Origin of the sequence: Sphingopyxis sp. GW247-27LB (genome assembly GCF_002277025.1) — a bacterium.
In the GTDB taxonomy this organism is placed as follows: domain Bacteria; phylum Pseudomonadota; class Alphaproteobacteria; order Sphingomonadales; family Sphingomonadaceae; genus Sphingopyxis.
Genome location: NZ_NIWD01000013.1, coordinates 55,857 through 108,620 on the forward strand (window position 1 = coordinate 55,857; position 52,764 = coordinate 108,620).

The 52,764-nt window shown below is 67.7% G+C and carries 70 protein-coding genes (2 of these 70 running past the window's edge); 54 read left to right on the forward strand and 16 right to left on the reverse strand.

What is annotated here, in order from left to right; translation table 11 throughout:
* Positions 1-54: the start of a F0F1 ATP synthase subunit alpha gene (atpA, locus tag CD928_RS17280; RefSeq protein ID WP_095388338.1), read on the reverse strand. 1,476 nt of this gene lie to the left of the window's left edge; only the first 54 of its 1,530 coding nucleotides appear in the window; the start codon lies at positions 52-54; its stop codon lies off the left edge, out of view.
* A 39-nt stretch (positions 55-93) separates the two neighbouring features.
* Positions 94-660 carry a F0F1 ATP synthase subunit delta gene (locus CD928_RS17285; protein WP_095388339.1) on the reverse strand — a complete coding sequence of 189 codons (567 nt, stop codon included), beginning with the start codon at positions 658-660 and terminating at the stop codon, positions 94-96.
* Positions 661-943: 283 nt separating this feature from the next.
* On the opposite strand from CD928_RS17285, the gene CD928_RS17290 reads away from it, so the two are divergent.
* Positions 944-1,621 (forward strand): dienelactone hydrolase family protein, encoded by a 678-nt coding sequence (locus CD928_RS17290; protein WP_095388340.1) that lies wholly within the window; start codon positions 944-946, stop codon positions 1,619-1,621.
* Positions 1,622-1,633: 12 nt separating this feature from the next.
* Here the strand turns inward: CD928_RS17290 and CD928_RS17295 are convergent, their stop codons facing one another.
* Together CD928_RS17295 and CD928_RS17300 are read right to left on the reverse strand one after the other, a co-directional pair.
* Positions 1,634-3,193, reverse strand: a complete 1,560-nt coding sequence (locus tag CD928_RS17295; protein ID WP_095388341.1) for a S1C family serine protease — start codon at positions 3,191-3,193, stop codon at positions 1,634-1,636.
* 52 nt (positions 3,194-3,245) lie between these two features.
* Positions 3,246-4,067 carry a DUF2306 domain-containing protein gene (locus tag CD928_RS17300; protein ID WP_095388342.1) on the reverse strand — a complete coding sequence of 274 codons (822 nt, stop codon included), beginning with the start codon at positions 4,065-4,067 and terminating at the stop codon, positions 3,246-3,248.
* Between the two features lie 161 nt (positions 4,068-4,228).
* Here CD928_RS17300 and CD928_RS17305 point away from each other — a divergent pair, with 161 nt between their 5' ends.
* From CD928_RS17305 to CD928_RS17320, 4 genes are read left to right on the forward strand one after another with little or no spacing between them, the layout of a single operon-like run.
* Positions 4,229-4,699: a DUF1203 domain-containing protein gene (locus tag CD928_RS17305; RefSeq protein WP_095388343.1), complete on the forward strand. Its 471-nt coding sequence runs from the start codon at positions 4,229-4,231 to the stop codon at positions 4,697-4,699.
* Positions 4,696-5,757, forward strand: coding sequence for a bifunctional DNA-binding transcriptional regulator/O6-methylguanine-DNA methyltransferase Ada (gene ada, locus CD928_RS17310; protein WP_095388344.1), 1,062 nt, complete (start codon positions 4,696-4,698; stop codon positions 5,755-5,757). Before CD928_RS17305 ends, ada begins: the two co-directional genes overlap by 4 nt.
* A gap of 14 nt (positions 5,758-5,771) precedes the next feature.
* On the forward strand, positions 5,772-6,203 hold the full coding sequence (locus CD928_RS17315; RefSeq protein ID WP_095388345.1) for a nuclear transport factor 2 family protein: 432 nt from the start codon (positions 5,772-5,774) through the stop codon (positions 6,201-6,203).
* 41 nt (positions 6,204-6,244) lie between these two features.
* Positions 6,245-7,003: an isocitrate lyase/phosphoenolpyruvate mutase family protein gene (locus tag CD928_RS17320; protein ID WP_095388346.1), complete on the forward strand. Its 759-nt coding sequence runs from the start codon at positions 6,245-6,247 to the stop codon at positions 7,001-7,003.
* Positions 7,004-7,073: 70 nt separating this feature from the next.
* Here the strand turns inward: CD928_RS17320 and CD928_RS17325 are convergent, their stop codons facing one another.
* The 5 genes from CD928_RS17325 to CD928_RS17345 all read right to left on the reverse strand — a co-directional run bounded on the left by CD928_RS17325 (position 7,074) and on the right by CD928_RS17345 (position 15,946).
* The gene (locus CD928_RS17325; protein ID WP_095388347.1) at positions 7,074-8,672 is read right to left on the reverse strand and encodes an esterase family protein; all 1,599 of its coding nucleotides are present in this window, start codon (positions 8,670-8,672) and stop codon (positions 7,074-7,076) included.
* Positions 8,673-8,728: 56 nt separating this feature from the next.
* The gene (locus tag CD928_RS17330; RefSeq protein ID WP_141237189.1) at positions 8,729-10,309 is read right to left on the reverse strand and encodes a hypothetical protein; all 1,581 of its coding nucleotides are present in this window, start codon (positions 10,307-10,309) and stop codon (positions 8,729-8,731) included.
* A 73-nt stretch (positions 10,310-10,382) separates the two neighbouring features.
* Complete coding sequence (locus tag CD928_RS17335) at positions 10,383-12,551, reverse strand: primosomal protein N' (RefSeq protein WP_095388349.1); 2,169 nt, start codon at positions 12,549-12,551, stop codon at positions 10,383-10,385.
* A 136-nt stretch (positions 12,552-12,687) separates the two neighbouring features.
* Positions 12,688-13,782 carry a PepSY domain-containing protein gene (locus tag CD928_RS17340; protein ID WP_095388350.1) on the reverse strand — a complete coding sequence of 365 codons (1,095 nt, stop codon included), beginning with the start codon at positions 13,780-13,782 and terminating at the stop codon, positions 12,688-12,690.
* Positions 13,783-13,786: 4 nt separating this feature from the next.
* Positions 13,787-15,946: a TonB-dependent receptor gene (locus CD928_RS17345; protein ID WP_095388351.1), complete on the reverse strand. Its 2,160-nt coding sequence runs from the start codon at positions 15,944-15,946 to the stop codon at positions 13,787-13,789.
* Positions 15,947-16,160: 214 nt separating this feature from the next.
* On the opposite strand from CD928_RS17345, the gene CD928_RS17350 reads away from it, so the two are divergent.
* Positions 16,161-18,473 carry a patatin-like protein gene (locus tag CD928_RS17350; protein ID WP_095388352.1) on the forward strand — a complete coding sequence of 771 codons (2,313 nt, stop codon included), beginning with the start codon at positions 16,161-16,163 and terminating at the stop codon, positions 18,471-18,473.
* A 96-nt stretch (positions 18,474-18,569) separates the two neighbouring features.
* Here the strand turns inward: CD928_RS17350 and dnaJ are convergent, their stop codons facing one another.
* Entirely contained in the window at positions 18,570-19,700 is a 1,131-nt protein-coding gene (gene dnaJ / locus CD928_RS17355) for a molecular chaperone DnaJ (RefSeq protein WP_095388353.1), read from the reverse strand.
* Between the two features lie 122 nt (positions 19,701-19,822).
* On the reverse strand, positions 19,823-21,733 hold the full coding sequence (dnaK, locus tag CD928_RS17360; RefSeq protein ID WP_095388354.1) for a molecular chaperone DnaK: 1,911 nt from the start codon (positions 21,731-21,733) through the stop codon (positions 19,823-19,825).
* Between the two features lie 164 nt (positions 21,734-21,897).
* Here dnaK and CD928_RS17365 point away from each other — a divergent pair, with 164 nt between their 5' ends.
* The 3 genes from CD928_RS17365 to CD928_RS17375 are packed head-to-tail and all read left to right on the forward strand — an operon-like array spanning position 21,898 to position 23,266.
* Positions 21,898-22,446, forward strand: a complete 549-nt coding sequence (locus tag CD928_RS17365; protein ID WP_095388355.1) for a copper chaperone PCu(A)C — start codon at positions 21,898-21,900, stop codon at positions 22,444-22,446.
* Between the two features lie 6 nt (positions 22,447-22,452).
* Positions 22,453-22,926: a vgr related protein gene (locus CD928_RS17370; protein ID WP_095388356.1), complete on the forward strand. Its 474-nt coding sequence runs from the start codon at positions 22,453-22,455 to the stop codon at positions 22,924-22,926.
* 43 nt (positions 22,927-22,969) lie between these two features.
* Positions 22,970-23,266, forward strand: coding sequence for a hypothetical protein (locus CD928_RS17375; RefSeq protein WP_255247228.1), 297 nt, complete (start codon positions 22,970-22,972; stop codon positions 23,264-23,266).
* A 544-nt stretch (positions 23,267-23,810) separates the two neighbouring features.
* On the opposite strand, the gene CD928_RS17380 is transcribed toward CD928_RS17375, so the two are convergent.
* From CD928_RS17380 to CD928_RS17400, 5 genes are all read right to left on the reverse strand, one after another.
* Complete coding sequence (locus CD928_RS17380) at positions 23,811-24,023, reverse strand: hypothetical protein (RefSeq protein WP_095388357.1); 213 nt, start codon at positions 24,021-24,023, stop codon at positions 23,811-23,813.
* Positions 24,020-24,361, reverse strand: coding sequence for a hypothetical protein (locus CD928_RS17385; RefSeq protein WP_095388358.1), 342 nt, complete (start codon positions 24,359-24,361; stop codon positions 24,020-24,022). Before CD928_RS17385 ends, CD928_RS17380 begins: the two co-directional genes overlap by 4 nt.
* Complete coding sequence (locus tag CD928_RS17390) at positions 24,361-24,963, reverse strand: hypothetical protein (protein ID WP_095388359.1); 603 nt, start codon at positions 24,961-24,963, stop codon at positions 24,361-24,363. Before CD928_RS17390 ends, CD928_RS17385 begins: the two co-directional genes overlap by 1 nt.
* Positions 24,964-25,175: 212 nt before the next feature.
* Positions 25,176-25,403, reverse strand: coding sequence for a hypothetical protein (locus CD928_RS23115; protein WP_141237190.1), 228 nt, complete (start codon positions 25,401-25,403; stop codon positions 25,176-25,178).
* A 123-nt stretch (positions 25,404-25,526) separates the two neighbouring features.
* Positions 25,527-26,222 carry a helix-turn-helix domain-containing protein gene (locus CD928_RS17400; protein ID WP_141237191.1) on the reverse strand — a complete coding sequence of 232 codons (696 nt, stop codon included), beginning with the start codon at positions 26,220-26,222 and terminating at the stop codon, positions 25,527-25,529.
* A 1-nt stretch (position 26,223) separates the two neighbouring features.
* On the opposite strand from CD928_RS17400, the gene CD928_RS17405 reads away from it, so the two are divergent.
* The 45 genes from CD928_RS17405 to CD928_RS17620 all read left to right on the forward strand — a co-directional run.
* Positions 26,224-26,472, forward strand: a complete 249-nt coding sequence (locus CD928_RS17405; protein ID WP_095388362.1) for a helix-turn-helix domain-containing protein — start codon at positions 26,224-26,226, stop codon at positions 26,470-26,472.
* Between the two features lie 2 nt (positions 26,473-26,474).
* Positions 26,475-27,731, forward strand: coding sequence for a ParB N-terminal domain-containing protein (locus CD928_RS17410; protein ID WP_095388363.1), 1,257 nt, complete (start codon positions 26,475-26,477; stop codon positions 27,729-27,731).
* A complete protein-coding gene (locus CD928_RS17415) occupies positions 27,728-28,036 on the forward strand; it encodes a hypothetical protein (RefSeq protein WP_095388364.1) in 309 nt (102 codons plus the stop codon). Before CD928_RS17410 ends, CD928_RS17415 begins: the two co-directional genes overlap by 4 nt.
* The gene (locus tag CD928_RS17420; RefSeq protein WP_095388365.1) at positions 28,033-28,410 is read left to right on the forward strand and encodes a hypothetical protein; all 378 of its coding nucleotides are present in this window, start codon (positions 28,033-28,035) and stop codon (positions 28,408-28,410) included. The genes CD928_RS17415 and CD928_RS17420 overlap by 4 nt, the downstream gene beginning before the upstream one ends.
* A gap of 102 nt (positions 28,411-28,512) precedes the next feature.
* Positions 28,513-28,740, forward strand: a complete 228-nt coding sequence (locus tag CD928_RS17425; RefSeq protein WP_095388366.1) for a hypothetical protein — start codon at positions 28,513-28,515, stop codon at positions 28,738-28,740.
* On the forward strand, positions 28,740-29,213 hold the full coding sequence (locus CD928_RS23465; protein WP_176473622.1) for a hypothetical protein: 474 nt from the start codon (positions 28,740-28,742) through the stop codon (positions 29,211-29,213). Before CD928_RS17425 ends, CD928_RS23465 begins: the two co-directional genes overlap by 1 nt.
* Positions 29,207-31,177: a transposase domain-containing protein gene (locus tag CD928_RS17435; RefSeq protein ID WP_176473623.1), complete on the forward strand. Its 1,971-nt coding sequence runs from the start codon at positions 29,207-29,209 to the stop codon at positions 31,175-31,177. The genes CD928_RS23465 and CD928_RS17435 overlap by 7 nt, the downstream gene beginning before the upstream one ends.
* A gap of 13 nt (positions 31,178-31,190) precedes the next feature.
* Positions 31,191-32,180, forward strand: a complete 990-nt coding sequence (locus tag CD928_RS17440; protein WP_095388369.1) for an AAA family ATPase — start codon at positions 31,191-31,193, stop codon at positions 32,178-32,180.
* Between the two features lie 23 nt (positions 32,181-32,203).
* A complete protein-coding gene (locus CD928_RS17445; protein ID WP_255247229.1) occupies positions 32,204-32,857 on the forward strand; it encodes a DUF3164 family protein in 654 nt (217 codons plus the stop codon).
* Positions 32,858-33,070: 213 nt separating this feature from the next.
* On the forward strand, positions 33,071-33,352 hold the full coding sequence (locus tag CD928_RS17450; protein ID WP_141237192.1) for a hypothetical protein: 282 nt from the start codon (positions 33,071-33,073) through the stop codon (positions 33,350-33,352).
* Positions 33,349-33,537, forward strand: a complete 189-nt coding sequence (locus CD928_RS17455) for a hypothetical protein (RefSeq protein WP_095388371.1) — start codon at positions 33,349-33,351, stop codon at positions 33,535-33,537. The genes CD928_RS17450 and CD928_RS17455 overlap by 4 nt, the downstream gene beginning before the upstream one ends.
* Positions 33,537-33,809 (forward strand): hypothetical protein, encoded by a 273-nt coding sequence (locus CD928_RS23120; protein WP_141237193.1) that lies wholly within the window; start codon positions 33,537-33,539, stop codon positions 33,807-33,809. Before CD928_RS17455 ends, CD928_RS23120 begins: the two co-directional genes overlap by 1 nt.
* The gene (locus CD928_RS17460; protein WP_176473624.1) at positions 33,806-34,390 is read left to right on the forward strand and encodes a regulatory protein GemA; all 585 of its coding nucleotides are present in this window, start codon (positions 33,806-33,808) and stop codon (positions 34,388-34,390) included. The genes CD928_RS23120 and CD928_RS17460 overlap by 4 nt, the downstream gene beginning before the upstream one ends.
* Positions 34,390-34,671, forward strand: coding sequence for a hypothetical protein (locus tag CD928_RS17465; RefSeq protein WP_095388373.1), 282 nt, complete (start codon positions 34,390-34,392; stop codon positions 34,669-34,671). Before CD928_RS17460 ends, CD928_RS17465 begins: the two co-directional genes overlap by 1 nt.
* Complete coding sequence (locus CD928_RS17470; RefSeq protein ID WP_095388374.1) at positions 34,668-34,922, forward strand: hypothetical protein; 255 nt, start codon at positions 34,668-34,670, stop codon at positions 34,920-34,922. The genes CD928_RS17465 and CD928_RS17470 overlap by 4 nt, the downstream gene beginning before the upstream one ends.
* A 2-nt stretch (positions 34,923-34,924) precedes the next feature.
* Positions 34,925-35,209, forward strand: coding sequence for a hypothetical protein (locus tag CD928_RS17475; protein ID WP_095388375.1), 285 nt, complete (start codon positions 34,925-34,927; stop codon positions 35,207-35,209).
* Positions 35,206-35,472 carry a hypothetical protein gene (locus tag CD928_RS17480; RefSeq protein WP_095388376.1) on the forward strand — a complete coding sequence of 89 codons (267 nt, stop codon included), beginning with the start codon at positions 35,206-35,208 and terminating at the stop codon, positions 35,470-35,472. Before CD928_RS17475 ends, CD928_RS17480 begins: the two co-directional genes overlap by 4 nt.
* A 1-nt stretch (position 35,473) precedes the next feature.
* Positions 35,474-35,863 carry a helix-turn-helix domain-containing protein gene (locus tag CD928_RS17485; RefSeq protein WP_095388377.1) on the forward strand — a complete coding sequence of 130 codons (390 nt, stop codon included), beginning with the start codon at positions 35,474-35,476 and terminating at the stop codon, positions 35,861-35,863.
* A 119-nt stretch (positions 35,864-35,982) separates the two neighbouring features.
* Complete coding sequence (locus CD928_RS17490) at positions 35,983-36,534, forward strand: glycoside hydrolase family 108 protein (protein ID WP_095388378.1); 552 nt, start codon at positions 35,983-35,985, stop codon at positions 36,532-36,534.
* Positions 36,531-37,103 carry a hypothetical protein gene (locus CD928_RS17495; RefSeq protein WP_095388379.1) on the forward strand — a complete coding sequence of 191 codons (573 nt, stop codon included), beginning with the start codon at positions 36,531-36,533 and terminating at the stop codon, positions 37,101-37,103. The genes CD928_RS17490 and CD928_RS17495 overlap by 4 nt, the downstream gene beginning before the upstream one ends.
* Positions 37,093-37,329: a hypothetical protein gene (locus tag CD928_RS17500; protein ID WP_095388380.1), complete on the forward strand. Its 237-nt coding sequence runs from the start codon at positions 37,093-37,095 to the stop codon at positions 37,327-37,329. The genes CD928_RS17495 and CD928_RS17500 overlap by 11 nt, the downstream gene beginning before the upstream one ends.
* Entirely contained in the window at positions 37,329-37,556 is a 228-nt protein-coding gene (locus CD928_RS17505) for a TraR/DksA C4-type zinc finger protein (RefSeq protein ID WP_217983783.1), read from the forward strand. Before CD928_RS17500 ends, CD928_RS17505 begins: the two co-directional genes overlap by 1 nt.
* Positions 37,556-37,882: a DUF2730 family protein gene (locus CD928_RS17510; protein ID WP_095388381.1), complete on the forward strand. Its 327-nt coding sequence runs from the start codon at positions 37,556-37,558 to the stop codon at positions 37,880-37,882. Before CD928_RS17505 ends, CD928_RS17510 begins: the two co-directional genes overlap by 1 nt.
* The gene (locus tag CD928_RS17515) at positions 37,879-38,172 is read left to right on the forward strand and encodes a hypothetical protein (protein WP_095388382.1); all 294 of its coding nucleotides are present in this window, start codon (positions 37,879-37,881) and stop codon (positions 38,170-38,172) included. The genes CD928_RS17510 and CD928_RS17515 overlap by 4 nt, the downstream gene beginning before the upstream one ends.
* Positions 38,173-38,760, forward strand: a complete 588-nt coding sequence (locus CD928_RS17520) for a phage protein Gp27 family protein (RefSeq protein ID WP_095388383.1) — start codon at positions 38,173-38,175, stop codon at positions 38,758-38,760.
* The gene (locus CD928_RS17525) at positions 38,760-40,154 is read left to right on the forward strand and encodes a terminase family protein (protein ID WP_095388384.1); all 1,395 of its coding nucleotides are present in this window, start codon (positions 38,760-38,762) and stop codon (positions 40,152-40,154) included. Before CD928_RS17520 ends, CD928_RS17525 begins: the two co-directional genes overlap by 1 nt.
* Entirely contained in the window at positions 40,151-42,244 is a 2,094-nt protein-coding gene (locus CD928_RS17530; RefSeq protein WP_095388385.1) for a phage portal protein, read from the forward strand. The genes CD928_RS17525 and CD928_RS17530 overlap by 4 nt, the downstream gene beginning before the upstream one ends.
* A 24-nt stretch (positions 42,245-42,268) precedes the next feature.
* Positions 42,269-42,967, forward strand: coding sequence for a hypothetical protein (locus CD928_RS17535; RefSeq protein ID WP_141237194.1), 699 nt, complete (start codon positions 42,269-42,271; stop codon positions 42,965-42,967).
* 312 nt (positions 42,968-43,279) lie between these two features.
* Positions 43,280-44,599 (forward strand): phage major capsid protein, encoded by a 1,320-nt coding sequence (locus CD928_RS17540; RefSeq protein ID WP_095388387.1) that lies wholly within the window; start codon positions 43,280-43,282, stop codon positions 44,597-44,599.
* Between the two features lie 112 nt (positions 44,600-44,711).
* Positions 44,712-45,257: a hypothetical protein gene (locus tag CD928_RS17545; protein WP_095388388.1), complete on the forward strand. Its 546-nt coding sequence runs from the start codon at positions 44,712-44,714 to the stop codon at positions 45,255-45,257.
* Between the two features lie 45 nt (positions 45,258-45,302).
* Positions 45,303-45,869, forward strand: a complete 567-nt coding sequence (locus CD928_RS17550) for a hypothetical protein (RefSeq protein WP_095388389.1) — start codon at positions 45,303-45,305, stop codon at positions 45,867-45,869.
* 3 nt (positions 45,870-45,872) lie between these two features.
* Complete coding sequence (locus tag CD928_RS17555) at positions 45,873-46,442, forward strand: hypothetical protein (RefSeq protein WP_095388390.1); 570 nt, start codon at positions 45,873-45,875, stop codon at positions 46,440-46,442.
* Between the two features lie 10 nt (positions 46,443-46,452).
* A complete protein-coding gene (locus CD928_RS17560; protein ID WP_095388391.1) occupies positions 46,453-46,632 on the forward strand; it encodes a hypothetical protein in 180 nt (59 codons plus the stop codon).
* 3 nt (positions 46,633-46,635) lie between these two features.
* Positions 46,636-46,932 (forward strand): hypothetical protein, encoded by a 297-nt coding sequence (locus CD928_RS17565; RefSeq protein ID WP_095388392.1) that lies wholly within the window; start codon positions 46,636-46,638, stop codon positions 46,930-46,932.
* On the forward strand, positions 46,929-47,138 hold the full coding sequence (locus CD928_RS17570; RefSeq protein ID WP_095388393.1) for a hypothetical protein: 210 nt from the start codon (positions 46,929-46,931) through the stop codon (positions 47,136-47,138). Before CD928_RS17565 ends, CD928_RS17570 begins: the two co-directional genes overlap by 4 nt.
* Positions 47,139-47,241: 103 nt before the next feature.
* Positions 47,242-47,592, forward strand: a complete 351-nt coding sequence (locus CD928_RS17575; RefSeq protein ID WP_095388394.1) for a hypothetical protein — start codon at positions 47,242-47,244, stop codon at positions 47,590-47,592.
* Complete coding sequence (locus CD928_RS17580) at positions 47,592-47,885, forward strand: hypothetical protein (RefSeq protein ID WP_095388395.1); 294 nt, start codon at positions 47,592-47,594, stop codon at positions 47,883-47,885. The genes CD928_RS17575 and CD928_RS17580 overlap by 1 nt, the downstream gene beginning before the upstream one ends.
* The gene (locus CD928_RS17585) at positions 47,878-48,321 is read left to right on the forward strand and encodes a hypothetical protein (protein ID WP_217983784.1); all 444 of its coding nucleotides are present in this window, start codon (positions 47,878-47,880) and stop codon (positions 48,319-48,321) included. The genes CD928_RS17580 and CD928_RS17585 overlap by 8 nt, the downstream gene beginning before the upstream one ends.
* Complete coding sequence (locus tag CD928_RS17590) at positions 48,314-48,739, forward strand: DUF3168 domain-containing protein (RefSeq protein WP_095388396.1); 426 nt, start codon at positions 48,314-48,316, stop codon at positions 48,737-48,739. Before CD928_RS17585 ends, CD928_RS17590 begins: the two co-directional genes overlap by 8 nt.
* Positions 48,740-48,789: 50 nt before the next feature.
* Complete coding sequence (locus tag CD928_RS17595) at positions 48,790-49,395, forward strand: hypothetical protein (protein WP_095388397.1); 606 nt, start codon at positions 48,790-48,792, stop codon at positions 49,393-49,395.
* Positions 49,396-49,402: 7 nt separating this feature from the next.
* Positions 49,403-49,615, forward strand: coding sequence for a hypothetical protein (locus CD928_RS17600; RefSeq protein WP_095388398.1), 213 nt, complete (start codon positions 49,403-49,405; stop codon positions 49,613-49,615).
* A gap of 40 nt (positions 49,616-49,655) precedes the next feature.
* The gene (locus tag CD928_RS17605) at positions 49,656-50,117 is read left to right on the forward strand and encodes a hypothetical protein (protein ID WP_095388399.1); all 462 of its coding nucleotides are present in this window, start codon (positions 49,656-49,658) and stop codon (positions 50,115-50,117) included.
* A 2-nt stretch (positions 50,118-50,119) separates the two neighbouring features.
* Complete coding sequence (locus CD928_RS17610; protein ID WP_095388400.1) at positions 50,120-50,353, forward strand: hypothetical protein; 234 nt, start codon at positions 50,120-50,122, stop codon at positions 50,351-50,353.
* Complete coding sequence (locus CD928_RS17615; RefSeq protein ID WP_095388401.1) at positions 50,346-50,789, forward strand: hypothetical protein; 444 nt, start codon at positions 50,346-50,348, stop codon at positions 50,787-50,789. The genes CD928_RS17610 and CD928_RS17615 overlap by 8 nt, the downstream gene beginning before the upstream one ends.
* Positions 50,782-52,764, forward strand: partial view of a hypothetical protein gene (locus CD928_RS17620; RefSeq protein ID WP_095388402.1) — the 5' portion only. The gene runs 594 nt beyond the window's last position; the window shows 1,983 of its 2,577 coding nt (coding positions 1-1,983); it begins with the start codon at positions 50,782-50,784; its stop codon lies beyond the right edge, outside the window. Before CD928_RS17615 ends, CD928_RS17620 begins: the two co-directional genes overlap by 8 nt.

The following is a 52,764-nucleotide window of genomic DNA, read 5'->3' on the forward strand; positions in this document are numbered from 1 at the left end:
ATTGGCGATCTGGTCCTTGATGACCTTGCTGATTTCAGCGGCGCGGATTTCCATTATTCAGCCTTTCATCGGGGCATTTGGGCGTACGGGCTTTCAGCCCTTCATCGCCTGGGCGAAACTGTTGAGACGGGTACGGATGCTGCCGTCGATCAGCTGGCTGCCCAGCTGGACGACGAGGCCGCCGAGGATGGCGGGGTCGACGGTCGTGGCGATGCTGACATCGCGGCCGACACGGGTTTTGAGGTTGGCGGCGAGCGCCCCCAGCTGCTCGGCGCTCAGCGGGTGCGCGCTCGTGACCTTCGCGGTCATCTCGCCGCGGTGCGCCGCGACGATCGCGTCGAAAGCGTCGATCATGCCGGTGAGGTCGGCGAGGCGGCGGTTCTCGGCGAGCACGCCGAGGAACTTGGTCGTCAGCGAATCGAGCTTCATCGCCTTCGCGACGGCGGCCACGGCCTTCGCGGCGTCGGTGCGGCTGACGACGGGGCTGGCGACAAGCGCCGCGAGCTCGGCCGAATCGGCGAGCCCCTGGCGCAGCGCGGCGAGGCTGGTCTGGACGCCGTCGATGGTGTTCGATTCGCGCGCCAGATCGAACAGCGCGCTGGCATAGCGGCCCGCGAGGCCCGCCGTGATGTTGCCCTGAATGCCGCCGGAATTCTCCACGCGCGAAAGTCCTTCTCTAACGATCCCGAGGGGGATGGCTGCGCGGTTTTCATGGCGTCCGAAGATGCCCCCGCTGCACAGTCGCGGCGCGCGTAGCAACGATTTTGCTGCAATGCAAGGCGGGGGGTGGGACTCATCTCGCTATCCTCTCGCCGTTCGCGCCCCGCCACCGCGGGGGCAGGCTCCGAGCTTGTCGAAGGGCCGTTCTTTCTTCATTGGTCATCGGAAAGAAGAACGGCGCTTCGACACGATCAGCGCGAACGGAAATTGGGAGAGGAAGCAGATGGGCGAGATGATCCGGATGACGATGGACGACGGCGCGGAGATCGCGGTCTATCACGCCCAGCCCGAGGGCGAGCGCCGCGGCGGGCTCGTCCTGATCCAGGAGATTTTCGGGGTTACCGACCATATCCGCGAGCTATGCGACGAATATGCCGCCGATGGCTATGAGGTGCTGTCCCCCGCGCTGTTCGACCGCGAGCATCCGGGGTTCGAGAGCGACTATTCGGGGCCGCAGTTCGAGCGCGCGGTCGAACTGGCGCGGACGCTCCACCCGTTCGAGCAGAGCCTCAAGGACGCGCAGACCTGCATCGACGCGCTCAAGGGCAAAGGTCCCGTCTTCATCACCGGCTATTGCTATGGCGGGTCGGTCGCGTGGCGGATGGCGCAGATCAGCCCCGACCTCGCGGCCGCGTCGGCCTATTACGGCAGCCTGGTGCCGACGCAGTTCACCGACGAGGCGCCGCAATGCGCGACCATCGCCCACTTCGGCCGCTATGACGCCGGCATTCCGATGGAAGGCGTCGAGGCGCTGATCGCGAAGGATCATCCGACCGCGCAGGTCTTCGTCTATGAGGCGGGGCACGGCTTCAACAGCGACCGCCGCAAGGATTATCACGAGCCGAGCGAGACCCTCGCGAAAGAGCGGACGCTGATGCTGTTCAAGGCGTGCGGGGGATAGGGGGCGAGACCCTTATTCCTTCGCGGCGGCGGACGCCGCCTGCTTCGCCGCCGGGCCGCCGAGCTTCTGGCATTCGTAGACCAGCCGCTCGTTGGGGGTCGGCGGCAGCGCGCTCTTGATCGCTTCCTGCTGGGTGGCGAAGGCGGCGAGCGCCTCGGCGTCGGCGGTGCAGCCCTTGATCGTCGCGCCGGCGCGGATCTCGCGCGCCTTGGCCATCGTCTCGGCGTCGAGCAGATAGCGGTCGACGCGATATTCCTGCCCGGCGGGGTCGATCGACGCGATGGTCACCGTCGCTTCCTCATTGGGAACGAGGATGCGCTGCCAGCGTCCGTCGGAGCCTTGCGCATATTGGGTGCGCTGGTTGACGCAGCCGCCCCTGCCGAGCGTGACCGGCACGTCGTTGGTCGACGACACGGTGATGCGGCTGCGGTTCGGCTGGATCGTGCAGAGGAAGCTGCCCTCGGCGAGCGCCGGGATCGCGGGCGTCGCGGCGGGGTCGGCGGCCGCATCGTCGGCGACGTCGGCGTGCGCGTCGGGGCGGGTCAGGAACAGGATCGCCGCGATCAGGATCAGCGCTGCGCCGCCCCCGCCCGCGATCTTCGCCTGGCGCAGCTTCTGCTGGCTGTAGAAGAGCAGCCCCGCGCCGCCGCCGAGCGCGCCGAGGACGAAGAGCACCCCGGCGAGCGCGATGCGATTCTCGCGCGAGGCCAGCGCGGCGTCGTTCGCGCGCTGCAGCTTCGCTTCGCGTTCGAGCTTCGCCGCCGCGGCCTTGGCGGCATTCGCTTCGGCGGTGGCGCGCGCTTCGGCATCGGTCGCGGCGCGGTCGCGCTCCGACGCTTCGGCGAGCGAGAGGCAGGGGGTGCCGACGCTGGTGTAGTCCTGCCGCGCATCGGCGAGGAAGCGCGCGATCTCGCGCACCGAAATCGCGAAGGCGAAGGGCGAATCGCCATCGTCGGCGCGGGTGATGAAGGTGTTGATGCCGACGATGCGCCCGCACTGGTCGACGAGCGGCCCGCCTGAATTGCCGCGCGAGATCTTGGCGGTGTGGACGAGCGTCGCGATACCGTCGACGCTCTGGGTGTTCGATATATTGCCCTCGCTGCGCACCGGGGTGCGCGGGGTGATATAGTCGGCGGCGCTGCGCGCGGTCGCGAGGTCGACATTGCCCGGATAGCCCAAGGCGACGACATCGGCGCCCGAATCGAGCGGACCGGTGTAAATGGCGGCCGACGGCACGCGTCCCTCGGTGATCTCGATCAGCGCGAGGTCGCGCTTGGTGTCGATCGCGATCAGCTTGCCGGCATAGCTTTTCTGCCCCTCCGACGGGACGACGCCGAGCGCGACATTCTGCGGATATTTGGCGGCCGATTCGACGACATGCGCGTTGGTCAGGATGCGCGTCGGGGTGAGCGCGATGCCGCTGCCGTGGCCGAAGCCGACGACCTCCCCCTCGACCATCGCGACGGTGACGACGCGGACGACGCTGCGCGAGACCGCGCTGATGTCGTCGGCGGCGCGCGCCGGCAGGGTGAGGGCGAAAAGGGCGAGCAGCAACGTGATCAGGCGGGTCATGGGGCGACCCTAATCGCTGAGGCGGCGAAGGCAAGCGCGCCCGGGTCGGACCCTAGATATAGGGGCCCCATATCATCATCCAGGCCCCGGCACTACCGATGAGAATGACGATGCCGCTGAGTAGCAGAAGCGCTGCGATGCCCGCCTTGGCCCTTGGCGTTCCGCGCGCGCCGACGCGGAGATAGAGCTCCGTCACGGCAAGCGGCAGCAGCGAATTGGCAAAGGCAAGGAAGAGGTCGAAGGGACCGTCCATCGCCCGGCCGATCCCCGCGCCGCCGGTCGCGATGCCCCAGGCCATATAACCCACGCGCATGAACCATACCGCGCTTGCGACCGCGAAAAGACGCAGCGCCCAGCGGCGATGCTCGACAAAGCGGCGCGCACGGGCGGTTCGATAAGCCATGGCGGCGAAAGCCAGGATAAGGAGGGCGTCGAGCGTGATGCCGAACGCGCCCGTCAGATTGAGCCACGTCCCGCGTCCCCAGGTCAGCCACAAGCCGCCGAGCGACAGCATCAACGCGCTGACCAGATAGAGTCGCCCATTCCAGCGGTGAAGGCCGGGCCAGCGGTTGCGGATCGCTGGGACGAGCTGCACCAGCCCGCCGAAAGTGATGATGGCCGCCATCATGACATGCGCGGCGAAGAAGAGATTTCCGCCCGCATCACCCGCGACGAAGCCCTTGATCAGGGGTTTGGTGTTCCATGCAGCGAAATCGCCCGAGAGCGACGAGGGATAGTAGAAGAAGAGGATGAAGGCGGTGAAGAGAAGCTGCCCCGCCGCGATCGAAAGATAGCATAAGGTCGCGGCGCGGGAGAGCCAGTCGATGCGCCGCGCGGAACGGGCGGGCGCGAACGATGCGTCGACGGTCGCCATGAGCTCTCCTTCGAATCGGCGCAAAGATGTCCGAGATCCATAGGTGAGTCAATGATATAATACAGTAATACACTCAGGCTTGGTGCTTTGAACGCAAGCATCGGGACGCATCGATCGGCGCGGCGTGGCAGAGGGGATGCAAGACGAGAAAGGACGACGATATGACCTATGCCATTACCGGCCTCGACCCCGAACCCTTCGCGCCGCTGTTCGCGATGAACGACGCCGAACTCGCGGCGCGCGGCGCCCGCCGGGTGACGGCGGACGCCGACCGCGGCTTCCCGTGCCGCATCAGCCTCGACGATGCGCGCGCGGGCGAGGAACTGATCCTGCTCCACCATGTCCACCACGATGTGGCGACACCCTATCGCAGCGCCTATGCCATCTATGTGCGGCAGGGCGTCGCGGCGGCGACCTGGCGCGACGCACCGCCGCCGGTGTTCGCAGGCCGTACGCTCGCGCTCCGCGCCTTCGACGGCGAGGGGATGCTGCGAACCGCGCGACTCGCGGGGCCGGGCGAAGCCGACGGCGCGATCCGCGACCTGTTCGCGGACCCCGCCACTACCTATATCAACGCGCATAACGCCGCCTACGGCTGTTTCGCCGCGCGGATCGAAAGGGACGAGCCATGAGCTTCGCCACGATGACCGACGACGAGCGCTGGGAGGCGATGCGCCGCCGCGATAAAGCCCATGACGGGCGCTTCATCGTCGGGGTGCTGACCACCGGCATCTATTGCCGGCCAAGCTGCGGCGCGCGTCAGCCCTTGCGGGCGAACGTCCGCTTTTTTGCCGACGGCGCCGGCGCACGCGCGGCGGGGCTGCGCCCGTGCAAGCGCTGCCTGCCCGACGACGTCGGGCGCGACGAGGCGGCGGTGCTCGCGGCGATCGCCGCGATCAAGGGAAGCGAGGAACCGCTCGCGCTTGCCGATCTTGCGCAGCGCACCGGCTATTCGCCGACCCATTTCCAGCGCGTCTTCACCCGCCACACCGGCCTGTCGCCCGCCGCCTATGCCCGGACGCTGCGCGAGGAGCGGGCGCGCGCGGCGCTGAGCGACGCGGAACGGGTGACCGACGCAATCTATGACGCGGGCTTTTCGGGGCCGTCGCGCTTTTACGGACATATGGAGGGACGCATGGGTATGACGGCTTCGGCTTGGGTGAATGGCGGCAAGGGCGCGACGATCCACTGGGCGGTCGTGCCGACGAGCCTCGGCGACATGCTGGTCGCGGCGACCGACAAGGGCGTGTGCCGCCTGTCGTTCGCCGAGGGGCGCGAGGCGCTGGAGAACCGCTTCCCGGCCGCGATGCTGGTCGAGGGCGGCGCCGAGTTCGAGGCGCTGCTGAAGGAAGTCGTCGATGCGGTCGAGACGCCCGCGCAGGGCTTCGATCATATCCCGATCGACGTGAAGGGCACCGCCTTTCAGGAAGCGGTGTGGCGCGAGCTCCGGAAAATTCCCGCGGGCGAGACGCGCAGCTATGCCGACATCGCCGCCGCGGTGGGCAAGCCCAATGCGGTGCGCGCGGCGGGGAGCGCCAATGGCGCGAACAATGTCGCGGTGCTGATCCCCTGCCACCGCGTCGTGCGCAGCGACGGGTCCTTGGGCGGCTATGCCTATGGCCTCGACATCAAGGACGAGTTGCTGCGCCGCGAATCCGCGCCCGCGCAGCGCCGCCTCGGCGAATTCTGAAAAAGGCGCGCGTCATGCAGGGCAAGGAAGCCGCTTTCGCCATCTGGCGCGCCTTTGCGACGCGCGATGCCGACGCGATTCGCGCGGTCCTGACCGAGGATGTCGAATGGCGGGCGCCGCCGCGCAACGCCACGGCGATGGCGTTGGGGGTGACCGATCATATGATCGGCCCCGACGCGATCATCCGTTTCATCCTCGAGGATTTTCCGAGGCTGTTTTCCGCTGGCATGCGGGTCGAACCGATTTCGGTGACCGCCGAGGGCGAGCGCGTCGTGTTCGAGCAGCGGCAGAGCGCGACCTTGGCCAACGGGCGTCGCTATGCGATCGATTATGTCTTCATCTTTGAAATGAAAGGGACGCGCGTCCATCGTATCCGCGAGTATATGGATACGCAGGGCGGCCGTGATCAGGTCTTCGGTTCGGCGCCGGCCGGCCAGATCGTCTGAGGCGCAAATGCCATCCACATCGAACCCATGGGAGTTGTCGCATGACTGACAAGATTGCCGAATTCCGCGCGCTGCATGTTCCGGGCGACCCGCTGATCCTCGTAAACATCTGGGACGCGGGAAGCGCGAAGGCGGTCGCCGCGGCGGGCGCGAAGGCGATCGCGACCGGCAGCTTCGGCGTCGCGGGCGCGCAGGGGCGGGCCGACGGCGAGGATTTTCCGATCGAGGATGTGTTCGAGAATCTGGCGCGCATCCTGTCGGTCACCGACCTGCCCGTCACCATCGACATGGAATCGGGGTACGGTGCCGATGCCGCGGCGGTCGGCGTCTCGGTCGGCCGGGCCCGGGCGGCGGGTGCGGCGGGGATCAACATGGAGGACCGGCTGCCGGGCGCGAACGAGCTGCTTCCTATCGGAGAGGCGGTCACGCGCTATCGTGCGGCGGCCGACACCGGGCTTTTCGTCAATGCGCGCTGCGATGTGTTCCGCGGGGCCGATGCGGCGAAGGACGGCGAGGCGCTCGTTGCCGCGACGCTCGAACGCGCGCGCGCCTATGCCGACGCCGGGGCGGGCGGGCTGTTCGTGCCCTTCCTCGCCGACGTGAAATGCATCGGTGCGATCTGCGAGGGCTCGCCGCTGCCGGTCAATATCCTGCGCGGCAAGGGCGGCCCGACGCACAGGGAGCTTGCTGGATTGGGCGTCGCGCGGATCAGCCACGGGCACCAGCCGTGGGCGGCGGCGATGGCGTGGCTGACCGGGCAGGCGGAGCAGGTGCTGGGCGGGGACGAGCCGGATTATTGAGAAGAGGGCAAGCGCCCGATCACTCACGAAATTCGTCATTGCTTCGCTTCGCTCGCAATGACGGAGTCGCTTACTGCGCTTTCGCACCCTCCGGCCGCGCTACCGCGTACATTTCCTTCGCGATGGTCTTCATCAGCGCCATCCGGTCGTCGCCCTCGCTGTAGAGGTCGAAATGGGTGCGGCCGGGGACGAAGCGGAACGAGGATTTCGCGCCGAGCCCGTCGAGCACGACCTTGAGGCGGCGCGCCGGCCCGTCGAGATAGAAGGTGTCGGCATCGCCGACGATCAGGTGGATCTTGCCGTCGAGGTCGGGCCGGAGACGCGTCCAGTCGCGCGCGACGATGTGCGCGATGTCGTAATGGTCGCGCCAATAGCCGGCGACCGCGGGATCGATTTTGCCGGTCGCGCGGTCGAACAGCGGGCACGGGCGCCCGTCGGGGCAGCGCGGCGAGAAGACCCAGTCGAAGCTCGCGAACTGGCCGCCATAGGCGCCGAGCGCGGCTTCGAGCTGCGCGAACTGCTTCAGCGTCGCGATCACCTTGCCCTTGTCGCGGATCAGCGGGAAATCCTGCCCGTCGGCGCCGGCATAGGCATTGGCGTTCGCGGCATAGATGTCGATATTGGTGAAGTCGTGGAAGTCGCTGGCGTCGGGCGCGGTCGGCCAGGTGCCGCCGAAGACCTTGGGATAGGCGACCTGCAGCCACAGCGTCGACCAGCCGCCCGAGCTGTGGCCGTTGAGGAAGCGTCCCGAGGCGCGCGCGTCCATGCGATATTTGGCTTCGAGCGCGGGGATCGCTTCGGTCGTCAGCGCCGCGCCCCACGGGCCGTTGTTCGCCGAATCGGCGAATTCATGCGTGCCGGTCGCGACATGATGGTCGAGGATGACCCAGATCATCGGCGGCATCTCGCCCCTCGCCATCATCGCCGCGACGCCCGCGGCGTTCATCTTCGCGCTGTCGAGGGTGCTGCCGAAGCCGCCGTCCGAATAGGCGGTCGGATAGGTGCCTTTCCCCTCCTTGTAGCCCGGCGGCAACGCGACCCAGCCCTTGATCGAGGTCGCGCGGCCCGAGAAACCGGTCATCAGCTTCGACGGGATGTCGACCGCCTCGACATTCTTCAATCCCGCTTCGACCTCGGCGCGCTTGTCGGCGGGGAGCGACGCGAGCCGCGCATCGAAACCGCGCGCCGGGATTTCGGTTGACAGCGTCAGCGTCGGGACCGGGCCGGGCAGCGCCGCCTCGACCACCGCCGAGACGAGGTCGCCGGGGCCGCGCCCGCCGTAATTATAGTCGTGGTTGCGGTCGAGCACCGCCTGCAGCCGATAGGTGCCGGGGGCGAGCTTCGACCAGGCGGTCGGGAAGGCGTCGGCTTCCGTCCCGACAAGCGCGGGGGTGCCCGGGGCGAGATGCGCGACCTCGAGCGCGGCGACCGCGGTGCCGGTCGGGTCGAAGGGCGAGGTGTCGACCTCCTCCTGCGGCTTGGCGCCGGGCTCGACCCTTTGCGCGAAGACGAGCAGGCGTCCGCCCGCCTCGCCGCCGAGGTCCTTCGCCGTGACCACCGGCACCGCGAGGGGCGCGGGGTCGGCATGGACGGCGCCCGGCGCGGCGAGCGTCAGGGCGATGGCGGGGACGAGGAGCGAAAGCGCGCGGCGCGATGCGGAACCGATCATGCGACGAGGTCTAGCCGCGCCGCACCGCGTGTAAAGGGCGTTGGACGAAAGCCGCGCTACTTCTCGCCTTCGTCGTTCATCTTCTTGAAGATTTCGGCGATCTTGGTGCGCGCCTCGTCGAGCTTCTTGTCATCGATCGCCTTGACCACCGCGAGGAGCAGATTCTCCTCTTTGCCTTCATGCCCCTGGAAGGCGATCGGCGCGATCACCGTGCGCGCGAGATCGCCCTTGCCGTCGTCGAGCAGCTGACGGGTCAGGAGCAGGCGATACTGCGGATCGAAGGAGGCTTCGGGATAGACCTGTTCGAGCGCGGTTACGGCCGGCGCCGGGATCGCCTCGCCCGCTTCGCGGAAAGAGAGATAATAGCCGACCGCCGGGCGCGGATCGAGTTCGTCGAAGTGGCGGGCCTTGATGAAATAGGGCCGCGCCTTGGCATAGGCGCTCTTGTCGGCCTTGCCGCGGCCCATGAAGACATTGGCCTTGAGAAGATTGGCGAGCGACGATTCGGGATCGAGCTTGAGCGCGCGGTCGGCCGCGGCGTCGGCGGCGTCCCAGTTGCGCGCGTCGATCTGCGCTTCGCCGACCCAGAGCTGCGCCGGCAGGCTGTCCGAAAAGGCCGCGTCCTTGCCCGCCATATCGCTGGCGACGTCGCGCGCCTCCTTGCGGTCGACCCCGCGCTGCGAGCGCATATGGTCGCGGATCAGCGCTTCCTCGGCCGCGCTCAGGCGGCGCATCGTCACCTTGGGCTCGACATAATTGCCCGGCTTGACGTCATAGCCGAGGAAGGGGCCGCGCTTGTAGCGGCGCACTTCCCTTTGCAGCGCATCGAGGTCGCCGAAGACGCGTTTCGCGGCGGTCAGGCTGTCCTCGCCGCTGTTGAGCGCCTTCAGATAAGCGAGAAGCTGCCCCTTCCGCTCGGGCGCGAAGTTCAGATAGTGCGAGAGCAGCCAGCCGAAGGTGTAGGACTGATACTGCTGCATGCCGCTCAGCGTAGCCTTGGTGTCGAACAGGCGGGCGAGCGGGATGTCGGGCAGGGCGTTGAGCGCCGCGCCGCGCGCCTGCGGGACGTCGCCGACGTGGAAGCTGCCGTCGTCCATGAAGCGGATCGTGCTGTAGAGCTCGGCCGAGCCTTCGGTATACCATTGCGGATAGGCGGTGCTGAAGTTCGACAGCATGAAATGATGCGTATATTCGTGGAGCAGCACCGTCTTGATGTCGAGGCGGGGGCCCCGTTCGATACCCTTGCTCGTCGCGATGCGCTCGCGCGCCGGGACGAAGGCAACCGGATTGCCCGCGCGCGGAATATAGAAGCCCGCGATGCCCGATCCCGACGCGTGGGCGAAGACCGCGATATTGTCGGTGTCGCCGGTGCGATAGACCTTGACCCGGTTCGCCGCGCCGACCTCGGGCCCTGGGACCGGCATGCCCTGGAGCGTGCGCAGCGCATTGTCGAAGCGTTCGAGCAAGGCCGCGAATTTCTCGGCATCGCTCTGGTCGCTTTCCGAATAGACGACGAAGTGCGAGGTCTGCGCTTCCCACCATTCGGCGCGCGCCGCCGGGCTGGCGAGCATCGCCAGCATCGCTGCCATTGCGCCCAGAAGCCGCGCGGCTCCCCGCTTCCATGCCGTCCCCGTCACCGTCCATATCCCCCTTGGCTGTTCCTCTGCGGCGCAGCATAGCGGGCGCCGCCGCGCCTTCAAGTCCTTGGGTTCAAACGAAGCTGTAGGGATCGACGTCGATCGCGAGCCGTGCCTTCGCCGGCCAGTCGATGCGCCCGATCCAGTCGCGGATCGCGCCCTGCAGATCGAAGCTGCGCGGGGCGTGGAGGAGGAGGCGGAAGCGATGGCGCCCGCGCAGCATCGCGAGCGGGGCGGGGGCGGGGCCATAGATGGCGAGGCCGTCGGCGACGGGCGCCTTCTGTCCCAGCCGCTGCGCGACGCCGCGCGCGACCTCGATATCCTCCGACGAGATGACGAGCGCGGCGAAGCGGCCATAGGGCGGCGCTCCGGCCTGCCGCCGCGCCGCCGCCTCGGCGGCGTAGAAGCCTTCGCGGTCGTTCGCGACGAGCGCGGCCATGACGGGGGCGTCGGGGACGCGCGTCTGGATCAGCACCTCGCCCGGCTTGACCCCGCGCCCGGCGCGCCCCGCGACCTGCGCGATCTGCTGAAAAGTGCGTTCGGATGCGCGCAGATCGCCGCCGTCGAGCCCGAGGTCGGCGTCGACCACGCCGACGAGAGTGAGGTTGGGGAAATGATATCCCTTGGTGACGAGCTGGGTGCCGATGATGATGTCGACGAGCCCGCCCTCGACATTGTCGACGAATTCGGCGGCCTTGGCGGGCGACCAGAGCGTGTCGGAGGTGACGATGGCGGTTCGCGCCTCGGGAAAGCGTGAGCTCACCTCGTCGGCGACGCGCTCGACCCCGGGGCCGCAGGCGACGAGGCTGTCCTCGTCCTCGCATTCGGGGCAGAGCCGCGGCGGCGGCATGACATGGCCGCAATGGTGGCAGGCGAGGCGGTGGACGAGCCGGTGCTCGACCATCCAGGCGGTGCAGTGCGGGCACTGGATGCGGTGTCCGCAGGTGCGGCAAAGGGTCAGCGGCGCGAAGCCGCGGCGGTTCAGGAAGAGGAGGCTCTGCTCGCCCTTGCCGAGCCGATCGGCGAGCGCGTCGACCAGCGGCGGCGCGAGCCAGTGGCCGCGATCGGGCGGGTCCTGCCGCATGTCGATCGCCGCGAGGTCGGGCAAGGTCGCGCCGCCGTAGCGGGCCGGGAGGATGATGTGGCGGTAGCGCCCCGCCTCGACCATCGCGAGGCTTTCGAGCGCCGGGGTCGCGCTCGCGAGAATCACCGGCAGTCCCTCGAAATGCCCGCGCATCACCGCGACGTCGCGCGCGTGATAATGGACGCCGTCCTCCTGCTTGAAGCTCGTCTCGTGCGCTTCGTCGACGACGATGACGCCAAGATTGCCATAGGGCAGGAACAGCGCCGAGCGCGCCCCGACGACGATCTTCGCATCCCCGCTGGCGATCGCGTGCCACGCGCGGCGGCGCTCGGTGGAGCGCAGGCCCGAGTGCCAGGCGACGGGCTCGCAGCCGAAGCGTGCCGCGAAGCGGGTCAGCATCGGTTCGGTCAGCGCGATTTCGGGGAGGAGGACGAGCGCCTGCTGGCCCGCATCGACCGCGGCGGCGATCGCCTCCATATAGACTTCGGTCTTGCCCGATCCGGTGACGCCGTCGAGGAGCAGCGTCTCGAACCGCGCGGCGGCGACGGCGCCGCGAAGCTCGTCTGCCGCCGCCGCCTGTTCGTCGGACAGGTCGGGCGGCGCGAAGGCTGGGTCGGGTTCGGCGTAGGGCGCGTCGGCCGACACGCTCACCGCCTCGAGCGCCCCCGCCTGGACGAGCCCGCGGATCACGGCGTCGCTGACCTCGGCGAGCGCGGCGAGCTCGCGCACCATGCCTTGCCGGCCGCCAATCTTTTCGAGCGCCACCGTGCGCTGCGGCGTCATCCGCGCGGGTCGTTCGCCGGTCGCGCGATATTCGACGATCGGGCGGCGGGCGTCGGCGAAGGCGGCGCCGGGCAGCACCATGCGCAGCACCGCGCCCGGCGGCGCGAGATAATAGTCGCTCGTCCATTCGACGAGGCGGCGCAGCGGCGCGGGCACGGGCGGCACCGGCACGACCTCGTAGAGGTTGCGGAGGCGATTGTCGCCGACAGCTTCGGGGGCGCCGAAGCTCGCATCCTCCCACACCACACCGCCCATCCGCCGCGGCCCGAGCGGCGCGACGACGACGCTGCCGAGCGGCGCTTCGCTTTCGCGCGGGACGCGATAGTCGAGCGGGCCGAGAGCGGCGGTCAGGAGAAGGACGCGGGCGCGGGTCATGGGGCTGGGCAGGATATAGGGCGCTGCCGGAAATAGGAAAGCGACGGTTTGAAGAGTCGTCGCCCCCGCGAAGGCGGGGGCCGTTGTCGGCGTAGCGCGAGGCCGCCAGCGGCCCCCGCCTTCGCGGGGGCGACGGTCAGCTTGCCGCCAGCGCCGCCGTCTTCATCGCCCGCCTCGCCGGTTTCGGGCGGCGGAACCAGAAGGTCCAGACCGCGAAGCTGCCGAGCATGGTCAGCGACAGGCCCGAGATCGTCAGCACGAGCCGCCAGCCGAGCCCGCCGACCTTGCCCGCGTGGAGCGGATAGGCCTTGTTGAACGCCTGCGCGCCCGGCGCCATCGCCAGCGCGTCGCGCGCGCCGAGGACGCGGCCGGTGCCGGCATCGAACCACAAGGTCGTACGCCCGTTGGGCAACCATTCGGCCTGCTGGCGCATGCGGAGGCTGATCGGCTCGCCGGGCTTGCGCGGCAGGCTGAGGATGCGGAATTCGGCGCCCGGAAAGCGCCGCCGCGCCTCGGCGAGCATCGCGGCATAGTCGGGCTTCGCGGCGAGCGGCCCGCTTTCATATTTCGGCGGCTCCATCGACTTCACGGTTTCGGCGACCGATCCGAAGGGGGCGACCATCGCCATCGCGAAGGGGCGGAAGATCATCATCGTGCCGGTGACGAGCGACAGGAGGAGCAGCGGCGCGACGATGACGCCCAGGTCGCGGTGGTGCGTGACGATGGCGGGGCGGCTCATCCGCTTCGGCCACAGGCGGAGGCGGAAGGTCTTGCGGGTGCGCCACCACAAGATCACGCCCGAGATCACGAAGAAGAGGCCGCACAGCCCCGCAGTGCCGATCACCCATTCGCCGCTGTCGCCCGCGAAGAGATGGTGATGGAAATCGAAGATCCAGAGCTCGGGCCGCTCCCACTGGCTCGCCCAGCGCGCCATGACCTGGCCCGACTGATCGGCATAGAAGCCGGCGCCTTCGCCGATCTTGAAGCGCCCCTGATGCAGCCCGAAGCCGTCGCGGGCATAGACGATGCCCTGCGGGCCGCCCGGCAGCGCCATGATCGCCTCGGTTGCGGCGGTGACGCTCGCAAGGTCGGTGCGCAGCGGATCGCCCGCGTGGGCGACGCCGATCCACGCATCCTTGTGGAGCAGGATCGTGCCCGACAGGCCGAGCAGCGCCAGCACGAGGCCGATCAGGCCCCCGGTCCAGCGATGCAGCGTGTCGAGCAGTTTCACGGGGCTAGAACCGGTAATCCCAGCCGAGCGTGAAGGTGCGCCCGCGTCCGGCGAAGTTGAAGAAATTGTCGGTCGGGCGCTGGGTGTCGCTCGCGTAGCTGATATATTGCTCGTCGAACAGATTCTGCACCGCGAGGCTGATGCCGCCGAGGCTGGTCTGATAGCGGACGAAAGCGTCGGTCAGCGTATAGCCTTCGAAATCGTTGCGCGGGTCGCGGCCCGGCCCGCGGAAGCTGCGCGACAGATAGAATTGCGTCTGCACGCGCGCCGAGACGGGACCGCTGGCATAGGCGGCGGCAAGGTTGAGCCGGTCGGGCGAGATGTTCGCGCCGTCGAGGTCGGTGTCGACCGCGCCGTCCTGATCCGCGTCGAAACGGCCGTCGATATGGGCATAGCCCGCCGAGACGGTCAGCCCGTCGATCGGCAGCTTGACCGCGAGATTGACCTCCAGCCCCTCGATCTCGACGCGCTGGCGCACGACGTCGAAAATGCCGTCGGGCCGCGCGATCAGCAGCTGTCCCTTGGTGCTCGTCGACCAGAAATAGGTCGCGCTGGCGTTGAGCGGCCCGCGCTTCACCTCGACCCCGATCTCGCGGTTGTTCGAGACGATCGGCGCGATGTCGAGATAATTGTCGATATCGACCCCCGCGACCTTCACGGCGCGGGTGATACGGCCGATGTCGGGCACCGTATAGCCCTCGGCATAGCTCGCATAGGCGCGGATGCCGGGGGCCGGCTCGACGATGACGCCGCCGTTGAGCAGCACATCGTCGAAGCTGGGGCTGCCGCCCGCGACATCGACGCCGCCAAAAGTCGCCTCGTCGCTGCCATCATAGGTGTTGGCGGCCAGCGTGTGATAATCGGCGATCTTGATCTTCACATTCTCGTAGCGCGCGCCGCCGGCGAGGCGGACGAGGCCGTCGGCGAGCTTGAGATTGGCCTGACCGAAGGGGGCGAAGCTGCGGAAGTCGCTCGGCGGCACCCACGCGCGATCGGTCGCGATCAGCCGTTGCTCGGTCGTGTCCCACAGCGCGTCGAAGCCGGCGATCAAGGTCAGTGCCTCGAAGCCGGGAACCGCGCGCTCATAGCTCAGCTTGCCGCCGATCTTGCGGCTGCGGTTCTGCGACTGGTCGAACAAGGTGCCGACCGGCGCGATCGCGGGGTCCTGGAAGCTCGCGATCGGATTGGGCTCGCCGCCGAAGGTGTCGCGGCTGCGGTTCCAGAAGATCTGGCTGACGAAATTGCCGCCGCCAAGGTCGGTGTCGGTCAGCGACAGCGCGACGCTTTCGGTGCGGTTGGTCGCGGGCACGCCGGGCGGCACGCCGGGCTCGGCGCTCGTCGGCAGTCCGCCGATCTTGTCGCCCGCGACCGGGGCATAGTCGCCGTCGCCCTCGAGCTCGAAGCGGCTCGCGATCAGGTCGAGCCGCATCGTGTCGGTCACCGCGTAGCCGAAGCGGCCGAAGAACGAGAGCGCCTTCGAATCCATCGTCTCGCCCTGCGTCAGGTTGATGCCCGCCGGGCGGCCTTCGCCGTCGCGGAACAGGCCGCGCAGCTCATAGGCGGCGCCGACCGAGGCGTCGAAGCGCCCCGCCTTGTACTGGACGAGGCCCGCGGCCTTGCCGCCCATGCCGGCATCCGAAAATTCATTGTCGGCCGTCGCCTGCAGCAGCGCGCGGCCGGTGACGCCCTCCTGGGTCGGAGCGCCGACGGTGACCTGGTTGACGATGCCGCCAGTGCCGCCGATCCCCTGCAGCGCGTTCGATCCGAAAATGACCTCGACCCGGTCGATGAAGAAGCCGTCGATGGTGAAGCCGTCGCGGCTGCCGTCGCGCATCGGGGTCGATTGTGGAATGCCGTTGATCGCATAGAGCGGCGCGCGGCCGCGCAGCGTCTCGCCCGCCCCCGACAATTTCTGCCGCGTCGGCGAGAAGCTGGGGGTCAGCGTCGCGACGGCGTCGGTGACCGATCCCGAAATGGCGACCTGCTGGTCGAGCGCCTCCTTGCCGATCACGTCGATCGTCAGCGGTAGCGCATTGGGCGGCAGGATCGAACGCGTCGCGGTGACGACGATGCTGTCCGCCTCGCTGCCGGCGGCGTCCTGCGCGAAAGCGGGCGAGGACAGCGCGGTGCAGGCAAGCGCGGCGGCGACCAATTTGCGATTCATTCTCATCTCCTGTTCCGGAGCGGCCGCTAATGCGAGCGATTTGCAGATGCAAGGTTTTTCGGCTCGCTCTTGGAAAGGGATGGTTTCGGCCGATAACAGCCGGCGCCCCCGCCTTCGCGGGGGGCGACGAGTTATGCAACATCCGCTCCCACCCCAAAGCCGGCATCGCCCTAAAGGGTGACGCCGCCCCCAAAACCGCGCTATCAGCCCGAGCATGCGGGAAAAGGAATTGCGGTTCGCCCTGATTTGTTACGGCGGCATCAGCCTCGCCGTTTACATGCACGGCATCACGAAGGAAGTGTGGCGGCTCGCCGCGGCGTCGCGCGCCTTTCACGACGGCGAGGCGATCGCGGGGTCGGGGGGCGTCTATCGCGACCTGCTCGCCGACCTTTTGGCAAGCAGCAACGTCCGGCTCCGCGTACTCGCCGACATCGTCGCGGGCGCGAGCGCGGGCGGGATCAACGGCATCTTCCTCGCGCGCGCGCTCGCGACCGGCCAGTCGCTCGATCCGCTTACCGAATTGTGGCTGACCGACGCCGACGTCGACCGGCTGATCGACCCCGACGCGCGGCCGCTGTCGGCGGCGACCAAATTCTGGGCGGTGCCGATCGCCGGCTGGGCGATGAAGCGGCGCGGCAACGTCATCGACCGCACCGTCGGCGGCGCGGCGCAGGAGGAGGTGCGCGCCAAGCTGTCGCGCTTCGTGCGCGCGCGCTGGTTCGAACCGCCCTTCGGCGGCGCGACCTTCTCGAACCTGATCCTCGATGCCTTCGACGCGATGGACGGCGGGCCGCGCGGGCCGGCGCTGGTCCCGGCGGGGCAACCCGTCGACCTGTTCGTCTCGGTGACCGACTTCGCGGGACACAGCATGCCGCTCGCGCTCAACAGCCCGCCGCGCGTCACCGAGCAGGAGCATCGGCTCGTTATCCATTTCCGGCACGATGGCCGCGCGGGCAAACGGCTCGACGATGTTCCCGGCCTCGCCGCCGCGGCGCGCGCGACCGCGAGCTTTCCCGGCGCCTTTCCCCCCTTCACGCTGCGCGAGATCGACGCGGTTCTGGCAAAGCGGGGCATCGACTGGCCCCACCGCGCCGATTTCATCCGCGTCCAGTTGCCGCAGAGCGAAGAGGCCGATCCCGCCGACCGGGTGCTGATCGACGGATCGGTACTCGCCAACGCGCCTTTCCGCCCCGCGATCGCCGCGCTCAAGCAGCGCCCGGCGCGGCGCGAGATCGACCGGCGCTTCGTCTATATCGACCCCAAGCCCGATTATCGCTCGATCAGCTTCAACCGCCACGGCGAGCCCGTCGAGGGCGAGGAGAAAAGGCTGCCGGGCTTCCTGACCACCATCCTCGGCGCGCTCTCCGAAATCCCGCGCGAACAGCCGATCCGCGACAATGTCGAGGCGATCGAGGCGATGTCGCGGCGCATCCGCCGGATGCAGCATATCGTCGACGCGATGAAGGTCGAGGTCGAGGAACAGGTCGCGGCGCTGTTCGGCACCACCTTTTTCCTCGGCACGCCGACCCCGGCGCGGCTCGACCGCTGGCGTTCCAAGGCGCAGACCGAGGCGGCGTCGCGCGCGGGTTTCGCCTATGCGCCCTATGGGCACCTCAAGCTGTCGGCGATCGTCGAGGAGCTCGCTCGATTGATCGACCGGCTGGCGCCTGCCGAGGGCGCGGTGCACCGCGCCAACCGCCGTCAGGCGCTGTGGGACGAGGTGCGCGCGCGCGGACTCGACCGCATTTCGGGCAAGAAGGGCGCGGGGGCGAGTCGCGACGCGATCGATTTCTTCCGCACCCACGACCTCGGCTTTCGCATCCGCCGCCTGCGCTTCCTCGCGCGCGAACTCGACGCCGCGGTCGAGGCGAAGCGCGACGAGCGCGACCCGGCGTGCGAGACGATGCGCGAGGCGATTTTCGCCGCGCTCGGCCTCTATCTCGAGCGCGAGGCCGACAGCTGGCTCGGCGAGCTCGACATTCCCGCCGACGCGGGGCTCGGCGCGTGGATCGACGCGATCGCGGAGCGGCGCGACCTGACCGCGGTCGACAGCGAGGCCGACGTGCTGCTCGCTGCGGCGCTCGGCGCTCTGCCGAAGGACGACCGGCGCACGATGCTGCTCGCATACCTCGGCTATCCCTTTTACGACATCGCGACCTTGCCGCTGCTCCAGGGCGAGGGGTTCGACGAGTTCGATCCGGTCAAGATCGACCGCATCTCGCCCTCCGACGCGACCGCGATCCGCACCGGCGGCGCCGCCGCGATGCTCAAGGGAATCGAGTTCAACAGCTTCGGCGCCTTCTTCAGCCGCGCCTACCGCGAGAATGACTATCTGTGGGGCCGGCTCCACGGCGCCGACCGGCTGATCGACATCGTGGCGTCGAGCGTGACGGGCGACGGCGCGCTGACCGCCGACGCGCTCGCGACGCTCAAGCGGCGAGCGTTCCATGCGATACTGGACGAGGAGGAGGGGCGGCTGCCGAAGGTCAAGGCGCTGATCGCGGAGATCAGGGGGGAGATAGGCTAAATCTCTCGTCGCCCCCGCGAAGGCGGGGGCCGCCGTCGGCTTTGCCCTTCGTCGCTGCGCAAACCTCCAGCGATCCCCGCCTTCGCGGGGCGACGGCTAATCCGTCAGATCGTCCCACATATCCTTGATGCGGCCGAAGAAGCCCTGGCTCGCGGGACATTCCTCGCCGGTCTCGGTCTCGCGGAACTCGGCGAGCAGTTCCTTCTGCCTGGCGCTGAGCTTGGTCGGCGTTTCGACGTCGATCTGGACGACGAGGTCGCCGTGACCGCGGCCGTTGAGCACCGGCATGCCGGCGCCGCGCTGGCGCAATTGCTTGCCCGACTGGATGCCGGCGGGGATGCGGATGTCGTGCCTGGTGCCGTCGAGGCCCGGAATGCTGATCTCGCCGCCGAGCGCCGCGGTGGTGAAGCTGATCGGCGCGCGCGTGAACAGCGTCGTACCCTCGCGTTCGAAGACCCGGTGCCGCGCCATGTGGAGGAAGATGTAGAGGTCGCCCGGCGCCGCGCCGCGCGCGCCGCTCTCGCCCTCGCCCGACAGGCGGATGCGCGTGCCCTCGTCGACCCCCGGCGGAATGGTGACGGTCAGCGTCTTGCGCCGGTCGACGCGACCCTCGCCGTGGCATGTGCCGCACGGATCGGCGATGACCTCGCCCGCGCCCTGGCAGGCGGGACAGGTACGCTCGACCATGAAGAAACCCTGCTGCGCGCGCACCTTGCCGTGGCCGCCGCAGGTTCCGCAGCGATGGGTGGTCGTGCCCGGCTTGGCGCCCGATCCCTCGCACGCGTCGCAGCGCGCGGCGACGTCGACCTGGATCTCGCGGCTGCAGCCGGTGAAGGCGTCCTCGAGCCGGATCTCCATGTCGTAGCGCAGGTCGGCGCCGCGCGCGGGGCCGCGCTGCTGCTGCCGCCCCCCGAACGCCGAGCCGAAGATCGATTCGAAAATATCGCCGATATCGCCGAAATCGGCATTGCCGCCGCCGCCGAAGCCGTTCGAGGCGCCGCGCACGCCTTCCTTGCCGAAGCGGTCGTAGAGCGCGCGCTTCTGCGGGTCCTTCAGGCAGTCATAGGCTTCGTTGATCGCCTTGAACCGCGCCTCGCTGTCGCCGCACCCCGGATTCTTGTCGGGGTGATGTTGCATCGCCAGCTTGCGATAGGCCGCCTTCAGCACCTTGTCGTCGGCGGTGCGTTCGACTTCCAGCAGTTCGTAATAATCGATGTCGAGCGACATGATGCCCCTAACCTCGCTTCCCCTTTCCGCTCGCCCTGAGCCTGTCGAAGGGCCGTTCTTTCCCGAAGAAAGAAGGACGGTGCTTCGACGAACTCAGCACGAGCGGCATAGGGATGAGAGCCTTACTTCTTGTCGTCTTCGACTTCCGAGAATTCGGCGTCGACGACATCCTCGTCGGCCTTGCTCTCGCCGGCATCGGCGCCGGCGCCGGGCGACGCCGCGGCCTGCTGTTCCTTCTCGTAGATCGCCTGGCCGAGCTTCATCGCGACCTGCGCCAGCGCTTGGCTCTTTTCGGTCATCGCGGCGGGATCGCCGCCTTCGACCGCGGTCTTGGCCTCGGCAACCGCCGCTTCGATCTCGCCCTTCAGCCCCGCGTCGACCTTGTCGCCATGCTCTTCGAGCTGGCGCTCGGTCGAATGGATCAGGCTTTCGGCGTTGTTCTTCGCCTCGGCCGCCTCGCGGCGCGTCTTGTCCTCTTCGGCGAACTGCTCGGCGTCCTTGACCATTTGGTCGATGTCGGCGTCGCTGAGGCCGCCCGAGGCCTGGATCTTGATCTGCTGCTCCTTGCCGGTGCCCTTGTCCTTGGCGTGGACCGACACGATGCCGTTGGCGTCGATGTCGAAGGTCACCTCGATCTGCGGCACGCCGCGCGGCGCCGGCGGGATGCCGACGAGGTCGAACTGGCCGAGCGCCTTGTTGTCCGCCGCCATCTCACGCTCGCCCTGGAAGACGCGGATCGTCACCGCCGACTGGTTGTCGTCGGCGGTCGAGTAGACCTGCGACTTCTTGGTCGGGATCGTCGTGTTGCGGTCGATCATGCGCGTGAACACGCCGCCCAGCGTCTCGATGCCGAGGCTCAGCGGGGTCACGTCGAGCAGCAGCACGTCCTTGACGTCGCCCTGCAGCACGCCTGCCTGGATCGCGGCGCCGATCGCGACGACTTCGTCGGGGTTCACGCCGGTGTGCGGCTCCTTGCCGAAGAAGTCCTTCACGACCTCGCGCACGCGCGGCATGCGCGTCATGCCGCCGACGAGCACGACCTCGTCGATGTCGCTCGCGCTGACGCCGGCGTCCTTGATCGCCTTCTTGCACGGTTCGAGGGTCCGCTTGATCAGGTCCTCGACCAGTTTCTCGAGGTCGGCGCGGGTGATCGTCTTGACGAGGTGCTTCGGCCCGTTGGCGTCGGCGGTGATGAAGGGCAGGTTGACCTCGGTCGACTGCGCGGTCGACAGTTCGATCTTCGCCTTTTCGGCGGCTTCCTTCAGCCGCTGCAGCGCCAGCTTGTCGCCGCGCAGGTCGATGCCTTCGTCCTTCTTGAAGCCGTCGGCGAGATATTCGACGATCTTGCTGTCGAAATCCTCACCGCCGAGGAAGGTGTCGCCGTTGGTCGACTTCACCTCGAACACGCCGTCGCCGACTTCGAGCACCGAGATGTCGAAGGTGCCGCCGCCGAGGTCGTAGACCGCGATCGTCTTGTTCTCCGACTTGTCGAGGCCATAGGCGAGCGCGGCCGCGGTCGGCTCGTTGATGATGCGCAGCACTTCGAGGCCTGCGATCTTGCCGGCGTCCTTGGTCGCCTGGCGCTGGGCGTCATTGAAATAGGCGGGAACGGTGATCACCGCCTGCTCGACCTTCTCGCCCAGATAGGCCTCGGCGGTTTCCTTCATCTTCTGAAGGATGAAGGCCGAGATCTGCGACGGCGAATAATCCTCGCCGCCCGCCTTGACCCAGGCGTCGCCGTTGGCGCCCTTGACGATGGTGTAGGGGACGAGTTCCATGTCCTTCTTGGTCATGGGGTCGTCGAAGCGGCGGCCGATCAGGCGCTTCACCGCGAATACGGTATTTTCGGGATTGGTGACCGCCTGGCGCTTCGCCGGCTGGCCGATCAGCCGTTCGCCGTCCTTGGCGAAGGCGACGATCGACGGCGTCGTGCGCGCGCCTTCCACATTGTCGATAACCTTGGGCTTGCCGCCTTCCATCACCGCGACGCAGCTGTTGGTGGTGCCGAGGTCGATCCCGATCACTTTGGCCATAATGTACACGTCCTTGTTGCTTTTGCGGCGCCCTGAAAAGGCACGCCCATCGTTGATCCCTTCACGGGTTTCTGGGCGCGATATAGGTGCGCTAATCCTTGGCACAAGGGCTTTGAGGGCTTATCGGTAACCCGTAATTTACAGCCCTTGCCCGGAGTCCAGCGATGAAGACCTTTGCAATTACCGCCCTCGCCGCCGCCGCGCTGACCCTGTCCGGGTGCGGCGACAATCTGGGCCAGGGGCCGGTGCTGCACGTCGCGAGCGGCTATATCGAAATGGGCGCGACCCCCGACCGCCCCGCCGCGGGCTATTTCACCATCGAGGGCGGGCCGCGCGACGTCGCGCTGATGGCGGTCAGCTCCGACCTCGCCCAGCGCGTCGAGATGCACGAAAGCGTCAAGGAAAACGGCGTCGTGTCGATGAAGCCGCTCCTGAGCGCGCCGGTTCCCGCGAAGGGCAAGCTCGAATTCAAGCCGGGCGGCAAGCATCTGATGATCTGGAACATCAACGGCGCCGCGGTGCGCGCGGGCAAGCTGCCGATGATCTTCGTCTTCTCGAACAACAACAACGAACGCATCCTGTTCGACCTGACGATCCGGCAGGCGCCGGGGGCGGACGGCGCGAGCGGCGCGGCGATGGATCATGGCGCGATGGACATGGGTGGCGCCGGCAAAGCCGCGGACAAGGGCGCGGCGGACGCGGCGAAGAAATAAGCGCGCGTGCCGCGCCCGTCGCGCGCCCTGACGGCCGGCGAGATCGCGCTCGCCCGCAGCGTGTTCGGCGCAGCGATCGACTATGCGCGGGTGCGCGTGTGCCACCACAAATGGGCCTTCTTCCAGCCCCGGCGCGTGGTGATGGCGCCGATGGGCGCGCTCCATTTCCACCCGCACGGCGACCTCTATGCCGAGGATTTCAGCGCCGCCTCGCAGGCGCTCCAGGGCCTGTTCATCCACGAGATGACGCACGTCTGGCAGGCGCAGACGCGCGGGCGCTGGTATCTGGTGCTGATGCGCCACCCCTTCGCGACCTATAGCTACAGCCTCAAACCCGGCTGGCCGCTCCATCGTTACGGCCTCGAACAGCAGGCCGAGATCGTGCGGCACTACTGGCTGCTGACCCAGGGCGTGACGGTCGGCGGCGCGCCGGGGGTGGAGGCGTATCGCGCGATGCTGCCGTTTGTGTCCGCGACCTGAAAACCACTAGCCAAGCCCCCGGCGTTCATTCTATGTTCCGCGCATGGATATGGTCTCGCTGCTCGTCGCCCTTGTCGCTCTCGCCATCGGCGCGCTGATCGGCTGGCTGTTCGCGGGACGGCAGGCGGGCGGGCTAAAGGCCGAACGCGACGGGCTCGCCGAGCGGTTCAAGGCGGCGGTGACCGACCTCGCGGTCGAGGCCGAGGCGCGCAAGGCGGCCGATCTGCAGCTTTCGGCGTTGCTCGCCGAGCAGAAGGCGCGCGATGCCGCGCACTACGCGCAGATCGCACAGCTCAGGGACGCGCAGGCGGCGCTGATGAAGGGGGACAGGAGTAATTGAAGTGGGGCCGTTGGCGGGAATATCCGGGATTGGGCGGGATTTGGCGGGCCGAAGTGGCGGAAATCCGGGGCGCTCGCGGTATGCTCCAAAAATTGGCGATCGCGGAGCTGTGTCTATAGCGGTGGTTAATTTCGGCAGGACGTGACAGGAGCGTTTTTAGTCGGGCGCTTCCGAGAAGGGCGCGCCTCAAGAACCCTCTCAGCGGCTTCTAAATGGCGGGAAAGCGCGTTCTTAGAAGATCGGGCATCCTATCCTATCCGGGGCGAAGCACATTAAATCCTGTGTTCGACCCCATCGTGAACCGGGCAGAAAGTTGCCCAGTTCCGTTCGCGGCGAAATCGGCGGATATGCGCGGCCGGCGCCCAAATCGGCGCGAGCAAGATAATTACAAACTGGGGGCGTTTTTCGGGCGGCGATCAGGAGGGCCAGAGGCCAACCAGGAAGGCGACCAGGCCGTAGAGGGTGACGGCGGCCGGGACGAAGACGTGATACCATCGGAGCGGCCGAGCGGCCGGCAGGCGAGGGTCGGGCCAGTCGCGGGGCATCAGTCGGGCCGCTCGACGAGGCGGGCGCCGACGAACCAAAAGACCGGCGCGCGGGGAATGGGGTCGCGGGTGGCGTGGCCCTCGGCGATCGCGTCCTCGATCGCCTGGGCGCGATCGCCGCGCCAGGGCGTGACGCGCCGGCCGAAGAGGAAGACGGCATGGCGCGAGCCGGGGCGGCGTTCGGACGCCCAGGCGAAGGGATCGGGCTTCATGCGGCCAGCCCCTTCCGCGCGGCATCGCGCAGGGCAATTTCGACCTGCACGGTCGGCTCAATCCCGACGGCGCGAAGGACGCCGCGCAGGGCGGTCATCAAATAGGTGGTCCGGCAGTAGCGCGCCGTTTCTTCGCTCGACTGGCTGGCGTGCGGGTCCTGCATCATGCGCCAGAAATGATCGAAGGGCTCCCGGTCGCCCTTGCTGTGGGCATAGCAGACCGCAAGCGCGAGCCGCGCGGCAGGATGGGGTCGCGCCGGCGCGGCGTTCACGCGCTCAACCAGCTCGGCGAGCGTCACCAGTGCCAGCCAAAGAATGCGGTCTGGGAGCGTCGCCATCAATCAAAACCGAGGCGCTTTCTCTCTCGGTCCACGGCAATGAGGAAGCCTGCCGTCTCATTGTGAAGGCTTGCGGTGTCGATCCCCGTCACTGCTTCACCGAACAGCCGCATCCGCCACGAATAGTCGCTGTCGCCGCTACTCGCGGACAATGCCTCCAAGTCTTCCCGAGGCAGCTCGGCGATGGCGTCCTCAAAATAGGTGCACCCATATCCCCGACAGCTAACATCGGTATCGAGCCGCTCGATCGGCACGGTCTTTAGCTTGCCGTCGATCAAATAGGTCATTCTGGAGAGGCGCAGGGGGCCTCGCGACGAAGTCGAGCGCAAATAGAGCTGATATGTCGTCTTTCCGGTTTCCTTGTCGATCAACGCCCTGAAGAACTTGTCATCCGCATTGCCTTTCAGGAAGGGCTCAGTGGAAACCCAGACACCGGGATCAAGCGCGTCGGTTCCCCTGACGAGCGTTCGAAGAGATGCTTCTTCCGCCGTGAGCGCCATCGCCTCTCGCTCCGGCTTCGACAGCTTGGCTGGCGCATCCTGGGCCATTGTCGGCATCGCCAACGCGGCCGCTAGAGTTATGGAAATCAGCGATCTTCTCATTGCCCCTCCCTCCTACTGAACTATTTCCATCGGCGGCTCTGCCTTCCGAGTGATAATATTGGCCGGCACGGTCACAAAAATGCGCCGGCTGTCGCGATCACGCTGGGCGCGGCCCTGCCGGAGCGCGTCGTGGGCGGCTTCTTTCCGGGTCGCCCGCCAAGGGCCGACCTGCTTGCCGCACCAAGCGTAGGCGTATTGAGTTACCGTCCGCATCAGTTGAGCGCCTCGCGAAGCCACTCTCCTTCCGCTTCTTCGAGCGCATCGTGAAGTTCCCAGCTCGCCTCGTCCTGATTGAGTCGCTTCGACAAATCCAACGGTGTCGAGAGTTTCCCGCCACGAGGATCGTTGCGCACCGCGCGGGAGAGATCGCCGACGCTATCCTTGCGGGTATGCTGTCCTCGCAGCCAAGTTATGAAGTTGGTGGGGACGGTAGTTGCCATGATCCATTCTCCTTTCGATCACCTTTCAGCGTTCGGTCATTTTGACCTTACGCTCGAACACGAGTCGCGATCGAATAGAACAAAATTAGAACATCGGCAATTGAGCCGCATGCCCTAGCGCCCCTAAAGCGGACGGGCATATTCACCAATGACGCGCGCAACGGCGATATGCTGATCCTCTTCCTGCCCGAGATCACGGGCCGTAACGACCTCCTCCCCGTCACCCGTCTCGCGAAGTGAAAATCGCGCCATGATGACGCCGCCATTGACACGGAAGAGATAGTAAGCGCCGTGGATCATCCGCTCTCCTGGGCGATAGTCCTTGCAGAATAGCATCGCGCCCGTGTCAATTCCCAGCGCGTCATTTCGAGTTGGAGAGCGCGCCATCCAGATGCCCGTCGTGTCGCCGAGGCTGGAATATAGCCAGTCCTTGCGCATGCGAGTGGTCGTAATCGGATCGAGTTTTCCCAGCTCGTCAATCTCGTAAGTCGAATATTCGGGAACATCGACCCAATCGGCTTCGTTGGCGTCGATCAAACTGGGCTTCGACGCTGAAATACGGCCGTCGATCAGGAACTCAACGGTGGTTTCCAAGGCTCTCGCGATCTTGACCGCGTTGTCGGCCCTAGAAATGCCTCGCTGCACATAATCGCTGAGCGTGCTGGCGGGAATCCCGGTTTGTGCCGCCAGCCATCCGAAATCTCGCTCCGCCAATAACGCGACAATCCGCTTTCCAACCGAATTTTCGGTTTGAACGGGTTGACGGCGCCGTTTCTTAACTATATCCGAGTTTTCGTTACGAACTTTCGGGCTTACCATAATGTCACTCGCTCAAATGCACCGGGAAGACATCAAGGCCGCACTTCGCAAGAAGTATGGCACGATCCGGCAATTCGAAATCGACCATGACCTTTCGAGGGGCGCGGTTCACGAGGTTCTCCGCAATCGCCGCTGGGCCAGGGTCGAGCGCGCGATTGCCGAGGCTCTCGGTGTCTCCGATTCTCAATCCGAAAAAACGGATAGCAGCCGAATGGCCGGCGCGCACGGTCTAAGTGCGGAGGCCAAATAGGCATGGCCTCGAAACCGAAAGACGCTGCGCCGGTCGTTGACCAGGTGCTGGAGCTGGACCCCGATGCCATCGACGCGTCGGGCCGGATCGGCTTCTTCTTCCCCGAGAAGGCCGAGGCCTATGCCGCGCTGATCCAGCAGGATGGGCAGCGGACGCCGATCACGGTTCGGCGAAACGGCACCCGGGCGAAGCAGCCCTGGACGCTGGTTGCCGGGCGGCATCGGCACGCGGCCTGCGCCATCGCGGGCATCAAGGTTCGGGCGCTGGTCGTCAGCGGCGAGGATGCCGAGCTACGCGCCGTGCAGGCGAGCGAAAATCTCGACCGGCGCGATTTGGTGCCGCTGGAGCGCGCCATGTTCGTCGCCGCCGTAGCCGATGCGGCAAAGGCTCGCCTTCGCGCCCTGCACGGCGGGAAGTCCCAACAGCAAATCGCCGCTGAAATCGGCGCGTCTGAGCGCGCGGTCAAAATGACCGAACGCTCAAACGGGCGTTCCGACATTTTGTCGCAGCGCTCGAACGAAAATGGAGAGGGCCCCGGCATACGTTCGGTCAGAACGACCGAGCGTATGGACAAGGTCCAGTTTACCCCGGTCGAGAAGGCGGACGCCGACGCTGAGCACGCGCGCGAGGCTCTGGCGACGGCCTACCGATGGAGCGATGCCGCCGCCGCCGCGTGCGGCATGGGTGTCGAAAGCCTCAAGCGTTCCCTCCGCATCTTCCGCATCATAGTCGAGCCGAACCGCGACCTGATGGACGCGATCAAGGACCATCCCGTCGCGGCGAACGCGAGCGCGCTGCTCGCGATCTGCGCGAAGGGCAACGACCCGGCGAACGTCCGCGCCATCCTGGAATGGCTGATCGCGCATCCCGAGGCGAGGACAGCGGACGAGGCGATCGTCGCGCTGGAGCTGGCGCCAAGCAAGGGCGGCGGTGCGGCCGCGGCGCCCGACGCCAAGCGGCTGTCGGCCTTTATCGGCACGTTCGGGCGGATGCCGCTCGCGGAGAAGAAGGGCGCGCTGGGCCAGCTGGGCCAGATGCTGCCCGCTGGGTTCGAGATCGTCGAAAAGGGGCAGGCGCCCGTCGGCGACGCGTCCGTCCGCGTGATGCGCGGCGCTCTGCGCGTCGCCGCCGATCTGATCGCCAAGCTGTCGGACGGCGAGCCCGTCGACGACGACGAAATTCGCCAAGCCCGAGAAGCAACCGAGGTCGCGCTGGACCGCGCGGCTCGGCTCGGATCGACCAAGGGAGAGAAGGCATGACCGAGCAATCAGAAGGCTGGCGCGCGGGCGATCTGGCCGTGTGCATCAGCAATATCGGATGGTGGAACGAAACGACCCATGAAGCCGCCGACGGCCCCGAGGCTGAACAGGTGGTGCGGGTGCGCAAGGTCTATGTCGGCATTGCCGAATATGGTCCCGGCGAGCCGGGGCTGGAGTTCGATGAGTGGCCGAACGAGGTCTATCCGGCGCGATCCTTCGACAGGATCAATCCCGACCACACCGCTGCCGATGACGCTGAGATCGTCGCGCTGATCAAGAGCGTGAGCGTGAGGGCGCGGGCATGAGCGCGCACGATCATCTGACCTATCGCGTTCGCATCCTGCCGCATCAGCTTGCCGCCGCGCGGGCGCGGGTGGCGCAGCTGGAGCGCGAGGCGATCCGCTACGGCTTCATCGACCTGCTGGTCCAGGCGCCCGGCGCCGGACGCTACGACCCCGCGTCGATCGTCGACAGCGACCCGGTCATCGGCACCTACGCCGCGCCTGAATGGCGCGAGCTGAGCGAGGATGGGCAGGACTGGGTTGCCGCCATCATTCGCGAGACGCTGGCCCGCGCGGGCCGCACCGACCTTCCCCCTAGCTCCGGCCTTCCCCCTCTCAGCCGGAGCGGCGCCGTGCGTGATTGCCCCACGCACGGCGCCACCCTGGGGGAGCGCTGACATGTCGGCGCACATGATGATCAACCTCGCGTTCGTCGCGGTCGGCTTCGTCGGCCTGTCGGTGATCGTCTGGTCGCTGCTCGACACGCCGGGGAAGGTGTGATGGGCAATCTTCGTCCCGCCCCTGCCGCGCTGACGCCGCCGCGCGTCGACCGGCTACTCGTCGCGCTCGACGCGCGCGACGGCTTGCCGATCCTGCGCACGCTGGGCCTGACGGCCGAGGAGATCGCGGCGATCGGGCGCATCGCCCGCAAGCGCGGCGTGCGGCCGATCGACATTGCGGCGACGCTGCTGCGCGCGGCGCTGGAAGCGGTGGAGCGCGCGGGCTGATGGCGAAGGCACGCGCCTCCAATCAGCTGGCGTTCTCTTTCGAGGCGCCGAAGCCGGCGACGCTCCCCGCGGCGCTGGCCGGGATGGACGCGCGCGTCGCGCGGACGGTCGGCGAGGCGCTGGCCAGCGCGATGGCGAACGGAAAGCCGCGCGAGGTCATCGCGGCGGAAATGGGCGTGCTGCTCAACGAGGCGATCACCGACGACATGCTCAACGCATGGTCGGCGCCCAGCAAGGGCAAGCACAACATCAGCTTCGCCCGCATGTGCGCGCTGATCGCGGTGACCAAGCGGTTCGACCTGCTCGACCGCGAACTGCGCGCCATCGGCGTCGCCGTGCTGCGGGGACCCGAACTCAACACGGCCCGGCTGGGCCACCTGAAAGTCAAGATCGCCGAACTCCAGGCCGAGGCGCGTGGCCTCGAACGCATGGGGCTGGCGCAGCCAATCGAAAGAGGGGGAGAAACATGCTGATCCACGACAAGCTGTGGTTCACCGCGGCCGAGCTGGCCGAGCTGCAACTGGCGGGCCTGCCGAAGCGCAAGCGCGAGATCAATCGGCTGGCGGCGGTGGAGAATTGGGCGGTCGCGGTCAGCGATGCCGGGGCGCCGCTGGCGCGGCGGCATTCGGGCCGGGGCGGCGGCTTCACCTATCACGCGTCGCTGCTCCCCGCCGCGGCGCGCGCCGATCTGGTGCAGAAGGGGCTGACGGGCGGGCAAGCCGCGGTTGAGGCGGGCAATTGCAACGACGCGTCGAACCTGTGGCATTGGCTGGGGCGCCAGCCGGAGAGCGTGCGCGCCGAGGCGCAGCGGCGGACCAGCATCCTGGCCTGCGTCGACATGTTCGAGGCCGCGGGCATGACGCGATCGGCGGCGATCGCGGCGGTCGCCGAGGCCGAGAATATCAGCACCGGCACGCTGTGGAACTGGCTGCGCCTGGTTAGCGGGGTCGCGGTGTCCGAACGGCTCCCTCTGCTCGCCCCGCGGCGCGCGGGCGGCGGCATAGAGGCCGAGGTTGACCCGACGCTATGGCAGGAGCTGCTGTCGGACTATCTGCGCCTGTCCGGCCCCAGCTGGTCGACCTGCTACGAGCGGATCGCCGCCAAGGCGAAAGCGCAAGGGATCGCGCTGCCGCATTCGCGGACGCTGTGGCGCAAGTTCAAGAAGGAAGTGCCGGAGCAGGTCGCGACGCTGCGCCGCAAGGGCGAGGAAGCGTTGCGGGGCATGCTGCCCGCGCAAATCCGATCGGTCGCCGAGTTGCAGGCGATGGACCTCGTCAATATCGACGGCCACCGCTGCGACGTCTTCGTCCGCATGCCCGACGGGCGGATCATCCGCCCGACGATGATCGCGATCCAGGACGTCTATTCGCGCAAGTTCCTTAGCTGGCGTTTCGCCGAAACCGAGGACATGGTCACGGCGCGGCTGGTGTTTGCCGACCTGTTCGCGAAATGGGGCATCCCCAAGGGGCTGCTGACCGACAACGGCCGCGCCTTCGCCTCGAAATGGCTGACGGGCGGCGCGAAGACGCGCTTCCGCTTCAAGGTGCGCGACGAGGACCCGACCGGGCTGCTCGTCGCGCTGGGCATCACGATCCATTGGGCGAAGCCCTATCGCGGCCAGTCGAAGCCGATCGAACGCGGTTTCCGCGATCTGTGCGACGCGATCGCCAAGCATCCGGCGTTCGAGGGCGCCTACACCGGCAACCGCCCCGACGCGAAGCCGGAGAACTACGGTAGCAAGGCGGTCGATTTCGAGACGTTCCAGCAGGTCTGGAACGCGGGGATGGACGCGCACAACCGCAAGCTGGGGCGCCGCAGCGAAATGGCGGGCGGGCGGCTGAGCTTCGATCAGGTGTTCGAGGAAAGCTATGCGCGGGCGGCGATCGGCAAGGCGACCGACGAGCAGCTGCGCATGGCGCTGCTCGCCGCCGATCAGGTTCGCACCGACCGGAAGACGGGCGGAATCAACCTGGCCGGCAACCGCTATTGGGCGCCCGAGCTGAGCGAGATCGCGGGGCAGCTCGTCACGGTTCGCTTCGATCCAGAGCAGCTTCACGCGCCGATCCACGTCTATGACCGCGCGGGCCGGTTCCTGGTCACCGCGCCTTTGTGGGAAGCGACGGGCTTCCTCGACATGGCGGCGGCGAAGAAGCGGCAGCGGCTGGAGCGGAACTGGAAGAAATCGGCGAAGGCGGCGACCGAAGCGCTCGACCTGCTCAGCGCCGACGAACTGGTGGCGCGCCTGCCCGATTACGACGGCGAGGAAGCCGTGCCGAAGCCCGGCGCCGCGCGGATGGTCCGGCACCGCGGCAACACCGTCGCCCAGCTGAAAGCCGTCTCACAAGCCGCTGAGAGGCCGCTGAGCACCCCCCAGGCCGAAGCAACGATCGACCGCTTCGCGCGCGCCGCCGAGCGGCACCTGCGCGCGATCGATTAAGAGGAGAGAGCAAGTGAACAACCCAGAGGATTTTCCGGTCGACGAAGCGGAACTGCGTGAATGGCTGAACGAACGACGGGCCACCACCGGCCTGTCGTGGAAGGCGCTGGCCGAAGAAAGCGGGATTTCCCAAGGCACGCTGTCGACTTGGGGTCCGGGCACCTATGCCGGAAACAGCCAAAATATCGCGAAGAAGGTCTTCAAATACCGACAGATGCTGGACAGCCAGGCGGCGCGCGCCACGGACGCCGCCAACGCAGGGCTCAGCAACGCGCCGACCTATATCCAGACACCGACCGGAGCACGGCTTCGCGGGTTGATGGTCACCGCTCACAGCGGGCAAATGACCTATGCGGCGACCGGGCCGGGCACCGGCAAGACGATGGAGGCGCAGCATTATTGCGCCAGCGCGTCGAACGCCTTCATGGTCACGATGAAGCCGACGACGAAAACGCTGACCGCCATGCTCGGCGAAGTCATCCGCGCTATGGGTGGCCGTTCGGGAACGAGCTGGGCGCGGCAGATGTCGGCGCAGGTGATCGACATGGTGAAGGGGCGCCCCTGCCTGCTGATCGTCGATGAAGCGAATTATCTGGAGTTCGAGGCGCTGGAGGAGCTGCGCGCTTGGCATGATATCGCCGGCCTCGGCATCTGCCTGCTCGGCAATGAGGAACTGCATGCGACGATCCGCGGGTCGGTGCGCACCGGGCGGCACAGCTTTGCGCGCCTGAACCGCCGGATCGCAATGAGCCATGTCCAGGACATGCCGCTCGACGGCGATATCGCCGCCTATCTGGATGCATGGCGCATCGAGAATGCCGAGCAGCGCTCGCTGCTGATGCGCGTCGGGCGCACCGCAGGGACGGGCGGCCTGGGCGAGATCAGCCAGATCATCAGCAATGCGTCGCTACTCGCTCTCGAAGACGGGCAGGCGCTTTCGCACGGCCATCTGCGCGAGGCGATGGCCGCGCGCGCCACAAGCCATCTGCGGCTCGCATCCTGACCTTTCAACCCGAGGAGACTGACATGAACGACATGACCAAAATCGCGAGCGCGCACCCGGCGACGATCGACGTCGGCGGCAAGCCCTATCTGCGCGACGCCAAGGGCAATCTCGTCCCGGTAGAGACGGTGAAGGCGACCGACCTGCTGATGGACGAAACGGTGCGCAAGATCATGGGCTTTGCCCGCGAGCTGTCGGCGCAGATGGGCCGCTTCAAGGGGCACACGTTCGAGGACGTCAACGCGCTCCAGGCGCTGTTCCGGCAGGAATATGACGCGCCGCTGGGCGGGGCGAAGGGCAACATCACCCTGACGACGTTCGACGGGCTGGAAAAGGTGCAGGTGCAGGTCGCCGACCTGATCGAGTTCGGCCCCGAGCTGCAAGCCGCGAAGGCGCTGATCGACGAATGCCTGGTCGACTGGTCGGCCGACAGCCACGCGGCCTTGCGCGCGCTGGTCAGCCGCGTGTTCAGCGTCGAGAAGGAAGGCCATATCAACCGCGCCGAGCTGTTCATGCTGATGCGGTTCGAGATCGACGACGAACGCTGGCAGCGCGCGATGAAGGCGATCCGCGACAGCATCCGCGTCATCGGATCGAAGGCCTATGTCCGCTTCTATGAGCGCGGCGGTGCCGACGAGCCGTGGCAGACGATCAGCATCGACTTGGCGAGGGTGTGATGGGCGCGCGCGTCGTGGCGATCGCGCCGATGATCCGGGGCGGGGCGGCTACCGCATTCCGGTGGCGGCGCCGGCCTTCGGTCCCGGTCTATGCGATCGACCGTCCGAACCGCTGTCCCGACTGCCACGGCGAGGCGTTCTTCGTCGGCGCATCACGGCCGAATGCGCCGGGTGCGGCCTGCCGCTGGTCATCGTCTCGCTGCGGAGGCCGTCGTGAGCGACGTCGCCCGCCTTCGCTATGCGACCAACAGGCCGATCGGCGACGACGGGCTCAACGACAATGAGCGCCGCGTTCTCGACCTGTGGGACGCCTATGTCCCCGCGGCCAAGATCGTGGATCAGACGGGGCTGTCGCGCGAGTTCGTCAGCCAGGTGCTGTCCGAGTTCTCCGTCACGGCGCTGGAGCCGTGGAAGGTCGACGCGGCGCAGGGCTCGGCGGCGCTGGTCGCAGCGCTCACCGCGCGCTTTCCCCATCGCTGCGGCGCCGCGTCGTGACACCGAACCCCGGCCATCTGCCGCCCGACGCGGAAGGCAAGCGTGTGATCGTGCAGCTGGCCGAGGGTTCGATCTGCGGGCGCGAGCCCGTGTCGCCGACCGCGCCGCGCGGCTGGGCGGCGGAAAGCGCCCGGTGGTCGCTGACCGGGCATCCCTTCGACATCGCTTTCTACGAGGTGCTTTGATGACCAGGAAATATGACGGAAGTCGGCCGGTCGGATCGGACGGCCTGCTCCAGAAGGAGCGGGACGTCCTCTCACTCGCGGATCAGGGCCTGAAACCCGACGAGATCATCGCGGCGCGCCCCGATCTTCGGCCCGCCTTCATCCGCGATACGGTCAATCGCTGCAGCTATAGCGGCCGCGAAAGATGGAGCGAAGAGGCGCGCCTGGGAAGCGCCGACCTGCTCAAAGCACTCCGGCGCCATCATCCCGATCGTTGCGGGGTGCCGTCGTGAGCGCGGCGATCAAGCTGATCCATGTCGCGAAGCGCGAGCTGCGGATGGACGAGGACGATTATCGCGCGCTGTTGCTGCGCGCGGGCGGACAGTCGTCGGCGAAGGCGCTGACGCCGGACGGCGCGCAGGCGGTGATCGAGGAAATGAAGCGGCTGGGGTTCAAGCCGGTCAATCGCAACGGCGCGCTGACGGGTCCCTATGCGCCCAAGCTCGTCGCGCTCTGGCTGTCGGCGTGGAACCTGGGCGTGGCGCACAACCGGCACGAACGGGCGCTGATCGCCTTCGCCGAGCGGCAGACGGGGATCAGCCACCTGAACTGGGTTCGCGACCAGCGCGACGCAGCGGCGGTGATCGAGGCGCTCAAGAAATGGATGGCGCGCCCGGTCGATAAGGGAGGGGCCGGGGTCGAATGGCCGAAGGCCGGCGACGCGGACGGCCGCGCCAACAAGGTCGCGGTGATCGCGGCGCAGCATCGGCTGCTCGGCCTGGGCGAGCGCTATGTCGACAGCCCCGCGGTTCGCACCGGCGAGCTGGACGCGATCATCGCAGCGCTGGGCGCGCGGATCAGGGAGGCGAAGTGATGGCGAAAGCGAAACGCGGCCGGCGCGCCGGCTCTTATCGCTGGAAAGTCGCGCCGGGCGGCGAGTTCGACGATCTGGCGGCGATGATCGGCCAAATGAGCGGGCACGTTTTCGAGGGGACGCCGCGCGAAATCATCGGCAGCCGTGAGAATGGCGGCGGGCGCATTCTCGGCCTGAGGGCGACCTATGGCGACGGGGAAACCGTCACGGTGCGCATCCGCAAGGATGGCAGCTGCAGCGTGGCTTTCGGCCTGCGCATGACGACGAAGGGGGGCAAATGAGCACTCCCTGTCCTGCTCGCGCGGCCGCGCTGCGGCGTCATCGCGAGATTTTCGAATATGCGCGCGAACATGGGCTGACGCTGCGCGAAGCCGAGGCCGAGCTGGTGCGCGAGAGCGCGCGGCGGGCGCGGGAGCGGCTGGCGGTGATCCAGCGCTGCGGCCGCGCCGCGGTCGCGCCGGGCGCGCCGATCGGCGCCGAGCCGCCGCAAGGCCCCGCCCCCGAGAATGCCCCCTGGATGATGAGAGATTGACGATGGCGAACGAACCGGTGAACGTAGCTCAGATCACGCTGGCCCATGGGGCGAAGTGGCCTTTCGACGCGCCTGACACTTGGTGGCAGGATGATGGCGAGAACCCGCCGCCGCCGACCGATTGGGCGCACGCCGCAGCACGCGGCGTTCTTTCTGACCTGAACGATCGGCGAGGCATCAAGCAGGGCTTTCTTGGACTGGACGAGGATATCCGCGCCGAAATCGTCTCCAGCTTGGCCGCGATCATCCGCGTTGCCGCCGAGCAGCAGGGGATTGCGTCGGAATGACCGCCCCCCGCGTTTCCGACCATGCCTTGCTGCGCTTCCTCGAACGGGCGGGCGGGCTCGCGGTCGAGCAGCTGCGCGCGCAGCTGGAAACCTCGCTCGACCGGGCGGCGACGGCTGCCGATACCATCGGTGGCGGCGACTATCTGATCGTCGCAGACGGGCTCGCCTATGTCATCCGGTCGGGCACGGTCACCACGGTGATGGACGAAGGCAACCCCGGCGTGCGCGCCCGCATGCTCGATCCTCGGGGGAGCCGCGGCTGACATGAACCTGCCGCCGATCCTGACCGAGATCGCCGAGGTCGCGGGCGAAGACGCCGCGCTGACGATCGCGCGCGTCCGGGGCGGCACGTCGATCTATATTCCGCCCGTCCCGGCCAATGATCATTGGCTTTGCCGCCTGATCGGCCGCGACGAGGCCAAGGCCGTCTGCGCGCACCTGACCCGCGGACAGGGGCGCCCGCGCCGGCTGGAGCTGCCGCTGGGGCCGACGGGGTCGGCGGCGTCGGCACGCGCCCAGGTCGACGAGCTGCTCGGCGCCGACATGTCCGAACGTGACATAGCGCTGCGGACTGGTTACACGATCCGCGGCATCCGCCTGCGCCGCAAGAAGCTCGGCATCAAGCGCAACGACGGCCAGCTCAGCCTCTTCTGACGATCCTCTCGGCGCTTGGCCCGGAATATGTTCCGGGGCGCGATCCTCCCTCCTGACCATTAGCCCGATCCCGACGACGGCGCGCGACAGGCGCGCCTCCTGCGTAGGGAGTGGCCGCGATGGCGGATATCGAAAAGCTGATCGACGCGGTCATCGATCGCGAGGGGCGCTATGTGGACCATCCCGCCGATCGCGGCGGGCCGACGTGCTGGGGTATCACCGAAGAGGTGGCGCGGGCCAATGGCTATGCCGGGCCGATGCGCAGCCTGCCGCGCGACGTCGCGGCGGCGATCTATCGCAGGCTCTATTGGACGAAGCCGGGGTTCGACCGGATTGCCGAGCGCGCGCCGCTGGTCGCGGCCGAGCTGTTCGACACCGGCATCAACATGGGCATCGGGACAGCGGCCGGCTTCCTCCAGCGCGCGCTCAACGCGCTCAACCGGTCGGCGCGCGACTATCCCGATCTGTCCATCGATCGCGCGGTCGGGCCGCGCACGCTTTCGGCGCTCGACGGCTTTCTTAGGACGCGCGGCAAGGCCGGCGAGGCGGTGCTGGTGCGCGCGCTCGATGCGCTCCAGGGCGAGCGCTACATCGCGCTCGCGGAGCAGCGGCCGAGCCAGGAGGCGTTCGTCTATGGCTGGCTCGCCAATCGCCTGGGTAACGCGGAATGAGCTGGGCGGCTGCCTGGACGCTGCTTCGCCGCTTCTGGTGGATCGTGCCGATCGGCGGGCTGCTCGCCTGGGCGCTGATCCTGCGCGCCGAGCTGCGCGGCGCCGAGGCCGACCTTCTGGCCGAGCAGACCGCCCACGGGGCGACCGTCGCCAATTACCGGGCGGCGACCGCGACGGCGCGCATCCTGGACGCGCAGAACAAGCAGCTGACCGAGCAGGTCCAGGCTGCCGAGACGAGGAGAATTTCCGATGCCTTTGACGCGCGTATTGCCGATGCTCGCGCCCGCGCTGCTGCTGTCAGCGTGCGGGCCGAAGCCGCCGCAGCCGATCCCGGCAGTCGCCGAGGCGCGGCAGTGCCCGGCCTTCCCGATCCCGCCCGAGGGGTTGATGGCGCGGCCTGCGAAGCTGGATTTCCTTCCCGCGACGCCCTCGGGACCGGCGACGCCCTGATCGCGACCGAGCAGGCGATCCAGCTCGACGAGCTGATCAACTGGGTCGCGGCGCAGCAGCGCATCTGGGCGGCGACCCAGCAATCCCCACAGCAGAAGGAGCCGAACGGTGACGAATAGTCCCAAGCCCTGGTGGCAGTCGAAAACGATCTGGGGCGCGATCGGCGTCTTCATCATCACCGTGGCCCCCGAGCTGGGGATCGGCGTCAGCAGCGACGACGCGGCCGGGATCGGCGGCGCGGTCAGCAACATCGCGACGGGGGTGTTCGCCCTGTTCGTCATCTTCGGCCGGCTGCGCGCCAAGCAACGGATCGGCGCGACGCCACCGGATGACGCGGCGGGCTGATGCGCCACGCGGGTAACCGCGCGATCGAGCATGCCGAGGCGATGGTCGATCTGGAGCGCGACACGAGGATCGCCGGCATCCGCAAGCATCTGGCCGAACCGGGCCGGGCCGAATGCGGGGATTGCGGCGAGGAGATTTCGAAGGGGCGGCGGGCGGCGATGCCATCGGCCCGCCGCTGCGCAAATTGTGAAGCGCGGCGCGAGCGCGCCGCAAAGCGGGGTTGGTAATGGATTTGCAGCTTTTCACCCAATGGGCCGGCGCGGTCGGCCTTGCCCTGGGCATCATCAACATGGCCTGGAACATGCTGAGCCGCAGCACCAAGGGGATGACCGACCGGCTGGAGAAGCACAGCACCGACCTGAAGGACCATGATCGGCGCATTCAGGCGCTGGAAGGCGAAGCGAAGCACGCGCCGACCGGCGAGCAGGTCACGGAGCTTCGCCTGTCGATCGCCCAGCTCGACGGGCACGTCAAACGGCTGGACGGCACGCTGACCGGCCTCGCTACGACCGTGCGCCGCATGGACGAGTATCTGCGGAGCGAAAAGGCATGAGCTGGAAGGACAAGGTCGCGCTCGATGCGCGCCTGATCATCTTGCGCGAGCTGGCCCAGCAGATGAACGGCACGCTCAATTCGGTGTCGCTGCGCCGCGTGCTCGACGTCTATTTCGTCCGCCCGGTCGAGTGGATCGACACGCAGCTCGTCAAGCTCGCGCAGCTGGAGGCGATCGAACTGACGCGCGCGGGCGATATCGCGATCGCGAAGATCACGCCCGCGGGCCGCGACCATCTGGACGAGCGGTCGATCATCTCGGGCATCACGCCGCCTGCGGAATTTCGCTGAATGAGCGCCGGGGACGACAAGGGGCGGCAGGACGGCCGCGGGCGCCTGTCGTCGATCGACCTGCTGCCCCCCGAGGCGGAGCCCGATATCGTCTGGGCGCTGGATCAGCTGCGCGAGCGCACGAAGCCCGCGAAGATGATCCTGGTCGAGTTCAACGCGCGGCTGGCGGATCGCGGCATCGCGCCGATCACGAAATCGGCCTGGGGGCGCTGGTCGCTCCGTAAGGCGGTCCAGTTCCGCCGTCTCGACGAGGCGCGCCAAATCGCGTCCGAGCTGGTGCCGTCGCTCGGCACCGACGGGCCGGACCATGTCACGATGATGATCGCCGAGATGGTGAAGGTGTCGGCGCTGGAGCTGCTGGAAGGCGGCGAGGTCAGCAGCAAGGGGCTGATGGAGCTGTCGCGCGCCGTATCGTCGGCGGTCGCGGCGCAGAAGGTGTCGGCCGAGCATCGTCGCCAGCTGGAGGCCGAGGTCGAGCAGCGGCTGGCGAAGGCGGCGGCGGCGGTCGCCGAGGTTGGTGCGGCGGCTGGCGTCGGCGTCGACACGCTGAGCAAGATCACGAACCTTCTGACCACCGGACAGGTTTGATGGGCCGCGCGCGCATCATCCCCGCCAACCGCGGCGCGATCTTCCTGCCCTTCCAGTCGCGCTGGATCGAGGACAACAGCCGTCTCAAACTGGCGCGCAAGGGGCGCCAGCTCGGCTTTTCCTGGGCGACCGCCTATGCGGCCGACAAGCGGACGGCCGTGCAGGGCGCCCGCTATGATCAGTGGGTGTCGTCGCGTGACGATATCCAGGCGCGCCTCTTCCTCGAGGACTGCAAGCTGTGGGCGCAAGCGATGGACGTCGCCGCCCGCGATCTGGGCGAAGTGGTGCTCGATCCGAAGGAAAAGCACTCGGCCTATGTGCTGCGCTTTCCCAATGACCGGCGCATTCATTCCATGAGTTCGAACCCCGACGCCCAGGCCGGCAAGCGCGGCGGGCGAATCCTAGACGAGTTCGCGCTTCATCCCGACCCGCGCAAGCTCTGGTCGATCGCCTACCCCGGCATCACCTGGGGCGGTTCGATGGAGGTCATATCGACGCCGCGTGGATCGAAGAATTTCTTCAACACGCTTGTCCGCGAGGTCGAAGAGGGCGGAAACCCCAAGGGCATCAGCATGCACACGGTGACGTTGCAGATGGCCCTGGACGAAGGGCTGCTCTGGAAGCTCCAGCAGAACCTCCCCGCCGATCACGAACTCCAGGACATGACCGAGGCCGAATATTTCGACTTCGTCAAATCCGGCTGCGCCGACGAGGAGAGCTTCCTTCAGGAGTATATGTGCATCGCGGCCGACGACGATGCGGCGTTCCTGGAATATGATCTGATCGCGGCCGCCGAATATGCGGGCGGCACCGACTGGACGCGCTGCGAGGGCGGCGAGCTGTTCGCCGGCGTCGACATCGGCCGCAAGAAGGACCTGACCGTCCTGTGGGTGATCGAGCGCCTCGGCGACGTCTTCTACACCCGCCATATCGAGTGCCTCCAGAACATGACCAAGGCCGACCAAGAGGCGGTCATCTGGCCGTGGATGGAGCGTTGCGCGCGCACTTGCATGGACGCCACCGGCCTCGGCATCGGCTGGGCCGACGACGCGCAGCGCAAGTTCGGTCACTATGCGGTGGAAGCGGTAACCTTCACGCCGCGGGTCAAGGAAGCGCTCGCCTATCCGGTGCGCGCGACGATGGAGGATCGGCGCCTTCGCATCCCCTATGACAAGGCGATCCGGGCCGACCTGCGGTCGGTGACCAAGCAGGTCAGCGCCGCGGGCAATATCCGCTTCACCGCCGAGCGCACGCCAGACGGCCACGCCGACCGCTTCTGGGCGCTCGGCCTCGCGATCCACGCGGCGACCGGCATCGAGGGCGCGCGCTGGCGCCCGCTCCTCGACCAGCCGGCGCCGGCCTCGAAACTAGACCAGGATTGGATACCGGCATGATCGGCCGCCCTTCGACTGCATTCCATGCGCTCAGGACAGGCTTCGTCAAAGCCGTCCGCGCGACGATCGACAATTTCCGGCACGGCGGCACCGCGCCATTCTTTGGCGGTCTGCTGCGGCGGACCCGCTTCGACTATCGCAAGGAGATCGGCGACTGCCTGGACGCGTCGGTGGTCATGGCGCCGGTGCAATGGGTGCAGCGCGCGCTGCCCGAGGCGACGCTGATGGTCCGGCAGCGGAACCGGAAGGGTGCGGTCGATGACCTGCCCGATCACCTGATGCTCGCGCTGATCCAGAGCCCGAACCCCTATTACGGGGATATCGTGCTGTGGTGGGGCTATGTGCTGAGCATGATCCTGGACGGCAATGCCTATTGGCTGATCGTCCGCAACGGCCTCGGCCGGCCCGCCGAGCTTTGGTATATCCCGCATTGGATGCTGGAGCCGAAATGGCCCGCGGACGGCAGCGTCTTCATCTCGCACTATCTCTATTCGCCGGGCGGCGGGGCGGCGTCGATGGAGATCGACCCCGCGGACGTGATCCATTTCCGGCACGGCATCAACCCGCGCAATCCCCGCAAGGGGCTGGCGCCGATCGACAACGCGCTGCGCGAAATCTTCATGGACCTGGAGAGCAGCAATTTCGTGTCGGCGCTGCTCCGCAACATGGGCGTGCCCGGCGTCGTGATCAGCCCCAAGGGCGGCGCGATGCCCAATCCCGCCGACGTCGAGGCGACCAAGACCTACGTGCGGTCGCAGTTCAGCGGCGACGGCCGCGGGAGCCCGCTCGTCCTGGGCGCGCCGACCGAGGTCAGCGCCTTCGGCTTCAATCCCCAGATGATGGACACGGGCGGCGCGCGCGACGTCGCCGAGGAGCGGGTGTGCGCCGCGATCGGCATTCCCGCCGCTGTCGTCGGCTTCGGCGCCGGGCTTCAGCAGACCAAGGTCGGCGCGACGATGGAGCAGCTCGGCAAGCAGGCGTGGCAGAATGGCGTGCTGCCGCTCTGCCGTCTCGCGGCCGACGAGCTGAAGCGGTCGCTTTTGCCGCAGTTCGGAAAGGCCGATGGGCTCGACGTCTTTTTCGACACGTCGGACGTGCCGGCGATGCAGGAGGACGAGGACAAGAAGGCCGATCGCTGGATCAAGATATTCGAAGCGGGCGCGGCGCAGCTCTATGAAGCGCGCCAGGCACTCGGCCTCGATGCCGACGACAGCCATCGTTTCTACCTGCGCAAGATTTCGATGATCGAGGTTCCCGAAAACGGCGAGCGATCCGAGCCCGATGCGACGCCGAAGGGGCGCGGGGCGAAGGGGCGCGCCGCCAGCCAGGACGCCTACCAGCGCGGCGCCGCCTATCTGCTGATGCTTCAGCGGCAGGAAAAGGGGCTGGTAGAGGCGTATAAGAAACCTCTCATTGGCTTCTTCGACCGACTCGGCCGGGCCGCTGTCGAAGCGTCGGCCGAACTCCTCGAGGAGCAGTTCGGAAAGGCGCGGGGGGCGAAGAGCGACGATCTGCTCGTCGACATGATCCTCGACCGGCTGGGCATCCCGAAATGGGCGAGCGATTTGCGGGCGATCTATGAGGCGCAATATCTGGAGATCGGCAAGGCGACCGGGGATGCAGCCGAAGCCGCGGGGCTCGGCGCTTCGCTGCCCGATCAGGTCGCGCAGTCGATCGTCGCGGCGGGCGGGCGGCGGGCCGGGCTTGTCGATCTCGACCGGCAGACGCGCGCCGCGGTGTTCGACGCGCTGGCCGAGGGCCGGGCGGCGGGCGAAGGCGCGGTGCAGCTCGCGGCGCGCATCCTGCCCGCCGTCGCATCGGGACCGTCGCTCGATCCCGAAGTGCGCGCGCTGCGGATCGCGCGGACCGAGGCGAAATATGCGCAGAATATCTCGACGATCGAGCGGGGGCGCGCGGCCGGCGTCTCGTCGTTCATCGTGTTCGACGGCCGGCTCGGGCCGGGCCGGTCGCTGCTCTCGCATATCGCGCGCGACGGCTCGATCGTCGGCATCCAGCAGGCGGTGGTGATGGCCGACGCCGAGCATCCCAACGGCACATTGAGCTTTGCCCCCAATTTCGAAGAGGACTGACAGATGATGTTGCAGACGAAATCCATGACCATCAAAGCGATGGACGAGAGCGGCAAGGGGCTGGCCGAGCTGGCGACGCTGTCGGCGGTCGACAATGACGGCGACACCTATGATCGCGGCGCCTTCGCATGGAAGGCGGGCGGGCACCAGTGGGCGATGATGATGCCGGCGCACGATCGGCGGAAGATGCCGTTCGGCAAGGCGCGGGTCTATGAGGAGGGCGACACGGCCTTTGCCGAGCTGAACCTGAACCTGAAGACCGAAGCGGGGCGCGAGTGGCACCAGGCGCTGTTGTTCGACCTGGAGACGGGCGACCCGGTTCAGGAATGGTCCTATGGCTACAACATCGTCGACATGGACTATCGGGTGTCGGGCAACAGCCGGGTGCGCGTGCTGAAGAAGCTGGACGTCGACGAGGTGTCGCCGGTGCTGCGCGGCGCCGGCATCGGAACCCGCACGATCGCCATCAAGGGCGCGAAGCTGCGCGACGAGCATTTCGCGTCGCTGATCGGCGGGCTCGGCGAGATGGCGTCGGCGATCGACGAGGACCCGAACGCGGTATCGGCCTCTGGCCTCAAGCAGCTGCGCGAGATCCACGACGCGATCGGGCGTGTCTTCACCGGCGCCGATGGCGAGGTCGACGAGGCGGCGGTGAAAGAGGCGCTGGGCCGGGACACGGCGCTGTCGCATTTCCTCCAATATCGGCAGACGCTGCGGCGCTGATCGTCGGCCCCAGCGAAATTCGCTCCAGGAGCGTGTCAGGCGATGCCGAGGCCCTCGGCATCGCCTTTTTCATGCGCCAGCCTTCTTAGCGGCTTCTCAGCCCTCTTAGGGCGCTATTTCCACCCAGCGGCGCGGGGCGACCCGTGGGTGATCGGGAGCCTGTTGTCATCGGGCGCCGAGTTCGGTTACATCGGCGCGACCCCCCGCATCGTCTGTCCGCCGCTGCCCCGGAACATGTTCCGGGGCGAACGCCCGCCATCGCTGCTGCCACATGGGCCGGATTTTCCGACCACCCATAGGGAGCAGCATGCGATGACGGTGAAGAGTTTGACGCTGAAGGACGCCCGCGAAAAGGCGCAGACCCTTCAGGACAATCTGGGCAAGGTTTTTGCCGAGGCGAAGACCGACGACGGCCAGTATGATTACAACAAGGTCACCTATTTCGGCGCTGAGGTGAAAGGCTCGGTCTCCGTCGCCGAGAAGGTGAAGGCGATGAACGACGAGCTGGACGAGGTCATGGGCCATGTCGAGACGCTCGAAGCTGCCGACAATGCCGCCAAGGCCCATGCCGATCGCGGCAAGGCGCGCCGCGGCTTCGGCCTGCCGGGTGGCGGCGAGAAGGGCGGCGATCGCCCGCGGCTGATCAAGTCGCTCGGCGAACTGGTGTCCGACGACAAGCTCTACCTGGACTGGGCCGAGAAGGGCGCCAAGGGTCAGATCGACCTCGCCTATGACGACGTCTGGGCGACCGATCTGCTCGCGATGGCGACCAGCGGCAACACGATCGGCGCCAAGGCGCTGATGACGACGGCCGCGGGCTATGCGCCCGAGGCGGTTCGCCTGCCCGGTTTCGTCGAGCATACGACGCGGCCGATCGAGCTGATCGACATCCTTCCGACCTCGCGCACCGGCAATGCCCAGGTCACCTACATGGAGGAGACGACGCGCAACCACGGCGCGGTCGAAGTCGCCGAGGGCGGCGAATATGCCGAATCGGAGTTCGTCTTCACCGAAAAGTCGAGCCCGGTTCGCAAGATCGGCGACAGCCTGCCCGTCACCGACGAGCAGCTGGAAGACGTGCCGTTCATGGGCAGCTACATCAACGGCCGCCTGTCGTTCGGCTGCCGTCAGCGGCTCGATCGCCAGGCGCTGATCGGCGATGGCGCGGGTTCGAACCTTCGCGGCCTGAAGAATATCGTCGGTATCCAGGTGCAGGCGCGCGGCGGCGATCCGGTCCCCGACGTCTTCTATCGCATGATGACGAAAATCCGCATGAACGGGCAGGCGGTGCCGACGCACCACGTCATGCACCCGCTCGACTGGGAGGGTATCCGCCTGCTGCGCACGGCCGACGGCATCTATGTCTTTGGCAGCCCGAGCGAGGCCGGCCCCGATCGTCTGTGGGGCCTGCCGGTTGCGCAGAACTCGGCCGATGCCCAGGGCACGGGCTACACCGGGTCGTTCCAGCAGGCGTGGATCAGCCTTGTCGAGCGCCGCGGCGTCGACGTGCAGATCGGCTACGTCAACGACCAGTTCAAGAAGGGGCAGCGCACCGTGCGCGCCGACCTGCGGACTGCGCTCGTCGCCTTCCGCCCGCCCGCCTTCTGTCAGGGCACCGGGCTCGCCGGCTAATCGATCGCCTGCCGGGGTGCTTTGAGCTGGTCCCTTGATCCCCCGGCTTCGGCACCGGCTGGGCGCGCAACTCTCTCCCGCGCGCCCAGCCGGAAGCTTGAGGAGAATTTCCATGAAGATGCCTGGTTCCCAGCCGCGCGTGCGGACGTGTCAGATCGGCGAGGTCGCGCTTGGCGCCGACAACGCCATCCTGGGCGATGCCGCTATGGACGATGCCGATCCGACCGTGATCGACGCGTTCGCCGGCCAGCCGGACGTTCCGCGCAACCTGACGGTCAAGGGCAATGACGCCAACGTGAGCGGCGACGTCGAGATCGAAGGCACCAACGCCTTCGGCGAGCCGATCAGCGAGACGATCGCGCTCGCGGGCGCGGCGGTCGTTGCCGGCAGCAAGGCGTTCCGCACCGTCACCCAGGTCACCCTGCCGCCCTATGACACCGCCAACACCGAGCGCGTTCGCGTCGGGACCGGCGCGAAGCTGGGGCTGCCCGTCGCGCTCTCGCGCGACACGGTGATCGCCGCCTATCGCGACAATGCGCGCGAGGCGAACCATCCGACCGTCGCCGTCGACGAGGACGCGGTCGAGAGCAACACGGTCACCCTCGGCTCCGCGCTGAACGGCTCGGCCGTGATCGTCGACCTCTACGAAACGAACTGAGCCCTTCGACGGGCTCAGGGTGATCGGACAAGAAGGAGAGATTTCATGATTGCGAAGGAGCGTCTGTATCTGACAGCCGACAGCAAGCGGCTGGTCCGCGAAGGCGATCGGGCGGCGGCAAGCCTCTATGCCGCGAAGGGCGACGAAATCCCCGATAGCGCCGTTCAGCGGTTCGGGCTGAAGGACGGGACGATCGGCAAGGGCAATTCGCGCGCCCCCAACCAGAAGGAAGGCCTGCCCGGCCAGGATAAGGAAAAGGCGCCCGGCCCGGACAAGGAAAAGACGCCGGACGGCGACAAGGGCGGTGGCCGCGGCACCAAGGGCGCGGGCGGCGCCGGCGACGCGGGCACGGCGTCCGCGGCCGATGACCTGACGCGCGTCAAGTTCATCGGCGCCGCGTCGGTCAAGGCGCTGAGCGCTGCCGGCATCACCAGCTTCGCGCAGCTCGCGGCGATCGACCCGGCGAAGCCGCCGCAGGTCGAGGGCATGGGCGCGCGGGTCAACTGGAGCGGGATCGTCGCCTCGGCGATCGAACTGCACGAGGCGGAGCCCGGCAACGAGCTTGGCGGGGAAGGCGGGGCCGACGCCGGCGCGGGTCAGACAGGAGCCTGATCCATGCCGCTGCTCGACCGGGTCAAGGAACGGTGCGGGTCGGAGCTGTCCGATGCCGAGCTTCAGGCGATGATCGATGCGATCGTCGCCGAGCTGGACGCGCGCCTTGGCCCGGTCGGACCGGTCACGATCGAGCTGGGCGATCCCGACGATCCGCACAGCCGGTTCAACCGGACGCTGCGCGTCCTGCCGCCGATCGACGCGACCGCCGAGCTGACGATCGTCGAACTCGATCCCGGCAACAGCGGCGGCGCCGCGGCCGAGCTGGAGCTGGCACCGGGCGATTATCGCTTGCTGCACGGCGGGCGGACGCTTCAGCGGCTGACGGGCGGGCCGAACGGGCGCGGTTATTGGGCGCCGCTGGTGCGGCTGACCTACACTCCGCAGGGCGCCAGCCAGGCGCAGCGGGACGAGGCGGTCATCAAGCTGATGATGGTCGACCTGTCCTATCGCGGCGGGCTGAAGAGCGAGCGCGCCGGCGACTATTCGATCACGCTGAGCGGCGACCCGGTCGCCGATCGCGAGAGCATCATTGCCGGGCTGATCCCGGCGAGCGGGTTTCTGCTGGCTTAGAGAGAGAGACATGGACGAAGTGACCCGGAAGGTAGGCGACGCGATCGGCGCGGTGAAGACGATGCTCGACGCGATGGCGGCCGATCCGACCGTCGACAAGCGCGGGCTGGCCGTCACGCGAACCCAATTCGAAACCGCCTTCCTGTGGGCGGCCAACGCCGTGGGCGGCGAAGGCATTTTCGAGGGCTGAGCGATGAAGTGGCATGCCCCCAGCGAGCGGACACAGCTCATCCTGCTTTCGCCGGTGATCGCGGTCGCCGCGATCGCCGCCTTGTGGTTTCTGCCAATCGCCGGCCTCTTTTGGCTGGACGATAAATGGCGGGTCCGACAGGCCGCAAAGGGCTGGCATCCGTGGCTCGCGTGGCGCCCGGTCAAAGTCGGCGAGTGGTGGGCGAAGGACCGCCGCTGGGTCTGGCTGGAGACGGTCGAGCGCCGGGTTCGCAAATATGGCGACGGCTATGACTATCGGCTGCCGGGAGCCGAGGCATGACGCGCAGGCCCGGCATTCTTGAACAGGTTCGATCCGAAGCCTGGAGCGACGGGTTCGCGCAGGCGAACATGCTCGTCGACGACGACGCATGGTGGGCTGGGTGGACGGCGGCAGAGGCCGCGGCGCCCAGCCGGTTGGTCTGGTTCATCCTCGGCGCCGTGGCCGGCGTCCTGGCGATCGTCCTGGTCAACGGGGTGTGGGCATGAGCTTCCTTCGTGACATATTCGTCAACCTGGGCGCGGTGCTGCTCGGGGCGGCGCTGCTCTGGCTGGCGGCGTTCGCCGTCCAGGTCATTCGGGCGTTCCTGCGATGATCGGCCGTCGCCTCACGATGCGGGCGCATGTCGAGCGCAATGTCGCGGTGGGCAAGAACGGGTGGAACGCGCCCGCGGCGCCCGACTATCAGCCGCATGGCGTGCTGCCGTGCTTCGCCTGGGCGCCGAAGGCCGGCGTCGACGTCGTCGACAGCAAGAAGGTCGCGGTCCAGCAGGACGTGCGGATGATGATCGCGCTCGGCGCCGAGCTGCTGCCCGGCGACCGGGTCGCGCAGATCACGAACGCGAAGGGGGACGCGGTGCTGTTCCGCGGGCCGCTACGCATCGAGGGCGAGATCGACTTCAAGCATAATCACCGCGAAGTCGCGCTGGTGAGGGTCGGCTGATGCAGATCGGCGTGATCCAGGGGGCGACGCGCATCGTCGGCAAGTCGCAGGGCTATAACGGCCTGCCGATCCGCGACGAGGCGATCCATTGCACGGTGAACGGGCCGGACACGCCCGCGATGGTGACCGCGTGGCTGCCGACGCCCGCCGAGCTGGCGGCGCTGAACGCCGGCGCCGCCGTGCATGTCCGCATCCTCGGCCGCACCCCGCCGCCGATGGCGGTCGAGGTCGGGCCGGTCCCGTCGATCGACGATCGCGAGAGCCTGGACGGGCGGGAGGCGGATCGTGCCTAGCAAGAGCCTGACCTGGAACGGCGAGGCGGTGTCGGCCGCGTGGAAGGAGGCGCAGATCAAGGGCGTCAACGCGGCGATGGGCGCGGCGGTCAATCATGCCAAGCGCAACCACCCGTGGAAGAACCGCACCGGCATATTGGAGGGCGCGATCAACGTCACCGATCCGGCGCGGCCGATCGCGACGGGGGTGGAGGGCGTGTGGGGCGTCAACGACGCGGTCCAGGCGCGGATACTGGAGGTCGGCGGCGTGATCACGGCGAAGAACGCCGCGGCGCTCGCCATCCCGCTGCCGGGCGGCGGCGTGGTGCTGCGCAAGTCGGTGACGATCCCGGCCTATCCCTATCTGCGGCCCGCGGCCGACGCGGTCTATCCGTCGCTCGCGATGCGTATCCAGAAGGCGCACGCCAAGATCGGCGGGGGAGCGAGCGATGACTGAGGCCGATCCGATCGGCGCGCTCGTCGCGTGGCTGCTCGCCGACGGGCCGACCACGGCGCTGACCGGCGAGGACGTCTTCGGCGGGTCGCTGGAGGGCGACATATTGGATCGCGGGCCGAAGAGCGCGCTGGTTGTCGCGCCTTCGGGCGGCGTGTCGATGACGGCGCGGAGCAAGGCCGAGTTCGACACGGCCCGGATCGACCTGATCGCCTATGGCGCGACGAAGGCCGATGCCGACACGCTGATCCGCACGGCGGCGCCGCGGCTGTGGCTGATCGACCGGCAGGTGATCGCCGGCACGCTGATCCATTGGGTGAACCGCGCGGGCGGGTCGGGCGACGCGCGCGACAGCGACACGCAATGGCCGCAGGCGTTCCGGTCCTTTCAAGTTCTCTATTCGCTGAGGCCGGTCGCCTGACCGTGTGCCGGCCCGCCTCTCTGACCCCCGTTTTGACAAGGAGTTGAACCATGGAGCCTTATGAAATCGTCAGCGGCCCGCTGACCCTTTACCTCGCGCCGGTCGGCACGGCCTTTCCCCTGATCGACGCGGCGCCCGCCGCCGAGTGGAAGATGGTCGGCACGTCCGGCGACAAGAATTATTCCGACGACGGCGTCAGCGTCCAGCACAGCCAGTCGATCAACAAGGTCCGTCCCGCGGGATCGGTCGGCGCGCGCAAGGCGCTGCGCACCGAAGAGGACATGATGGTCACGGTGACGCTGTGGGACAACACGCTGGAGCAATATGCGCTGGCGCTGAGCGGCGTGGACCCGGCGGCGACGGCGGCCGGCGTCGGGACGGCGGGGTTCAAGAAGATCGGCCTGTCGCGCGGCGAGGAGGTCAAGCAATATGCGCTGCTGGCGCGCGGCAAGTCGGCTTATGACGAAAAATACGCGGCGCAATATGAGGTCCCGCGCTGCTATCAGGCGGCGAGCCCGACCGTTCTCTACAACAAGGGCGTGCCCGCGGGCATCGAGCTGAACTTCGATGCGCTCGAAGACCTCGCGGCGGCGATTGAAACCGAGCTGTTCGGCCGCCTGATCATGCAGACGGCCGACGCGCTGCCCGAGGGCTGACGCGTCGATGCGTCCGATCGGCGATCTGCGCGCGCGGGCGGATGCGGTCAGCCGCAAGCTTCGCGCCCACAAAAAGGCGGTGCGCGACCATCGGCGCGCCGCCCAGGACGCCGCGACCGAGCTGGCCGAGATCAAGGCCGAATGCGCGCGCCGCGGCATCGCCCTGGTGCTCGCCCCGGAAGGCGTTCCGGGGCGAGGCGCCCCCACAGGCCGGGCATAGCCCGGCCCGCCCCCTCCCTCTTCCCGGCGTAGGAAAATTCATGGCCGAAAAAGTGCTGCTAGATCTCAACACACTTATTCAGCGCCCCGCGATCGACGTCGACGGGACGCGATACGAGCTGTTCAGCGTCGACGAGCTGTCGGTTCTCGCCTCGCACCGCTTCAGCGTCTGGGCGCGGCGGATCGAGGCGATCGAGGCCGGGACCGACGAGGAGGAGGCCGCGGAGCTGGCCGTCCTGGTCGACAAGGTCGCGCAGGCGGCGCTGGTCGATATGCCCGCGGCGGTGTTCGAGACGCTGAGCGGTGCGCAGCGCCGCGAGATCGCCAATGTTTTTATCGCGCTCCTGCTGCGCAAGCAGCTCGCGGCAGTGGGAGCGATCACGCGGGCGATGGGCGTCCAGCCGACTGGGGCGACGTCCTCCCCCGGCTCCAGCGATATTACGGCGGCGACGCCCGATGGTGGCTGGCTGAAGCGCCTGCTTCGCTGGTGCGGGCTTATCTGACCATGATGCCGCGGCTGAAGGCCGAGGAGCAGCTGGCGCGGATCGACGCGACGGCGCTGGCGATGGGTCATTACGACAAGGGCACGGTGCGGCAGAAGATGCGCAGCCTGCGCGACGCCGCGATGGGCGACCGTCGCCGGGTCAAGGTGAAGGCAAGCCCGGCGCAGCTCGGCATGGTCGGCATCGGGGTGAGAATGTTGCCGGCGCCCGATAAGAAGGCGGTGAGCGATGGCTGAGCTGACAGGGCCGATCGAGCTGAAGCTTGTCGTCGATGGTCCCGGCGCGATCGTGCGATCACTTCTTTCGGTATGTGAGGTGCTTGCTGCCTCGCGTGCTGCGCGCGAGACCCTCGCCGATTGCTTCCCGGACTTTCCCGACGCCGGCATCGATCGCGGCCTTGCGCATCTGATCCTTGACCGCCTCGATCTGTTCGGCGGTGAGCCGATCCTCGACACGGCAGGCGGGGCAGTGAAATGCATCCTCCAGCCGAGCGACCGATATCGCATGTTCGTGGCCGCACTCGCAGCGGACGGGCAGTTCGCCGCTGATCCTGATTTCCATGGGTGGCCGATCCTTTCTGTCGCGACTCGCAAGGCGACAGTGACCGAGGTCGCCGGGGATGCAAGCCCCGGCGACGAAGGCGCCGATAAGGAGCCTCTCAGCGATGGCTGAAGCACTCGGCGAAGCCCTGCTTTATCTGCGCACCGACGATCGCGGGCTCGATGCCGGGATCGCGAAGGCGAAGGGGAAGAGCGATCAGCTCGGCGTGGCGTTCGACACCACGTCGGGCAAGGCCGATCAGCTCGGCCAGTCGATGGACCGGGCCGGCGCGAGCGCGGAGCGGTTCGGCAACAGCCAGGCGGCGGTTTCCAAAATGTCGAACGCGCAGCGCGCCGGCATGCAGCAGCTGTCGATGCAGATCAGCGACGTCGCGACGATGTATTCGCTGGGCGCGCGGCCGATGCAGATATTCGCGTCGCAGATCGGGCAGATCACGCAGGCGGTGCAGCGCGCGTCGGGCGGGACAAGCAAGTTCGCGGCGTTCATGGGCAGCCCGTGGACGATGGCGATGAGCACGGCCGCGATCGTGCTGGTGCCGCTGATCGGCAATCTGCTCGATAGCGAGGACGCGGCCGACAAGGCGGGCAAGGCGAACCAGACCTGGACGGATAAGCTCGACGCCAGCAAACATAGCATCGACGAGGTTCGCGCCGCGCTGCGCGAATATAATGCCGAGCAGAAGAAGGCGAACGAAACGACGCTGGAGGCGGCCGCGGCGGCCTCTGCGGCGGCCGCTGCCAAGCTGAAGGAGGCCCTTGCGCTCCGGCAGGCCCTGGCGGCGCAGCTCGCGTCGATCAACGAGGACACGCTGAGCGCGCGCGGGGCGGGCGGCGAAGGCGCGGGCACGGCGATGGCCGCTGGCCGCAGTGTCATGCAATCGCGGATCGCGGAGAATGAAGCCGCTATCACCGAACTCACGCAGCAGGCGCGCGATGCCGCGTCGAGCGTCGCCGAGGAAATGGCGAAGCTCGAAACCGACACGACGGCCAAGATCAAGTTCGAGGCCGAACAGCGACGCAAAGCCGTTCGCGACGAGATCGCCACCTACGACGAGAAGCTGAAGAAGCTCAAAGAGATCAACCGCTGGGAGAAATCGGAGACCGAAAAGGCCAACGCGGCGAAGCGGAGCGGCGGCGCCTCGGGCGCCGCCTCGCGCGCGGCCAGCGTCGGGGACATGACGGCGCTGATCAAGATGCTGTTCGGCGCCGGGTCGCAGATCACGTCGACGACGGGCGGCAGGCACGTCAAGGGCAGCGACCATTATGCCGGGCGGGCGATCGACTTCATCCCCGAGGGCGGCATGGGCCGATATTCGACGGCCGAGGTCCAGAAGATTTTGGAGGACGCCGGCGTTTCGATCCGGCGCAATGCCAAGGGCACCCAGCAGCTGTTCGGGCCGGGCCGATCGGCGAGCAGCCAGGGCGACCATGACGATCATTTCCATTTCGCCTGGTCGGGCAGCGCCTCCCCCGAGGAAGCGCAGCGCCGCGCCGCGCAGGCGGCGGAGCGCGCCGCGCGCGCGGCCGAGCAGGAAGAGCGCCGCAAGGAACGCTATAGCCGCGATCTTGCCGGTCTTCAGGACGCGCAGGCCGACCTTCAGGCGCAGCTCGGCCAGACGGCCGAGGAACGCTATCAGCTCGAACGCCAGGGGCTGGAAATCGCGACCGCCGAACATAAGCGGCGGATCGACGCGAACTCGGACTATGACGACGCCGAGAAGGCGACGCTGCGCGCAGAGCTGGAGAAGAAGGCGAGCCTTGAACGCGAGTTGCTCGACCGGCGCCGCCGCGAGGAACTGGCGAAGCAGGCGCTGCAAATCGCCCAGGCGATGAACGCCAGCGAAGCCGAGCTGCTCGACAAGCAAATGAGGCTGGCCGAAACGCGCGAGGGGCGCCGTGCGATCGACCAGCAGTTGCTCGATATCGCGTATCGTGACCGCAAGGCGGCGCTCGAAGCGCGGATCAACGATACGACCGCGAGCGACGGCGACCGATGGTCGGCCTTCGTCGATCTTTCCAATCTCGAAAAGAGCCGCGCGCTCGACCAGGAGCAGCTCAACCGCAACTACGAAAGCCCGCTCGAGCGC

Excerpts from the sequence above, each read along its gene's own strand:
- CD928_RS17290 (WP_095388340.1), top strand. The coding sequence starts at position 944 with ATGGGCGAGATGATCCGGATGACGATGGACGACGGCGCGGAGATCGCG.
- CD928_RS17295 (WP_095388341.1), bottom strand. The coding sequence starts at position 3,193 with ATGACCCGCCTGATCACGTTGCTGCTCGCCCTTTTCGCCCTCACCCTG.
- CD928_RS17300 (WP_095388342.1), bottom strand. The coding sequence starts at position 4,067 with ATGGCGACCGTCGACGCATCGTTCGCGCCCGCCCGTTCCGCGCGGCGC.
- CD928_RS17305 (WP_095388343.1), top strand. The coding sequence starts at position 4,229 with ATGACCTATGCCATTACCGGCCTCGACCCCGAACCCTTCGCGCCGCTG.
- ada (WP_095388344.1), top strand. The coding sequence starts at position 4,696 with ATGAGCTTCGCCACGATGACCGACGACGAGCGCTGGGAGGCGATGCGC.
- CD928_RS17315 (WP_095388345.1), top strand. The coding sequence starts at position 5,772 with ATGCAGGGCAAGGAAGCCGCTTTCGCCATCTGGCGCGCCTTTGCGACG.
- CD928_RS17320 (WP_095388346.1), top strand. The coding sequence starts at position 6,245 with ATGACTGACAAGATTGCCGAATTCCGCGCGCTGCATGTTCCGGGCGAC.
- CD928_RS17325 (WP_095388347.1), bottom strand. The coding sequence starts at position 8,672 with ATGATCGGTTCCGCATCGCGCCGCGCGCTTTCGCTCCTCGTCCCCGCC.
- CD928_RS17335 (WP_095388349.1), bottom strand. The coding sequence starts at position 12,551 with ATGACCCGCGCCCGCGTCCTTCTCCTGACCGCCGCTCTCGGCCCGCTC.
- CD928_RS17345 (WP_095388351.1), bottom strand. The coding sequence starts at position 15,946 with ATGAATCGCAAATTGGTCGCCGCCGCGCTTGCCTGCACCGCGCTGTCC.
- CD928_RS17350 (WP_095388352.1), top strand. The coding sequence starts at position 16,161 with ATGCGGGAAAAGGAATTGCGGTTCGCCCTGATTTGTTACGGCGGCATC.
- dnaJ (WP_095388353.1), bottom strand. The coding sequence starts at position 19,700 with ATGTCGCTCGACATCGATTATTACGAACTGCTGGAAGTCGAACGCACC.
- dnaK (WP_095388354.1), bottom strand. The coding sequence starts at position 21,733 with ATGGCCAAAGTGATCGGGATCGACCTCGGCACCACCAACAGCTGCGTC.
- CD928_RS17365 (WP_095388355.1), top strand. The coding sequence starts at position 21,898 with ATGAAGACCTTTGCAATTACCGCCCTCGCCGCCGCCGCGCTGACCCTG.
- CD928_RS17375 (WP_255247228.1), top strand. The coding sequence starts at position 22,970 with ATGGATATGGTCTCGCTGCTCGTCGCCCTTGTCGCTCTCGCCATCGGC.
- CD928_RS17380 (WP_095388357.1), bottom strand. The coding sequence starts at position 24,023 with ATGAAGCCCGATCCCTTCGCCTGGGCGTCCGAACGCCGCCCCGGCTCG.
- CD928_RS17385 (WP_095388358.1), bottom strand. The coding sequence starts at position 24,361 with ATGGCGACGCTCCCAGACCGCATTCTTTGGCTGGCACTGGTGACGCTC.
- CD928_RS17390 (WP_095388359.1), bottom strand. The coding sequence starts at position 24,963 with ATGAGAAGATCGCTGATTTCCATAACTCTAGCGGCCGCGTTGGCGATG.
- CD928_RS23115 (WP_141237190.1), bottom strand. The coding sequence starts at position 25,403 with ATGGCAACTACCGTCCCCACCAACTTCATAACTTGGCTGCGAGGACAG.
- CD928_RS17400 (WP_141237191.1), bottom strand. The coding sequence starts at position 26,222 with ATGGTAAGCCCGAAAGTTCGTAACGAAAACTCGGATATAGTTAAGAAA.
- CD928_RS17405 (WP_095388362.1), top strand. The coding sequence starts at position 26,224 with ATGTCACTCGCTCAAATGCACCGGGAAGACATCAAGGCCGCACTTCGC.
- CD928_RS17410 (WP_095388363.1), top strand. The coding sequence starts at position 26,475 with ATGGCCTCGAAACCGAAAGACGCTGCGCCGGTCGTTGACCAGGTGCTG.
- CD928_RS17415 (WP_095388364.1), top strand. The coding sequence starts at position 27,728 with ATGACCGAGCAATCAGAAGGCTGGCGCGCGGGCGATCTGGCCGTGTGC.
- CD928_RS17420 (WP_095388365.1), top strand. The coding sequence starts at position 28,033 with ATGAGCGCGCACGATCATCTGACCTATCGCGTTCGCATCCTGCCGCAT.
- CD928_RS17425 (WP_095388366.1), top strand. The coding sequence starts at position 28,513 with ATGGGCAATCTTCGTCCCGCCCCTGCCGCGCTGACGCCGCCGCGCGTC.
- CD928_RS23465 (WP_176473622.1), top strand. The coding sequence starts at position 28,740 with ATGGCGAAGGCACGCGCCTCCAATCAGCTGGCGTTCTCTTTCGAGGCG.
- CD928_RS17435 (WP_176473623.1), top strand. The coding sequence starts at position 29,207 with ATGCTGATCCACGACAAGCTGTGGTTCACCGCGGCCGAGCTGGCCGAG.
- CD928_RS17445 (WP_255247229.1), top strand. The coding sequence starts at position 32,204 with ATGAACGACATGACCAAAATCGCGAGCGCGCACCCGGCGACGATCGAC.
- CD928_RS23120 (WP_141237193.1), top strand. The coding sequence starts at position 33,537 with ATGACCAGGAAATATGACGGAAGTCGGCCGGTCGGATCGGACGGCCTG.
- CD928_RS17465 (WP_095388373.1), top strand. The coding sequence starts at position 34,390 with ATGGCGAAAGCGAAACGCGGCCGGCGCGCCGGCTCTTATCGCTGGAAA.
- CD928_RS17470 (WP_095388374.1), top strand. The coding sequence starts at position 34,668 with ATGAGCACTCCCTGTCCTGCTCGCGCGGCCGCGCTGCGGCGTCATCGC.
- CD928_RS17475 (WP_095388375.1), top strand. The coding sequence starts at position 34,925 with ATGGCGAACGAACCGGTGAACGTAGCTCAGATCACGCTGGCCCATGGG.
- CD928_RS17480 (WP_095388376.1), top strand. The coding sequence starts at position 35,206 with ATGACCGCCCCCCGCGTTTCCGACCATGCCTTGCTGCGCTTCCTCGAA.
- CD928_RS17485 (WP_095388377.1), top strand. The coding sequence starts at position 35,474 with ATGAACCTGCCGCCGATCCTGACCGAGATCGCCGAGGTCGCGGGCGAA.
- CD928_RS17490 (WP_095388378.1), top strand. The coding sequence starts at position 35,983 with ATGGCGGATATCGAAAAGCTGATCGACGCGGTCATCGATCGCGAGGGG.
- CD928_RS17495 (WP_095388379.1), top strand. The coding sequence starts at position 36,531 with ATGAGCTGGGCGGCTGCCTGGACGCTGCTTCGCCGCTTCTGGTGGATC.
- CD928_RS17505 (WP_217983783.1), top strand. The coding sequence starts at position 37,329 with ATGCGCCACGCGGGTAACCGCGCGATCGAGCATGCCGAGGCGATGGTC.
- CD928_RS17510 (WP_095388381.1), top strand. The coding sequence starts at position 37,556 with ATGGATTTGCAGCTTTTCACCCAATGGGCCGGCGCGGTCGGCCTTGCC.
- CD928_RS17515 (WP_095388382.1), top strand. The coding sequence starts at position 37,879 with ATGAGCTGGAAGGACAAGGTCGCGCTCGATGCGCGCCTGATCATCTTG.
- CD928_RS17520 (WP_095388383.1), top strand. The coding sequence starts at position 38,173 with ATGAGCGCCGGGGACGACAAGGGGCGGCAGGACGGCCGCGGGCGCCTG.
- CD928_RS17525 (WP_095388384.1), top strand. The coding sequence starts at position 38,760 with ATGGGCCGCGCGCGCATCATCCCCGCCAACCGCGGCGCGATCTTCCTG.
- CD928_RS17530 (WP_095388385.1), top strand. The coding sequence starts at position 40,151 with ATGATCGGCCGCCCTTCGACTGCATTCCATGCGCTCAGGACAGGCTTC.
- CD928_RS17535 (WP_141237194.1), top strand. The coding sequence starts at position 42,269 with ATGACCATCAAAGCGATGGACGAGAGCGGCAAGGGGCTGGCCGAGCTG.
- CD928_RS17540 (WP_095388387.1), top strand. The coding sequence starts at position 43,280 with ATGACGGTGAAGAGTTTGACGCTGAAGGACGCCCGCGAAAAGGCGCAG.
- CD928_RS17545 (WP_095388388.1), top strand. The coding sequence starts at position 44,712 with ATGAAGATGCCTGGTTCCCAGCCGCGCGTGCGGACGTGTCAGATCGGC.
- CD928_RS17550 (WP_095388389.1), top strand. The coding sequence starts at position 45,303 with ATGATTGCGAAGGAGCGTCTGTATCTGACAGCCGACAGCAAGCGGCTG.
- CD928_RS17555 (WP_095388390.1), top strand. The coding sequence starts at position 45,873 with ATGCCGCTGCTCGACCGGGTCAAGGAACGGTGCGGGTCGGAGCTGTCC.
- CD928_RS17560 (WP_095388391.1), top strand. The coding sequence starts at position 46,453 with ATGGACGAAGTGACCCGGAAGGTAGGCGACGCGATCGGCGCGGTGAAG.
- CD928_RS17565 (WP_095388392.1), top strand. The coding sequence starts at position 46,636 with ATGAAGTGGCATGCCCCCAGCGAGCGGACACAGCTCATCCTGCTTTCG.
- CD928_RS17570 (WP_095388393.1), top strand. The coding sequence starts at position 46,929 with ATGACGCGCAGGCCCGGCATTCTTGAACAGGTTCGATCCGAAGCCTGG.
- CD928_RS17575 (WP_095388394.1), top strand. The coding sequence starts at position 47,242 with ATGATCGGCCGTCGCCTCACGATGCGGGCGCATGTCGAGCGCAATGTC.
- CD928_RS17580 (WP_095388395.1), top strand. The coding sequence starts at position 47,592 with ATGCAGATCGGCGTGATCCAGGGGGCGACGCGCATCGTCGGCAAGTCG.
- CD928_RS17590 (WP_095388396.1), top strand. The coding sequence starts at position 48,314 with ATGACTGAGGCCGATCCGATCGGCGCGCTCGTCGCGTGGCTGCTCGCC.
- CD928_RS17595 (WP_095388397.1), top strand. The coding sequence starts at position 48,790 with ATGGAGCCTTATGAAATCGTCAGCGGCCCGCTGACCCTTTACCTCGCG.
- CD928_RS17600 (WP_095388398.1), top strand. The coding sequence starts at position 49,403 with ATGCGTCCGATCGGCGATCTGCGCGCGCGGGCGGATGCGGTCAGCCGC.
- CD928_RS17605 (WP_095388399.1), top strand. The coding sequence starts at position 49,656 with ATGGCCGAAAAAGTGCTGCTAGATCTCAACACACTTATTCAGCGCCCC.
- CD928_RS17610 (WP_095388400.1), top strand. The coding sequence starts at position 50,120 with ATGATGCCGCGGCTGAAGGCCGAGGAGCAGCTGGCGCGGATCGACGCG.
- CD928_RS17615 (WP_095388401.1), top strand. The coding sequence starts at position 50,346 with ATGGCTGAGCTGACAGGGCCGATCGAGCTGAAGCTTGTCGTCGATGGT.